The 57671-nt window shown below is 28.4% G+C and carries 56 protein-coding genes, 1 tRNA gene and 1 pseudogene (2 of these 58 cut by a window edge); 50 read left to right on the forward strand and 8 right to left on the reverse strand.

Features of this window, described 5'->3' with window-relative positions; genetic code table 11:
* From ACD570_RS02195 to ACD570_RS02205, 3 genes are all read left to right on the forward strand, one after another.
* Positions 1-87, forward strand: partial view of a glucose-6-phosphate isomerase gene (locus ACD570_RS02195; protein ID WP_200281239.1) — the 3' portion only. Its footprint begins 1134 nt before the window's first position; only the last 87 of its 1221 coding nucleotides appear in the window; its start codon lies off the left edge, out of view; the stop codon is at positions 85-87.
* A 129-nt stretch (positions 88-216) separates the two neighbouring features.
* The gene (locus ACD570_RS02200) at positions 217-666 is read left to right on the forward strand and encodes a Dps family protein (RefSeq protein ID WP_337199072.1); all 450 of its coding nucleotides are present in this window, start codon (positions 217-219) and stop codon (positions 664-666) included.
* Positions 667-1195: 529 nt separating this feature from the next.
* Entirely contained in the window at positions 1196-2233 is a 1038-nt protein-coding gene (locus ACD570_RS02205) for an ATP-binding protein (protein ID WP_239820120.1), read from the forward strand.
* Here ACD570_RS02205 and ACD570_RS02210 read toward each other — a convergent pair.
* Genes ACD570_RS02210 through coaE form a run of 3 tightly spaced genes read right to left on the reverse strand, consistent with a single transcriptional unit; the run spans position 2230 to position 4317 of the window.
* On the reverse strand, positions 2230-2985 hold the full coding sequence (locus tag ACD570_RS02210) for a glucosaminidase domain-containing protein (protein ID WP_337207054.1): 756 nt from the start codon (positions 2983-2985) through the stop codon (positions 2230-2232). The two genes, ACD570_RS02205 and ACD570_RS02210, sit on opposite strands and share 4 nt — an antisense overlap.
* Complete coding sequence (dapF, locus tag ACD570_RS02215) at positions 2960-3709, reverse strand: diaminopimelate epimerase (protein WP_337198400.1); 750 nt, start codon at positions 3707-3709, stop codon at positions 2960-2962. Before dapF ends, ACD570_RS02210 begins: the two co-directional genes overlap by 26 nt.
* Positions 3706-4317, reverse strand: coding sequence for a dephospho-CoA kinase (gene coaE, locus ACD570_RS02220; RefSeq protein WP_200281250.1), 612 nt, complete (start codon positions 4315-4317; stop codon positions 3706-3708). Before coaE ends, dapF begins: the two co-directional genes overlap by 4 nt.
* Positions 4318-4377: 60 nt before the next feature.
* Between coaE and purM the strand changes: the two genes are divergently transcribed.
* The 6 genes from purM (at position 4378) to ACD570_RS02250 (ending at position 13338) form a co-directional block, all read left to right on the forward strand.
* Positions 4378-5367: a phosphoribosylformylglycinamidine cyclo-ligase gene (gene purM / locus ACD570_RS02225; RefSeq protein ID WP_200281252.1), complete on the forward strand. Its 990-nt coding sequence runs from the start codon at positions 4378-4380 to the stop codon at positions 5365-5367.
* 23 nt (positions 5368-5390) lie between these two features.
* A complete protein-coding gene (hsdR, locus tag ACD570_RS02230; RefSeq protein ID WP_417904349.1) occupies positions 5391-7685 on the forward strand; it encodes an EcoAI/FtnUII family type I restriction enzme subunit R in 2295 nt (764 codons plus the stop codon).
* A 59-nt stretch (positions 7686-7744) separates the two neighbouring features.
* Positions 7745-9409 carry a DUF262 domain-containing HNH endonuclease family protein gene (locus ACD570_RS02235; RefSeq protein WP_337207058.1) on the forward strand — a complete coding sequence of 555 codons (1665 nt, stop codon included), beginning with the start codon at positions 7745-7747 and terminating at the stop codon, positions 9407-9409.
* Positions 9409-10656 carry a restriction endonuclease subunit S gene (locus ACD570_RS02240; RefSeq protein WP_337207059.1) on the forward strand — a complete coding sequence of 416 codons (1248 nt, stop codon included), beginning with the start codon at positions 9409-9411 and terminating at the stop codon, positions 10654-10656. Before ACD570_RS02235 ends, ACD570_RS02240 begins: the two co-directional genes overlap by 1 nt.
* Before the next feature lie 121 nt (positions 10657-10777).
* Positions 10778-11848 carry a Fic family protein gene (locus tag ACD570_RS02245; protein WP_337207061.1) on the forward strand — a complete coding sequence of 357 codons (1071 nt, stop codon included), beginning with the start codon at positions 10778-10780 and terminating at the stop codon, positions 11846-11848.
* Entirely contained in the window at positions 11848-13338 is a 1491-nt protein-coding gene (locus tag ACD570_RS02250; RefSeq protein WP_417904350.1) for a type I restriction-modification system subunit M, read from the forward strand. Before ACD570_RS02245 ends, ACD570_RS02250 begins: the two co-directional genes overlap by 1 nt.
* Before the next feature lie 259 nt (positions 13339-13597).
* On the opposite strand, the gene ACD570_RS02255 is transcribed toward ACD570_RS02250, so the two are convergent.
* The 5 genes from ACD570_RS02255 to ACD570_RS02275 are packed head-to-tail and all read right to left on the reverse strand — an operon-like array spanning position 13598 to position 17387.
* Positions 13598-14788, reverse strand: coding sequence for a molybdopterin molybdotransferase MoeA (locus ACD570_RS02255; RefSeq protein ID WP_337207065.1), 1191 nt, complete (start codon positions 14786-14788; stop codon positions 13598-13600).
* Entirely contained in the window at positions 14782-15198 is a 417-nt protein-coding gene (locus tag ACD570_RS02260; protein WP_200281892.1) for a GyrI-like domain-containing protein, read from the reverse strand. The genes ACD570_RS02255 and ACD570_RS02260 overlap by 7 nt, the downstream gene beginning before the upstream one ends.
* Complete coding sequence (locus ACD570_RS02265; RefSeq protein ID WP_200281904.1) at positions 15195-15638, reverse strand: molybdopterin synthase catalytic subunit; 444 nt, start codon at positions 15636-15638, stop codon at positions 15195-15197. Before ACD570_RS02265 ends, ACD570_RS02260 begins: the two co-directional genes overlap by 4 nt.
* Entirely contained in the window at positions 15638-15859 is a 222-nt protein-coding gene (locus ACD570_RS02270; RefSeq protein WP_200281906.1) for a MoaD/ThiS family protein, read from the reverse strand. The genes ACD570_RS02265 and ACD570_RS02270 overlap by 1 nt, the downstream gene beginning before the upstream one ends.
* Positions 15846-17387: a multicopper oxidase family protein gene (locus ACD570_RS02275; RefSeq protein WP_337206799.1), complete on the reverse strand. Its 1542-nt coding sequence runs from the start codon at positions 17385-17387 to the stop codon at positions 15846-15848. Before ACD570_RS02275 ends, ACD570_RS02270 begins: the two co-directional genes overlap by 14 nt.
* Before the next feature lie 120 nt (positions 17388-17507).
* On the opposite strand from ACD570_RS02275, the gene nspC reads away from it, so the two are divergent.
* From nspC to ACD570_RS02480, 41 genes and pseudogenes are all read left to right on the forward strand, one after another.
* Positions 17508-18653, forward strand: coding sequence for a carboxynorspermidine decarboxylase (nspC, locus tag ACD570_RS02280; RefSeq protein WP_337204935.1), 1146 nt, complete (start codon positions 17508-17510; stop codon positions 18651-18653).
* Positions 18654-18944: 291 nt separating this feature from the next.
* Complete coding sequence (locus ACD570_RS02285) at positions 18945-19622, forward strand: molecular chaperone TorD family protein (RefSeq protein WP_337198388.1); 678 nt, start codon at positions 18945-18947, stop codon at positions 19620-19622.
* Positions 19609-19797, forward strand: coding sequence for a twin-arginine translocation signal domain-containing protein (locus ACD570_RS02290; RefSeq protein ID WP_200281914.1), 189 nt, complete (start codon positions 19609-19611; stop codon positions 19795-19797). The genes ACD570_RS02285 and ACD570_RS02290 overlap by 14 nt, the downstream gene beginning before the upstream one ends.
* Complete coding sequence (locus ACD570_RS02295; RefSeq protein ID WP_337198387.1) at positions 19797-22595, forward strand: formate dehydrogenase subunit alpha; 2799 nt, start codon at positions 19797-19799, stop codon at positions 22593-22595. Before ACD570_RS02290 ends, ACD570_RS02295 begins: the two co-directional genes overlap by 1 nt.
* Positions 22592-23233, forward strand: coding sequence for a formate dehydrogenase FDH3 subunit beta (gene fdh3B / locus ACD570_RS02300; RefSeq protein WP_200281918.1), 642 nt, complete (start codon positions 22592-22594; stop codon positions 23231-23233). Before ACD570_RS02295 ends, fdh3B begins: the two co-directional genes overlap by 4 nt.
* Positions 23230-24126 carry a formate dehydrogenase subunit gamma gene (locus ACD570_RS02305; RefSeq protein ID WP_200281920.1) on the forward strand — a complete coding sequence of 299 codons (897 nt, stop codon included), beginning with the start codon at positions 23230-23232 and terminating at the stop codon, positions 24124-24126. The genes fdh3B and ACD570_RS02305 overlap by 4 nt, the downstream gene beginning before the upstream one ends.
* Before the next feature lie 34 nt (positions 24127-24160).
* Positions 24161-24946: a formate dehydrogenase accessory sulfurtransferase FdhD gene (gene fdhD / locus ACD570_RS02310; RefSeq protein ID WP_337207069.1), complete on the forward strand. Its 786-nt coding sequence runs from the start codon at positions 24161-24163 to the stop codon at positions 24944-24946.
* Positions 24936-25667, forward strand: coding sequence for a winged helix-turn-helix domain-containing protein (locus ACD570_RS02315; RefSeq protein ID WP_200281926.1), 732 nt, complete (start codon positions 24936-24938; stop codon positions 25665-25667). Before fdhD ends, ACD570_RS02315 begins: the two co-directional genes overlap by 11 nt.
* Positions 25668-25978: 311 nt before the next feature.
* A pseudogene (locus tag ACD570_RS02320) lies at positions 25979-26356 on the forward strand (methyl-accepting chemotaxis protein); the annotation flags it as partial.
* A gap of 174 nt (positions 26357-26530) precedes the next feature.
* Positions 26531-27853, forward strand: a complete 1323-nt coding sequence (locus ACD570_RS02325; RefSeq protein ID WP_374262049.1) for a methyl-accepting chemotaxis protein — start codon at positions 26531-26533, stop codon at positions 27851-27853.
* 74 nt (positions 27854-27927) lie between these two features.
* A complete protein-coding gene (gene yedF / locus ACD570_RS02330; protein WP_200281932.1) occupies positions 27928-28503 on the forward strand; it encodes a sulfurtransferase-like selenium metabolism protein YedF in 576 nt (191 codons plus the stop codon).
* Between the two features lie 8 nt (positions 28504-28511).
* Positions 28512-29534, forward strand: coding sequence for a selenide, water dikinase SelD (gene selD / locus ACD570_RS02335; RefSeq protein WP_200281935.1), 1023 nt, complete (start codon positions 28512-28514; stop codon positions 29532-29534).
* Positions 29535-29556: 22 nt separating this feature from the next.
* Positions 29557-31026 carry a sodium/proline symporter PutP gene (gene putP / locus ACD570_RS02340; RefSeq protein ID WP_337198384.1) on the forward strand — a complete coding sequence of 490 codons (1470 nt, stop codon included), beginning with the start codon at positions 29557-29559 and terminating at the stop codon, positions 31024-31026.
* A gap of 52 nt (positions 31027-31078) precedes the next feature.
* Positions 31079-31173: transfer RNA gene (locus ACD570_RS02345), tRNA-Sec, on the forward strand.
* Positions 31174-31200: 27 nt separating this feature from the next.
* Positions 31201-32451: an adenylosuccinate synthase gene (locus ACD570_RS02350; protein WP_200281940.1), complete on the forward strand. Its 1251-nt coding sequence runs from the start codon at positions 31201-31203 to the stop codon at positions 32449-32451.
* A complete protein-coding gene (locus ACD570_RS02355; RefSeq protein WP_239820105.1) occupies positions 32448-32876 on the forward strand; it encodes a flagellar export protein FliJ in 429 nt (142 codons plus the stop codon). The genes ACD570_RS02350 and ACD570_RS02355 overlap by 4 nt, the downstream gene beginning before the upstream one ends.
* Positions 32869-33387, forward strand: coding sequence for a MotE family protein (locus ACD570_RS02360; RefSeq protein WP_337197044.1), 519 nt, complete (start codon positions 32869-32871; stop codon positions 33385-33387). The genes ACD570_RS02355 and ACD570_RS02360 overlap by 8 nt, the downstream gene beginning before the upstream one ends.
* A 57-nt stretch (positions 33388-33444) precedes the next feature.
* On the forward strand, positions 33445-33996 hold the full coding sequence (locus tag ACD570_RS02365; protein WP_417904351.1) for a DUF507 family protein: 552 nt from the start codon (positions 33445-33447) through the stop codon (positions 33994-33996).
* Positions 33997-33999: 3 nt separating this feature from the next.
* Complete coding sequence (carA, locus tag ACD570_RS02370; RefSeq protein ID WP_200281952.1) at positions 34000-35118, forward strand: glutamine-hydrolyzing carbamoyl-phosphate synthase small subunit; 1119 nt, start codon at positions 34000-34002, stop codon at positions 35116-35118.
* On the forward strand, positions 35115-35786 hold the full coding sequence (locus tag ACD570_RS02375) for a sulfite exporter TauE/SafE family protein (RefSeq protein WP_337207720.1): 672 nt from the start codon (positions 35115-35117) through the stop codon (positions 35784-35786). Before carA ends, ACD570_RS02375 begins: the two co-directional genes overlap by 4 nt.
* Before the next feature lie 185 nt (positions 35787-35971).
* Positions 35972-37438 carry a cytochrome-c oxidase, cbb3-type subunit I gene (gene ccoN, locus ACD570_RS02380; protein WP_239820101.1) on the forward strand — a complete coding sequence of 489 codons (1467 nt, stop codon included), beginning with the start codon at positions 35972-35974 and terminating at the stop codon, positions 37436-37438.
* A 12-nt stretch (positions 37439-37450) separates the two neighbouring features.
* A complete protein-coding gene (ccoO, locus tag ACD570_RS02385) occupies positions 37451-38116 on the forward strand; it encodes a cytochrome-c oxidase, cbb3-type subunit II (RefSeq protein ID WP_337197050.1) in 666 nt (221 codons plus the stop codon).
* Positions 38117-38120: 4 nt separating this feature from the next.
* Positions 38121-38384, forward strand: coding sequence for a cytochrome c oxidase, cbb3-type, CcoQ subunit (locus ACD570_RS02390; RefSeq protein ID WP_200281959.1), 264 nt, complete (start codon positions 38121-38123; stop codon positions 38382-38384).
* Positions 38384-39250, forward strand: a complete 867-nt coding sequence (ccoP, locus tag ACD570_RS02395) for a cytochrome-c oxidase, cbb3-type subunit III (protein WP_417904352.1) — start codon at positions 38384-38386, stop codon at positions 39248-39250. Before ACD570_RS02390 ends, ccoP begins: the two co-directional genes overlap by 1 nt.
* The gene (locus ACD570_RS02400; RefSeq protein ID WP_417904436.1) at positions 39247-39468 is read left to right on the forward strand and encodes a DUF4006 family protein; all 222 of its coding nucleotides are present in this window, start codon (positions 39247-39249) and stop codon (positions 39466-39468) included. Before ccoP ends, ACD570_RS02400 begins: the two co-directional genes overlap by 4 nt.
* Complete coding sequence (locus ACD570_RS02405; RefSeq protein ID WP_200281963.1) at positions 39465-39566, forward strand: hypothetical protein; 102 nt, start codon at positions 39465-39467, stop codon at positions 39564-39566. Before ACD570_RS02400 ends, ACD570_RS02405 begins: the two co-directional genes overlap by 4 nt.
* The gene (locus ACD570_RS02410) at positions 39563-40153 is read left to right on the forward strand and encodes a hypothetical protein (protein ID WP_337202498.1); all 591 of its coding nucleotides are present in this window, start codon (positions 39563-39565) and stop codon (positions 40151-40153) included. The genes ACD570_RS02405 and ACD570_RS02410 overlap by 4 nt, the downstream gene beginning before the upstream one ends.
* Positions 40146-40664, forward strand: coding sequence for a hypothetical protein (locus ACD570_RS02415; RefSeq protein WP_337205107.1), 519 nt, complete (start codon positions 40146-40148; stop codon positions 40662-40664). Before ACD570_RS02410 ends, ACD570_RS02415 begins: the two co-directional genes overlap by 8 nt.
* The gene (locus ACD570_RS02420; RefSeq protein ID WP_417904353.1) at positions 40661-43027 is read left to right on the forward strand and encodes a PD-(D/E)XK nuclease family protein; all 2367 of its coding nucleotides are present in this window, start codon (positions 40661-40663) and stop codon (positions 43025-43027) included. The genes ACD570_RS02415 and ACD570_RS02420 overlap by 4 nt, the downstream gene beginning before the upstream one ends.
* Complete coding sequence (locus ACD570_RS02425; RefSeq protein WP_337207726.1) at positions 43024-45789, forward strand: RecB-like helicase; 2766 nt, start codon at positions 43024-43026, stop codon at positions 45787-45789. Before ACD570_RS02420 ends, ACD570_RS02425 begins: the two co-directional genes overlap by 4 nt.
* Before the next feature lie 417 nt (positions 45790-46206).
* On the forward strand, positions 46207-46632 hold the full coding sequence (gene rplM / locus ACD570_RS02430; protein WP_137621578.1) for a 50S ribosomal protein L13: 426 nt from the start codon (positions 46207-46209) through the stop codon (positions 46630-46632).
* 1 nt (position 46633) lies between these two features.
* The gene (gene rpsI, locus ACD570_RS02435) at positions 46634-47023 is read left to right on the forward strand and encodes a 30S ribosomal protein S9 (protein WP_417904354.1); all 390 of its coding nucleotides are present in this window, start codon (positions 46634-46636) and stop codon (positions 47021-47023) included.
* A 116-nt stretch (positions 47024-47139) separates the two neighbouring features.
* Positions 47140-48102 carry an outer membrane beta-barrel domain-containing protein gene (locus ACD570_RS02440; protein WP_337199496.1) on the forward strand — a complete coding sequence of 321 codons (963 nt, stop codon included), beginning with the start codon at positions 47140-47142 and terminating at the stop codon, positions 48100-48102.
* On the forward strand, positions 48102-48749 hold the full coding sequence (locus ACD570_RS02445; protein ID WP_337199497.1) for an HAD family hydrolase: 648 nt from the start codon (positions 48102-48104) through the stop codon (positions 48747-48749). The genes ACD570_RS02440 and ACD570_RS02445 overlap by 1 nt, the downstream gene beginning before the upstream one ends.
* A gap of 77 nt (positions 48750-48826) precedes the next feature.
* The gene (gene nifJ, locus ACD570_RS02450) at positions 48827-52390 is read left to right on the forward strand and encodes a pyruvate:ferredoxin (flavodoxin) oxidoreductase (RefSeq protein ID WP_417904355.1); all 3564 of its coding nucleotides are present in this window, start codon (positions 48827-48829) and stop codon (positions 52388-52390) included.
* Between the two features lie 51 nt (positions 52391-52441).
* Positions 52442-52735 carry a transformation system protein gene (locus ACD570_RS02455; RefSeq protein WP_200281994.1) on the forward strand — a complete coding sequence of 98 codons (294 nt, stop codon included), beginning with the start codon at positions 52442-52444 and terminating at the stop codon, positions 52733-52735.
* On the forward strand, positions 52713-54131 hold the full coding sequence (gene mshL, locus ACD570_RS02460) for a pilus (MSHA type) biogenesis protein MshL (RefSeq protein WP_337197063.1): 1419 nt from the start codon (positions 52713-52715) through the stop codon (positions 54129-54131). The genes ACD570_RS02455 and mshL overlap by 23 nt, the downstream gene beginning before the upstream one ends.
* Positions 54124-54720: an ATP-binding protein gene (locus tag ACD570_RS02465; RefSeq protein ID WP_239820090.1), complete on the forward strand. Its 597-nt coding sequence runs from the start codon at positions 54124-54126 to the stop codon at positions 54718-54720. Before mshL ends, ACD570_RS02465 begins: the two co-directional genes overlap by 8 nt.
* Complete coding sequence (locus tag ACD570_RS02470; protein ID WP_337198380.1) at positions 54717-55301, forward strand: transformation system protein; 585 nt, start codon at positions 54717-54719, stop codon at positions 55299-55301. Before ACD570_RS02465 ends, ACD570_RS02470 begins: the two co-directional genes overlap by 4 nt.
* The gene (locus tag ACD570_RS02475) at positions 55294-56850 is read left to right on the forward strand and encodes a GspE/PulE family protein (RefSeq protein ID WP_200281987.1); all 1557 of its coding nucleotides are present in this window, start codon (positions 55294-55296) and stop codon (positions 56848-56850) included. The genes ACD570_RS02470 and ACD570_RS02475 overlap by 8 nt, the downstream gene beginning before the upstream one ends.
* On the forward strand, positions 56837-57671 hold the 5' portion of the coding sequence (locus tag ACD570_RS02480) for a type II secretion system F family protein (protein WP_337199715.1). It continues 344 nt past the right edge of the window; only the first 835 of its 1179 coding nucleotides appear in the window; the start codon lies at positions 56837-56839; its stop codon lies off the right edge, out of view. The genes ACD570_RS02475 and ACD570_RS02480 overlap by 14 nt, the downstream gene beginning before the upstream one ends.

Consider the following 57671-nt stretch of genomic DNA (forward strand, 5'->3'; position numbering starts at 1 on the left):
TGTGGCATAATGCTAGGTATTAATACTTACAATCAACCTGGTGTTGAGGTGGGAAAGTTGATTTTAAAAAATATTTTAAAATCTTAACCATTTTTTAATTAAAAAGAGTATAATAGTTATTAAGATAAATTTATGATATAAATTTTTAACTAATAATTATTATTATTTAAGAATTTTATGTTATAATTTTAAAAAAATAAAAATAAGGAGTTAAAAATGTCAGTTGTTAAACAATTATTACAAATGCAAGCAGATGCTCATCATTTATGGATTAAATTCCATAATTATCACTGGAATGTAAAAGGTTTGCAATTTTTTTCAATCCATGAATACACAGAAAAAGCATACGAAGAAATGGCAGAACTTTTTGATGATTGTGCTGAAAGAGTTTTACAACTTGGCGAGAAAGCAATTACTTGTCAAAAAGCTTTAATGGAAAATGCTAAAAGTCCCAAAGTAAATAAAGATTGCTTTACACCAACTGAAGTAATTGAATTAATCAAGCAAGATTATGAGTATCTCTTAGCTGAGTTTAAAAAATTAAATGATACTTCAGAAAAAGCAGGAGATACTACTACAGCTGCATTTGCACAAGAAAATATTGCAAAATATGAAAAAAATCTTTGGATGCTTAGCTCTACTTTACAAAACTCTTGCAAAATGTAATTAAAAAGGGGTTTTTACCCCTTTATGATTTTAATACCTTTTAATTTATCGTCTAAAAAATCTTTAGCTATTTAAGAATTAAATTCTTTTGATTTTGGGAATATTTGGAGTGATTTTTTAATTTTAAATCGTAAAATTCCCAAAGCACAATATTTATCTTTATGTTATTTTTATAAAAAACTCAAATCAAAATTTCATTTTAAAAAATAATCATAATAGGGCATTCTTTAAGTGAATATTTGGCGCAAATTTTTATGGCACGTCTAGGCTTTGCTATAAAATTTATACTTTTCAAGCTCCAAAAATATATAATTCTTATCATTTTTATACGCATCATTTAGCTAAAGATCAAATTTATTGGCATTTGTTTTAATTTTGTTCAAGCTTTACATTTTAAAACAGGAAATAAGATAGTGTTAAATTTACGAATAAGGTTACATCATCCAAAACTTTATCCCTAGTTATTTATAAAGTTTTAAAACTTTTATGAAGAAAGAATTATTATAATATCCTTTTTAAAAGGAAAAAAATGAAAGTATTGAATTTTTTCTATGAAAATGCACCTAAATTTGAAATGAACTATGAAAGAAAAGTGCAAATTTCACAAACCAATATTATTCTTAAAGGCCCTAAAAAATCAGGTAAAAAAACTTTAATTTTTAATTTTTTATCCCGATTTAAACCTGAAGAAATTTTATTTTTAGATTTAAGTGATATACGTTTTGAAAAAGAGAGCTTAAAACAACTTGGAAATTTTTTACAAAATCATAATCAAATTAAAATTCTTTGTCTTTATGATATTGATTTTATTTTAGATTTACAAGATATAAAAATACCTATTATAGTAAGCACAGATAAAAAGGATTTGCATTTTAAAGATTTTAAAGAACTTTGGCTTGATTATTTTGATTTTGAAGAATTTATAAGTATCAATAAAAAAAATTTACCCATTAATCATCTAGTAGGGCTTTTTTTGCAGACTGGACGCAGTGAATTGAGTCAAAAAAATGAGCTTTTAAGGCAAAACTTTAATTTTTTAGAGCTTGAAATTCTAAAATATTTAGCTAAAAATTTAGGACAGCAAATTAGCATTTCTAAGTTATTTTTAGAGCTTAAAACAAAAATAAAAACTTCAAAAGATAGCGTTTATCATGCTATAAAAGAACTTGATAATAGCTATATTATTTATCCTATAATGCATGATGAAAAAAAACTTCAAAAGATTTATTTTAGAGATTTTGGTCTAAGAAATAATCTTTGCATTTATAAAGATTTTACACATTTATTTGAAAATGTAATTTTAAATGAGCTATTTAAATTTCAAGAAGATTTTTTTTATAATAAATATTTTCATTTTTTTAGTAAAAAATTAAAAATCGCTTATATTTCTAGTCCAACTTTGGATATTGATTTAATTAAAATTCGTGCAAGAAAAATTGTTTCTAAAGCTTTAGAATTAGGAATTTATAATGTGATATTTATCACGCTTTCAAGTGAAGAAAGTTTTTTGGAGCAAGGAGTCAAATTTGAAATTTTACCTTTTGATAAATTTGCACTTGGTTTTTAATTTTTAAATAAATCTAAACTTGGCTTGGAATTAAGATTGTCATATTTTTCAAGATGATATTTATTCATAACTTTTGTTACGATATCGATATAAAAGTCTTTACGTTCTGAATAAGCATGCAAGGTTTTTATGGCTTCAAAGCCTTTTATAAGTTTGCCTTCTTGCATATCTTGATATCTTGCTTCTCTAAAATTAGCATAAGCAAAATGTCTATTTAAATTTAAAACATAAGAATCAACACTATCTTGTAAAGAATCAAAAATTTTAATTTTATGTTTTTTATTAGGATGTCTTAAATCAGGAATCAGACCCTTATCTCCCCAAGTCCATTCCCCAAAAAGATTATTAGCTTCTCTTGCAAAACGGCTAGTGCCAGTTGAACTTTCGACTAAAGCTTGTGCTATACCCATAGATTTTGGAACAGGAGCAATTCTTTTTTTATATTCATGATAATCAAAGAGATTTTGTATACGATATTTTTCTTTAAGTTCTAAGAGTTTGGCAAAGGCTTGTTGATTAGCTAATCTAAATCCATTTTGAAATTCATATTTAAAAAATGCATTGATGAAGTCTTGCTCCTTAGCAATTTCTTTAAAACTTTCATCAAACATTGCATTCATTTTAACAAAAAAAACTTGCCTTCTTTCTTCTATGCTTAAGTTATAATAATCTTCTCCAAAACCATCTACCAAATTTGATGTAGCAAAAATTTGACTTAAAAAAAGACTAAGAAAAATTATAATTCGCCTCAAAACAGTATCTTACCTTTCCTTTAAAAAACAATTCTTCATGATCTAATCTAAAATTAACTTTTTCTCCACTTTTTGGAATCACACTTGCCTTATTTTGAATTTTTTGTTCTAAAAATGCAAGATAAAAACAAGCTCCCATTCCTGTTCCACAAGCTAAAGTTTCATTTTCGACACCGCGTTCAAAGGTTCGCACCTTTAAGGAATTTTGATCCATGATTTTTGCAAAATTAACATTTGCATTATACTTTTTTCTCATTTTTTCACAAAGCATGATATCAAATTCATCTAAATTTTTACAAAAATGTACCAAATGTGGCACCCCAGTATCGCAAATTTGCCAAGTTTTTCCAAATTCTTCAAATGGTTGTTTTATGTTTTTAACTTTTCCAAATGAAATTTCTACCAAATCATTTTCAACTTCAGCCTTGATCACACCTGCTCCAGTTAAAAAAGTCATTTTTGATGGTGTTTTATTGATATGATGTGCAAAATGTGCTGCAGCTCTTGAGCCATTACCACACATACTCGCATAAGAGCCATCATTGTTGTAAAATTCCCATTCAAAATCATATTTTTCATGAGGCAAGATCACGATAAAACCATCTGCACCTATGCCTTTATAGCGATCGCAAATTTCTTTGGCTAATTCACTTCTATCTTCTTTTTTATCAGCATTTGCGATAATAAAATCATTGCCATTGGCACAATATTTATAAAATTTCAAATTATTCCTTTGGAGATTTTTTTAATTGTTAGTATACATTCTTTTTCAAAATCGGCATAAGAGCTAGTATTTTTTATAATCAAATCCGCTTTTTTAAGCTTTTCTTCGATATCCATTTGTGTATAAAGTCTTTTTTTGGCAGCTTTTAAATTTAAATTATCTCTTTTCATAAGTCTTTCTAGGCTTAATTCTTTAGGAGAGTAGATTAAGATGACTTTGCCTAAATTCTCATAAGCTTTGCTTTCAAAAAAAAGTGGAATTTCAACGAAATAGGGTTTATTTTCTTTTTCTAAAATTTGCATTTGTTCTAAAATTCGTGTCCTGATTTTTGGGTGAGTAAAATCTTCTAACATTTTTTTTGCCTCTTGATTGCTAAAGATGATATCGCCAAGAACTTTTCTATCGATTTTTTTATTTTCTTTTAATAATTTTTGATTTTTTGTATTGAATTTTAAAAATATTTGTGCAAGCTCTAAAGAGTATCGATCTAAAATTTCATGAGCGATTTCATCTGCGCTGATGCTTTGAAATCCCATAGAATTTGCAATTTGTATAAAAGTGCTTTTGCCGCAAGCAATTGAAGCGGTTACAAAAAAAGCATTCTTCATCTTATGCCTTATTAAAACTTTTTTCGTTAAAATAACTTTTTATTTCTTAAAGGAAAATTAATGAAAATTTCATACGAAGATGCCGGGGTAAGTATAGATAATGGTAATGCTTTTGTTGAAGCTATAAAGCCACTTGTAAAAGAAACTTTTAATGAAAATGTTATCGGCGGCATAGGATCTTTTTCAGGTGCTTTTAGAATGCCAAGTGGCTTTAAAAAGCCTGTGATGTTAAGTGCTACAGATGGAGTTGGGACTAAACTTCGTTTAGCTATAGATGCAAAAAAATACGACACCATAGGGCAAGATTTGGTTGCGATGTGCGTAAATGATCTTATTTGTAATTTTGCTACACCTTTATTCTTTTTAGATTATTATGCTACAGCTAAGTTAGAAGTGGATGTCGCAAAAGTCGTTGTTGAAGGGATCGCTAAGGGTTGTAAATTGGCAAATTGTGCTTTAATTGGCGGTGAAACTGCTGAAATGCCTGGAATGTATGCAAAAGATGATTTTGATCTTGCGGGTTTTGCTGTAGGTATGGCTGAAGAAGATGAAATCGATCGAAGCAAATTTGTAAAAAATGGCGATATTTTATTAGCACTTCCAAGTTCTGGACTTCATTCTAATGGCTATTCTTTAGCTAGAAAAGTGCTTTTTGAAAGTTTAAAAATGAAGTTTGATGATAAGGTGGAAGGAAAAAATTTAATCGATGTTTTATTGGAGCCTACAAGAATTTATGTGCGTGAATTTCTTACTTTAAAACCTTTTATCAATGCTTTAGCGCATATTACCGGTGGGGGCTTGGTTGAAAATTTACCGCGTGTTTTACCACGTGGAATGGGAGCGATTATCCGAAAACATCATCTTAAAACCCCTGAAATTTTCTATACCATAGGCGAAGCGGTTGAAGAAAGTGAAATGTATAGAAGTTTTAATATGGGTGTTGGTTTAGTGATGGTGGTTGATCCATCAAATGTAAGTAAGGTTTTAGAGGCAAGTGATGCTTTTATCATCGGTGAAATTGTGATCAATGAAGGTATAGTTTTAGAATAATTTTTTAGCTTTTGGGGATTGTGATGAAATTTCTTTCAGAAGATGATACTAGAGTAAAATTTATAGATACTAAACTTTATAGTAGTTCTTGGAGTGAAGCCGATATTTGCAGAAATTATTATTTTACAACAGGTAGAAAGCTTTTAGGTGGTAAAAGAGGCGAAAGAAAATTCGTAGATTATTTGCTTACATATGAAGGAAAAAATCTTGCCGTAATCGAAGCTAAAAAACTTAGTAAAGATGCTTTAGATGGATTATCTCAAGGTATAGAATATGCAAAAAATTTAAATATATTTTTTGTGTATAGTACTAATGGAGAAAAAATTTATGAATATGATATGAGAAGCTCTAGTGGAGAATACATAGATAAATTTCCAACTCCAAAAGAGCTTTTTGATCGAATTCATGGCAATCTTAAAGAGTGGCAATACAAACTTTTAACACAAAAACCGATGTATATGCCAGAAAAAGAGTTGAGGTATTATCAAAAAATAGCGGTTGATAAAGTCATAGAAGCAATTATAAATGATAAAGATAGAATTTTACTCACCCTTGCTACGGGTACAGGAAAAACAACCATAGCTTTTGCTTTATGTTATTGTTTATTGGAAGCAAAATGGAACAAAGAAAATAAAGATCAAAAACCTAAAATATTATTTTTATGCGATAGGATCACCTTAAGAGATCAAGCTTTAGGGGAATTTAATCCTATAGAGGGTGATTGTAAGGCAATTAGTGTTCAAGAGATAAAGAAAAATGGTGGAAAAATCATAACAAATGCAAATGTCTTTTTTGGAATTTATCAAAGTTTGGCTTCAAATTCAAAAGAACAAGAAAATACCGAAGAACAACAAGAGAGCAAATTTTATCTTCAATATCCAAAAGATTTTTTTGATCTTATCATTATAGATGAGTGTCATAGAGGCGGAGCCAATGAAGAGAGAAGTTGGAGAGCGGTGCTTGAGTATTTTTCTTACGCGACTCAAATCGGTTTAACCGCTACTCCAAAAAAAGAAGAAAATATAGATACTTATGAATATTTTGGCGAAAGTGTTTATGATTATAGTCTTAAAAGTGGTATTGAAGATGGCTTTTTAACACCTTATAAAGTCAAACTCATCAAAACAAGCTTGAGTGATGGTTATACTTATAATCCTAATGATTTGATACAAGGGGATCTTGAAAAAGGTTTTTACAAACAAAGTGAATTTGAAAGAAATATATTTTTACCAAGATATAATGATTTTATCGCTAAGAAAATTTTAGAGCTTATAAATCCTATGGATAAAACTATCGTTTTTTGTGTCAATCAAGCCCATGCAAGTGAGGTAAAAAGAGCTATAGATAAATACAAAAACGTTAAAGAAGATGATTATTGTGTAAGGGTAACGAGCGATGAAGGTAAAATAGGAATTGATTATCTAAAGCAGTTTCAAGACAATGATAAAAGCTTTCCTGTCATACTTACGAGTTCTAAAATGCTTACAACAGGCGTGGATGCTAAAAATGTCCGCAATATCGTTTTACTAGCAAATATAGGTTCTATGATGGAATTTAAGCAAATTATCGGGCGTGGAACTAGAGTGTATGAAGGTAAAGACTTTTTTACCATACTTGATTTTGTTGGCGCTACTAAGCTTTTTTACGATCCAAAATGGGATGGTGAAAAAATAGAAGAAATCAAAGAAAAAGAGCAAGAAAGAAAAATCACCAAAGAGATAAAGAAAACAAAAGAAGAAAGCAAAGAGAAAAAAAGAGTAATTGTGCATCTTGTAGGTACAAAACTTAAAGTTTTAGATATCGTGACAAGTTATGTGGGATTAGAGGGTAAGCCACTTCGCACTAAGGAATTTTTGATAGGAAAATTGGGTGAGTATTATGATGATGAGAAAAAATTGCGTGAAATTTGGAGCGTCCAAAGCAATAGGGAGAATTTTTTAAAAGCTCTTGCAAAAGATGGAGTGGATGAGGATGTCTTAAAAGATTTGAGTGAAATTTTTGAAAAGAAAGATTGTGATATATATGATGTTTTGGCGCATTTGAGTTTTAATAGCGAGATCAAAACAAGGCAAGAACGTGTTTTGCAAGTAGAAAATAGCGAATTCTTAAAACGCTTTCAAAGAGAAAAGGCTATAAGGTTTATAGAATTTTTACTGAATCGGTATCAAGAATACGGCATAAAAGATTTTGATGAGGGTTTAAAACCGCTTATAGAGCTTAGTTCTTTGGGTAGTGTTAGAGAATTGGCCGATGAATTTGGAAGTTTAGAAAATTTAAAGCAAAGTTTTGATGACTTGCAAAGGGAGATTTATTTATAACAAATTTAATTAATATATAATATTAATATATTTTTAATTATAAAATAAAAAGGAAAAATATGGGCAATAGTTTTTTAAATACAGAGACTTTAACTTTAAATGATTTATTTAGTAAAGATAGAACTTATAGTGTTCCAAAATATCAAAGAAATTATTCTTGGAGTGAAGATCAATGGGAAGATTTGTGGAGCGATATTGAAGATTTGGAAAAATCAAATTATCCACATTTTATGGGTTCTATAGTATTGCAAGAAACTAAAGATGTTAAAAATATAGATATTATTGATGGGCAGCAAAGATTGAGCACATTAAGTATTTTTATCGCCGCGGTTATTGTTTATATAGATGATTTAGTAAAAAAAGATAAAGATAAAATAGATAATGAAAAAAGAAAAGAAATTTTTAATAAAAAATATTTAGGTTATGAAAGCTCTACAACATTAAAAATAGTTCCAAAACTTACTTTAAATAAAACCAATAATAATTTTTTTACTACCTATATTATTAATCAAAATATTCCAGATAAACCAACCTTATCAGATGCAGATAAATCTAATCTTTTATTACATAAAGCATTTGATTTTTTTCAAAAGAAAATTAAAGAAAAATTCCAAAAAGAAGACGGAAAGAAAATTGCAGAATATGTAGAAATGATAGGGGAACAATTAAAATTTATTGTGATTGTAGTCCAAAATGAGCTAGATGCTTATGTTTTATTTCAAACTTTAAATGCTAGAGGAGCTGAATTAACAGCTGCAGATTTATTGAAAAATTATTTTTTAAGTTTATTAAAAAATGATTTTGGAGCTTTGGAACAAGCTAATTCAATATGGGAAGATATAAATGATAAAATTTCAACAGAAAAAATACCAGATTTTTTAAGAAGTGTTATAAATTTTCAAACAGATTTAGTTACAAAAAATAGACTTTTTAAGGAGGTTAGGAAAAATATTAAAACTTCGAAAGAAGCTTTTAGTTTTATATCTAAACTTCATAATTTATCTTCTTTATATCTTGCTTTGCAAAATTCAAATCATAATTCTTGGAATGAATTTTCGCAGCAAGATGCCAAATATTATATTGATATTTTAGAATTATTGAGATTTAAATCATCTTTACCATTGTTGCTAGTTGCTAAAGAAAAAATTACAGATGATCAAGAATTTACAAAAATTTTAAAAGTTTGTGCTATATTGTCCATTCGATATTCTATTTCAAAAACTAGAACCAATAAACTAGAGTCTAATTATAATAAAATTGCTTGTAATATATTTTATGGTAAATATAAAAATACAAATGAAATTATAAAAGCATTAAAATTAATTGATATTGATGATAATGATTTTAAAAAATCTTTTTCTATATACTCCAAAAAAGCAACTTCTGGAAATAATGCAAAAATAGTTAAATTTTTACTTGTCAGTATTGAAAGACATTTATCAGGAGGTATTTGCGATGAACAAATCGCAACAATAGAGCATATACTTCCATCTTCTTTAAATGATGAAAAAGTTCATAAATTAGGAAATTATATTTTATTGGAAGCAAAATATAATCAACAACTAAAAAATAAAAATTTTAAAGAAAAGATTGATATATATAGTAAATCTAATTTTAAATTAGCACAATATGTAGCAGAAAATTTTAAAACTTGGGATACGAAAAGCATTAATCAATATCAGAATTTTTTAGCTAAACAAGCTTTAGCTCTATGGAAAATTTAATGACAAATTTACCACAGGGTTGGAAAGTTAAAAAGCTTGAGCAAATTGCAAATATTAAAGGAGGTAAAAGACTCCCAAAGGATGAAAAATTATTAAATTATAATACTTCTTTTGCATATATAAGGGTTGCAGATTTTCAAGATAATGGAACTATAAATCCTAAAAATGTTAAATTTATCAATGAAAATACTTATAATATTTTAAAAAATTATAAAATTTATGATAATAATTTATATATTAGCATTGCTGGAACTATTGGAAAAAGTGGTATTATTCCCAAAGAATTAAATGGGGCTATTTTAACAGAAAATGCTGTAAGATTGGAATACACTAACGATAATATTTCAAATAGATATATGTATTTTTTTACAAAATCTAGTGTATTTAAAAAACAAGTAGAAAATTCAACAAAAATAGTTGCTCAACCAAAATTAGCAATTACAAGATTAAAACAAATTGAAGTTCCTATGCCACCACTAAAAGAGCAAGAAAGGATAGTGGGGATTTTAGATGAGAGTTTTGCAAAGATCGATGAGAGCATAAAAATTTTAGAGCAAGATTTGCTCGATTTAGATGAATTGATGCAAAGTGCGTTGCAAAAAGCCTTTAACCCTTTAAAAGACAATGCTAAAGGAAATTATCAACTCCCACAGGGTTGGGAATGGAAAAGCCTAGGCGAGATTTGCTATATTACAGATGGTACTCATAAAACTCCACAATATAAAGAAAACGGAATTCCTTTTTTATCTGTGAAAAATATTTCTAAAGGCTTTTTTGATTTAAGTGATGTGAAATATATATCATTAGAAGAGCATAATAAACTTATAAAAAGAGCCAAGCCGAAGTTTGGGGATATTTTAGTTTGTCGTATAGGAACTTTGGGTAAAGCTATAAAGGTTTGTTTGGAATTTGAATTTAGTATATTTGTTAGCTTGGGGCTTTTAAAACCTAAAATATCAATAATTAGTGATTATTTGGTTTATTTTTTAAATTCTCATTTTATTGAAATATGGATTAATAATAATAAAGTTGGCGGAGGAACACACGCTGCAAAACTAAATTTAAGTGTTTTAGAAAAATGTCCTATAGCTATACCACCACTAAAAGAGCAAGAGCAAATCGCTTCGTATTTAGATGAGCTTTCTTTAAATATCAAGGCTTTGAAAGAAAATTACAAAACTCAAATCAAAGACTATGAAGAACTTAAAAAATCACTACTGAAAAAAGCCTTTGAAGGAAGATTGTAAATGTTAAAATTTTTGAAAAATTTTAACACATTAGCTAGATATGTTAAAAATTTTTGATTTTTTTAACATATTTTTTTATAATGTTAAAAATTTTAAAAAATTTTAACATAATGAGAAGATAGTGAAAGAATTTATACCACAAAAATTGCCTTTAAAAATAGAATTAAATGTAAATATTTATAATCTTGCTATTAAAGCTTCTAGAAGATTAGCAGAATTAAATGGACTTAGCAAAAGTATCCCAAATCCAGATATTTTAATTAATGCTTTAGTATTGCAAGAAGCCAAAGATTCTAGCGAGATAGAAAATATCATCACAACACATGATGAGTTATTTTTATCTCAAATAGATGAAAAAAAACTTTCAGTGGCTACAAAAGAAGTTAAAGATTATGAAAGTGCTTTAAAAAAAGGATATGAATTATTGCAAAAAGAAAAGTTACTAAGAAATGTTCATATTTTAGAAATTCAAAAAAGATTGGAAAAAAATAATGCAGGTTTTAGAAGACAAAGTGGAACTATGCTCAAAAATCTTGCCACAGGAGAGATAAAGGACATACCACCGCAAAATCCTAATGATATACAAGATCTTATGACAAATTTAGAAATATACATCAACGATGATACATTAGATGATTTGGATCCTTTGGTAAAAATGGCAATCATACATTATCAATTTGAAAGCATACATCCTTTTTATGATGGTAACGGTAGAGCGGGTAGGATTATAAATATACTTTATTTAGTATATAAAGGACTTTTGGATTTACCTATTTTGTATTTGAGTGCCTATATAGTAAAAAATAAAAATAAGTATTATGAGCTTTTGCAAAAAGTTCGCGATGAAGGAGCAATTTTAGAATGGATAGAATATATTTTAAAAGGTGTAGAACAAACTGCTGAAGAAACAATAAAAACGATTACTTTGATAAATAAACTTATGAGTGATGTGAGTGAAATTTTGCAAAATAAAACAAATTTTTATAGTAAAGATTTTGTGGAACTTTTATTTTCTTATCCTTATACAAAAATAGATTTTTTAAGGAAAAAATTGGATATTTCAAGACAAAGTGCTTCAAAATATCTAAAAGATTGTGAAAAATTAAAAATATTAGAATGTGTGAAAATAGGAAGAAATAATTATTATATCAATATAGAACTTTTAAAACTTTTCAAAAAAAGGAATTTTTAATGCAAAATAAGATCGATCGAATCACCGATATTTTAAGACGCGATGATGGTATAAGTGGTGCCATGCATTATACCGAGCAGATTAGCTGGATACTTTTTTTGAAATTTTTAGATGATTATGAAGAAGAATTAAAAATCGAGGCGATGTTAAATGACAAATCTTATCAAAACATCTTAGATGAGAAATTTAGATGGCAAGTTTGGGCAGCACCAAAAAAAGATGGCAAACTTGATGTTAAACGTGCTTTGAGTGGTAAAGATTTGCTTGATTTTGTCAATAAAGAACTTTTTGTTTATCTTAAAAATTTTAAAAACAATGAAAATTTTAAAAGCATAGAATACAAAATAGGTGGTATATTTGAATTTATAGACAATCGCATCGCTAATGGACACACCTTAAGAGAAGTTATAAATATCATCGATGAGTTGAGCTTTAACAAAGAAAGTGATGTTTTTGCTTTAGGGGAAATTTATGAAAAGCTTTTAAAAGATATGGGAAGTGATGGGGGAAATAGTGGAGAATTTTATACTCCACGCCCTCTAATAAAAGCTATGGTTGAGGTGATAAATCCTAAGACTAAGGAAAGAATTTACGATCCATCTTGCGGAAGTTGTGGTTTTTTGGTGGAGAGCTTTTTTCATATTTTATACAAAGATAGAGCTAAGAGAGAAAAGGCGAATTTGAGCGTAGAAGAGCTTGAATTTTTAAAAAATGATGCACTTTTTGGTAAGGAAAAAACTCCGCTTAGTTATGCAATGGGTGTTATGAATATGATACTTCATGAAATTTCAAGTCCAAATATCATCAAAACAAACACGCTTAGCAAAAAAATCACAGATATAAGCGAAGATGAAAAATATGAAGTGATCTTAGCAAATCCGCCTTTTGGAGGCAAAGAAAAAGAACAAATTCAAGAAAATTTTCCTGTAAAATCAAATGCTACTGAACTTTTATTTTTGCAGCACATTTTAAAATCTTTAAAAAACAATGGAAGATGTGCCATTGTCGTGCCTGAAGGCGTGCTTTTTCAGAATTCAAATGCTTTTGTGAGTGTTAAGAGAGATTTACTTGATGATTTTAATTTAGAATGTGTTTTGAGTTTGCCAAGCGGGGTATTTTTACCTTATAGTGCGGTTAAGACTAATGTGTTATTTTTTTCCAAAGGTTTAAGAAGTATCATAGATGAAAAAACTAAAGATGTGTATTATTATGAGTTGATTCCTCCTTATAAACTGACAAAAAATAAACCTTTAGAATATACGCATTTTGATAAATTTTTAAAATGTTATAAAGATAGAAAAATCACGGCTAATTCTTATCTTGTTAGCCTTGAAGAACTCAAAAATAGAAATTATGATCTAAGTGCTAAAAATCCAAATGTTAAGGAAGAAAAATCTTTACGTGAAGTGGAAGAAATTTTAGATGATTTAAAACAAAATCAAAATAAAGCTAAAGAGTTATTTGCTAACATCTTAAAAATTATAAGATAAACTAGATTAAAATAATAAAAAGCTTGAATTATTTTTACAAGGAAATTTATGGAAAATCGACAAAAATTTATGGTTTTTATGTTTGGTTTCAACCAATAACAAATATTTTAATAAATCATTTTTAAGATTTTCTGATCGGGGATATTTTTAGTTTAAACGATCTTGTAAAATCTTATCCTGTGATTTTAATTAATTTAACAAATTATACCTATCATCCTTTTTATCATTGCTTGGAGTCGGTTGAAAATAAAAATTATGCCTAAGGCATAAAAACTATATCAACCAAACTCTCATTTTCTAAAATTTCACATTCTTTAGGAACGATCATTAATGCAGCTTTGTGATTTAGGTTGTTAATGATCGCGCTAGAACCTTCTTTTTTTCCTTCTAAATTGACCAAAATACGCCCTTCTTTAAATTCTACATTACAAGCAACAAATTCCAAATAAGGCGTTTTTTTTGTATAACTTCCTTGCAAGAAAGCTTTAGTGATATAATCTTTTTCTTGGCACAACCAAGAGTTTAAAATCTCTCTTGCGTAAAGATTAAACATCACCATAGCAGAGTATGGAAAACCAGGTAAGGCAATGATGAATTTATGATTTGCTTTAGCGATTTTGATGTGGCGTCCTGGTTTGATATCTACTTTATCAATGATGATTTCATACTCTTTGATAGCACCTTTTAAAAAATCAAAATCCCCCATGGAGACTCCGCCTGTTGTGATTAAAATATCACAAGACTCTAAAGCACTTTTTAAAGTTGCTAACGTTGCTTTTTCATCGTCTTTTAAAAGTGGAAAAACCCTTGTATCGCAAGCTAAATTTTTGGCTAAATTGGCAATAGCGATGTGATTAGAGGAGCGAATTTGAGCAGGATTATCTAAAGTTTCCCCTAGATCTTTGATTTCGCTACCGCTGCTTAAAACTCCAATGATTGGTTTTACAAAAACGCTGATGTGAAAAAAGCCTAATTCTGCTAAAAGTGCAATTTCGCTATAATTTAATTTTGTGCCTTTTTTGAGTAAAATTTCATTTTTTTTATAATTTTCTCCAATTTTTCTAACCGCAAAACCTTTTTTAACACTTTTTTCTATCAAAATTTGATCTTTTTCTATACGGACATTTTCAACCGGAACAAGCGTATCACTTCCTAAACTCATCAAAGAGCCTGTAAAAGTTTTAACACAAGTTCCATTTGTCACTTCAAATTGTGGCATGGTGCCTGCAGGAGTTGAGCCTAAAATTTTTAAAGCTTTATCTTGGTCTTCAAATTTAATCGCATAGCCATCCATAGCCGAAGTTTCCATTTCTGGTTGATTTTTAAGAGCTTTAATATCACAGGCTAAGATACGTCCTAAACATTGAGTGAGTGCTATTTTTTCTATTCTTTCATAACTTTTTATATGAGAATGTAAAATTTTTAAACTTTCTTCATAAGAAATTAGCATTGATTATCCTTAATACTGATATAAATTTGAGTTTTATGGGAAGTGTAGTATTCAAAATCGGTCAAAAAAGCCCTTTTTATATCTGAATTTTTGAAAAATATTTCAATTTTAGACCAAATTTTTGGTACGATTATTTCAGGTTGTCCAAAGTCTTCGAAAACGATATAAGAACCACTTTTTATAAGAATTTTTTCTGCATTTTGACAAGGTATTTTTACTCCTACGCCAATTTTAAATTCCAAATCTTTATAATCATAATAAACGCTATAAATTTCATCTGGGGCGCCAAAAATACGATGAAAATCTTTCCATAAAGGGAAGATTTTCGAAGTTTGTTTATCGCTTTCTAGTTTTTTATTGGTTGAAGTTGTGATTCCAAAAATAGAAAATTCTTGAATTTGTTTAATCATGATAAAATTCCAGCTCCTAAAAGTTTGCTTGATCTATCTAGAGCATAAATTTTTTCACCATTTTTAATATCATATTTCCAAATTGGCGCGTTAGCTTTAAAATCTTCTACAAATTCATTTATAAGTTTTAAACCTAATTTTCTTTGCTTACTTAAAATACCTGCAAAATATGAACTTTCTCCAACTTTTACATCACCAATTGAATGGGCAAATAAAAGAAAAGCAGGTTCGTTTTGTAGTTTTTCTTGCCAATTTTTAAACCAAGAGATAAGCAAAGGTTTATAAATATCAAAACTTAAACCTTCTACTTTATCATCATTTCTAACTATACCACAAAAAGTGATTAAGGCTCCGCAATTTTGTTTGATGCTAAATTCATACCATTTTGCATAAATTTCAGGGATATTTAAAGGACCTTCGTGAAGTAAAAAGTATTCCATCAACCACCACCAACAGGAGGTAAAAGCGCTATTTTATCTCCATCTTTAAAAGTTGTATTTTCATCAAAGATGATTTCATCATTTAAAGCTACCGCACAAAGATCAAGCCATTTTTTTAAACTTTCATCTTGTTTTAAAAATTCTTTTAATTCTTTTAAATTTTTAACTTCTAATTCCAAACTAGCTTTATTAATAGGTCCTAAAAATTCAATTTTTATCATTATTTGCCTTTACTTCTAAATTACCCATCATACCTAAATCTTCATGTTCTAAGATATGACAATGATACATTCTAAGTCCGACAAAATCTTGTTTCATCCTTAGTCTTAATTCTTCTTTTGGGCGAACATTGATTGTATCTCTTAAGGCTCTAAATTCAGCTTTTTTTATAGTGCCATTTAGTTTTGATGAAATAAGTTCAAATTGTGTTCCATGTATATGAAAAGGATGATCCATATGTGACTCATTAATAACAATCCAATCTTCAATAACACCAACCTTTGAAATTAAATCTATACGGTTTAAATCATAAGTTTTTTTATTGATTAAAAACATAGAGGCTAAAGCAGCTTTTTGCTCTTGTTCGTTTTTTTTCATCATACCGTGCATTTTGTGATGATCTTCACTCATTATGATTTCTTTGAAATCTTGCGGATCTTTTAAGGTTTCAAATTTTCTTAAAGTAGAAGGTAGATTTTCGGGATTTTTTTCTATATTAATATGGGCTAAAAATAAATTTTCTTTCTTTTCTTTAACCATCATTTTATCTCTATCATAATAAATACTTTCTAGTTTTAATTCTCCTGTTTTATTTGCTTGTATAAAAACTTCTACTCTTGAAGCAGGAGCTAAAAATAATTCTTCTTCAATTCTAGGTTTTTCTATGAGTCCGCCATCAGTGCCCACTAAAATAAATTTAGCATTTTGAATTTTTAAATTTAAATATCTTGCTGAGCAAAGATTATAAAGACGAATTCTTTCGCCTTGTAGAATAATTTTAGGTTTGTATTGTCCATTAATTAAAACAAATTCTCCTTCTCTCCCATTTAACCAATCCGTTAAAGTATTTTCAGGAATTTGTGCATTTTCATCAAGTCTTAGATCGCTAAAAACTAAGTCTTTTTCATTAAAATGAGATAAAGCATCTTTTCTAGCTTTGATTATGAAAATTCCAGCAAGCCCCATATAAACTTGCTTAGAGGTGATATAATGAGGATGAGGATGATACCAATATGTACCTGCAGAATTTAAAGGCAATGTGAAACGATAAATTTTTTCCTTTCCCGCTAAAATAGGATCATGCGGACTGCCATCTTGATCAGGTGGAACAGGAACGCCATGCCAGTGTATGGTCGTAGGTTCTTTAAGTTGATTTTTAACTAAAATTTCAACCGTGTCTCCTTCATAAACTTCTATTTTTGGACCAGGGATTAAGCCATTATAAGTATAGCATTTGGTTTTTTTACCTTTGATAAACTCTATTTGACTTTCTTTAATTTCTATAGTAGCGCGAAAAAAATTTTTTTCCTTACTTTCATTTTTAAGCAAAGTTAATTTTTTTAGTTTTTTTCCACTTGGAAACTGATTTTTATTAAGAAGCTTAAGATCACTAGGAGCGAAATTTATAAAAGAAGTATTGATAGCATTAGGAGTATTGTTATGATGCATTTGATGCATAGGTGATCCATAGGCTATGCCAATACTTGCTAAGCTTAAGGCATTTAATTTTAAAAATTGTCTTCTGTTCATTATGAAAATTCCTTATAATGATAAATTATTGTATTATAGTCATTATTTTTAAAAGCTCAGTAAATTATTTAAAATTTGGCTTGTTTTTGGTATTATTTCGCAAATTATAAGGAAGTATTTATGTATGAAAAAATTCAAACTCCAGCTTATATTTTAGAGGAAGATAAATTACGCAAAAATTGTGAACTTTTAGCTTATGTGGGCGAAAAGAGTGGAGCAAAAATTTTACTAGCTCTTAAAGGTTTTGCTTTTTCAGGAGCAATGAAAATTGTTGGAGAATATTTGCAAGGTTGTACTTGTAGCGGACTTTGGGAGGCACAATTTGCTAAAGAATATATGAATAAAGAAATTCATACTTATTCTCCAGCTTTTAAAGATGATGAAATCGAAACTATTGCTTCTTTGTCACATCATATCGTTTTTAATTCTTTATATCAGTTTGAAAAATATAAAAATATATGCACTAAAAATTCTCTTGGACTTCGTTGTAATCTTGAGTTTTCTTTGGCTCCAAAAGAACTTTATAATCCTTGTGGGAGATATTCTAGACTTGGAATTCGTGCTAAAGATCTAATAGATGCAAATTTAAGAGATATTGAAGGTTTGCACTTTCATGCTCTTTGTGAAGAAAGTGCAGAAGCTTTAGAGCAGGTTTTAAAAGTATTTGAAAATAATTTTTCTTCGTGGATTAAGAACATGAAATGGGTTAATTTTGGTGGAGGTCATCATATCACAAAAAAAGGTTATAATGTCCAAAAGCTTATTGATCTTTGTAAAAAATTTAGTGACAAATATGGTGTTAAAGTGTATTTAGAACCAGGTGAAGCCATAGGTTGGCAAACAGGTGTGCTTGTAGCAAGTGTGATTGATCTTATAGAAAATGAAAAGAAAATTGCTATTTTAGATACTTCAAGTGAAGCACATATGCCAGATACTATTATCATGCCCTATACAAGTGAAGTTCAAAATGCTAGGATTTTAAGTACAAGAGATTCAGAGAATATTTCTTCCTTGGAAAAAGATGAAATAGCATATTTATTAACAGGTAATACTTGCTTAGCGGGTGATGTGATGGGGGAATATGCTTTTAAAAAAGAGTTAAAAAGAGGTGATAAGGTTGTGTTTTTAGATCAAATTCATTATTCAATCGTTAAAAATACAACCTTTAATGGCATAAGATTACCTAATTTAATATTTTTAGATCAAAACAAAAATTTTAAAACTATAAGAAAATTCACCTATGAAGACTATGCAAAAAGGAATTAATTTATTATTTCTATTTTGCATAAAATATCTTTTAACTTAAATTATACAATGATTTTTTGAAATTTTTATATATTTGATTTTTTAAATAATATGTTTTTTTAAAATCATGAATTTTAGTTATTTTTAATGTTTAATTATATTAAAAATTGATAAAATTCAGTTTTTTTTAACTTAAATCATACTAAGATAAAATCTAATGAAATATGGGATTTAAAACGATATTAAGTCATATTTGCATAATAAAGTATATTTTATTCCTACCAAATCTAATATTTTCTTAGGGTATTGATTATGAATTTAGAACATTTAAGATTAGCAAGAAGTCTTTATTATCAATTTTTTGGTAATCTTTTTGTTTTTTCTAAACAAAACTTAGATTCTTTGCATCGTTGTTTGGGTGTAATGAAAGAAAATTCATTTGATGAAGAATTATTAGATAGTTTTGATTTATTGTTACAAAATTCCCAAAAAAATTTGGAATTATTTTTTAAAGAATATGAAGATCTTTTTTTATCTTTAAAAAATGCTATTCCTATAACATTTTCATATATTGAAGAAGGTTTTGAAAATTCAAAAGCTTTGCTTTGCGTAAGAGAAATTCTTTCAAAAAGTATTTTAAGACGTAATGAAGTGAAATTCAAAGAAAGTGAAGACAATATAGGATTTTGTTTTTTATTAATGAGTGAATTTTTAAAACAAAAAGAAGATGATTTGGCAAAAGAATTGTTTCAAAAACTTATTCATCAAAATATTGATGAATTTATCAAGTTTATTTTTGAACATAAAAAAGCATATTTATATAAAGAAATAGCAAAGATACTTGCGACTTTTATAGAATTTGAAAGATCTTGTTTTAATCTTAGTAAAGTTTCAAAAACTACTTCTAAAAAAGTTCAAAATGATCTTTCAAGATCTGAATTTTTAAGAAGAGAAACCAATAAAAAAAGGAGGGTGAATGCAAAATCGTAGAGAATTTCTTAAAAAATCTGCTTTAGCTTTAGGAAGTGCTAGTTTATTGCCTAGCACCACTTTAGCTTTTACCAAGGAAGAAAATAAAGATATAGTAAAAGGTAAAAGTAAGAAAAAAGAAGTGCTTTTTCAAAGAAGTGTAAATTGGGAAAATTATTATATAAAGGCTGAGTAATGTCGAATATTGATATAAAACTTAATCGTCGTAATTTTTTAAAAATGGCAGCTCTTTCTAGTTTAGCTACTCCTTTGCTTACAAGAAGCGAAAATCTTAGAGAAGCAAGCAAGAGTGAATTAAAAGAAGCGTTTGAAGGAAGTAAAAAAATTAAAACAATCTGTACAGCTTGTTCTGTAGGTTGTGGAATTATTGCAGAAGTGCAAAATGGAGTTTGGGTACGTCAAGAAATTGCTCAAGATCATCCAGTTAGCTCAGGTGGACACTGTTGCAAAGGATCTGATATGATCGATATGGTGCGTTCTCATGTGCGTTTAAAATATCCTATGAAAAAAGAAAATGGAGAGTGGAAACGTATTTCTTATGAGCAAGCTTTAAACGAGATCGGAGAAAAACTTGCCGCTTATCGTAAAGAAAATCCTGAAAGTGTAATGTTTTTAGGATCTGCAAAGCTTAATAATGAACAAGCTTATTATATAAGAAAATTTGCAGCTTTTTTTGGAACCAATAACGTAGATCATCAAGCTAGAATTTGACATAGCGCAACAGTCGCCGGTGTGGCGAATACATTTGGTTATGGTGCTATGACAAACCATCTTGGAGATATACAAAAGAGTAAGTGTATTTTTATCATTGGTGCAAATCCTGCAGTGAATCATCCTGTAGGTTTTAGACATTTTTTAAAAGCTAAAGAAAGAGGTGCAAAACTTATTGTTGTAGATCCTAGATTTACGAAAAGTGCAGCAAAAGCAGACATTTACGCAAGAATTCGCCCAGGAACCGATATAGCCTTTATGTATGGAATGCTAAAGATTATTTTTGATGAAGGATTAGAGGATACAAAATATATCGATGAAAGAGTTTTTGGAATTGATAAAATTCGAGAAGAAGCTTCAAAGTGGACAGTTGAAGAAGTCGAAAATGTCACAGGAATTTCTAAAGAGCTTTTAATAGAGATAACCCATGAAGTAGCCAAAAATAAACCAACTACTTTGGTATGGGCTATGGGTTTAACTCAACATTCTGTAGGAACTTCAAATACGCGTTTGGCTCCTATTTTGCAAATGGTACTTGGAAATATAGGTAAATTTGGTGGAGGAGTTAATATTTTACGTGGCCATGATAATGTTCAAGGCGCCTCGGATATGGCATGTTTGAGTGAAAATTTACCAGGTTATTATCCTTTAAATGAAGCAACTTGGAGATATTATGCCAAAATTTGGGGTGTGGATTATGATTGGCTTTTAGGAAATTTTGTAAGTAAAGATTGGATGCATAAAACAGGACTTTCTCTTGCTAGATGGTGGGCAGCTGCTTTAAATGGTAAAGATGGAAATGATGCTATTGATAATGCAGGAACTGCCTTAAAGGCTTTGGTTGTTATGGGAAATGGTATTACTTCAACCGCACAACAAGCCAAAGTTAAAGAAGGTTTAGAGGCTTTAGAACTTCTTGTTTTAGCCGATCCTTTTGTTAATGAAGCGGGTATTATTGCAGAAAGAAAAGATGGAATTTATCTTTTACCTGCTGCAACTCAATTTGAAACTAGTGGAAGTGTTACTGCAACTAATCGTAGTGCACAATGGAGATTTAAGGTTATTGATCCGCTTTATGAAAGCATGGAAGATCAAGAAATTTTGTTTGAACTTGCTAAAAGACTTGATTTTTATGAGGATTTTACTAAAACTTTACGAGATGAAAAAGGTGAAATTGTTTGGCCTGAAAATGCTACAAAAGAAATTGCTAAAGCAGTTAGAAGTATAGGTTTAAATGGATGGAGTCCTGAAAGACTTAAAAAACATACTTTAAATTGGGATAAATTTGATGAAATTACCTTAGAAGGAAAAGATGAGGTAAAAGGTGAATATTATGGACTCCCTTGGCCTTGTTGGAGCGACAAACATCCAGGAACTCCTGTACTTTATAATACAGATATCGAAGTAGCAAAAGGTGGTATGGGTTTTAGAAATAATTTTGGATTAGAGTATGAAGGTGAAAGTTTATTAGCTAAGAATGCACCTTTAAATTCACCAATTAATACAGGTTATCCACAAATTACTAAAGAGAATATTGAAAAAATTTTAGGTATCACTTTAAGTGCTGAAGAGAAAGAAAAAATTGGTACAACTTGGTCTTATGATGATAGTGATATTATTGTAAACAAATGTATGGAAAAAGGTATAGTTCCTTATGGTAATGCTAAAGCTAGGGCGATAGTTTGGACCTTTAAAGATAAAATACCACTTCATCGCGAACCTTTACATTCTCCAAGAAATGATTTAGTGCAAAAATATCCTAGTTTTGAAGATCAAAAGGCGCTTTATCGTGTAGATACAAAATTTATTTCTGTGCAAAAAGCTAAGGATTATTCTAAGGAATTTCCACTCAATCTTATTACGGCAAGACTCGTTAATTTAAATGGTGCTGGTATGGAAAATAGAGCTTCAATGTATCTTTCACGTTTGACACCTGAAATGTTTTGTGAAATTAATCCAGAACTTGCTAAAGAAAAAAATATCCAAAAAGGAGATATGATTTGGATTCATTCTCCAGAAGGAACAAAAATTCATGTTAGAGTAAAATTAAATCCAGGCATTGCAAAAGAAATGATTTTTTTACCTTTTCATTTTACAGGTGTGATGCAAGGAGTGGATTTAACTCATAATTTTCCTAAAGGAACTAAACCTTATATAAGTGGAGAAAGTGCCAATACAATTACAAATTATGGTTATGATATTATGTGTCAAATTCCAGAAACTAAAGGTGGGCTTTGTCGTATCTCTAAGGATGGAAAATGAGTAAAGAAAATTTTATAAATTTAGAAAAAGATCGTTTAAAATTCTTTTGCGATAATGAACGTTGTATCGATTGCAATGGTTGTGCAGTTGCTTGTGATGAAGCTCATGAGCTTCCGATTAATATTCGTCGTCGTCGCGTAATAACTCTTAATGAAGGAGTGCAAGGAAAAGAGGTTTCAACTTCTATTTCTTGTATGCATTGTGATGATGCTCCTTGCTCTATTGTTTGTCCTGTAGATTGTTTTTATATACGTGCAGATGGTATTGTTTTGCATGATAAAGAAATTTGCATAGGTTGTGGATATTGTTTATATGCTTGCCCTTTTGGAGCTCCGCAATTTCCAAAAGATAGTGCTTTTGGAAATAAAGGCATTATGGATAAATGCACAATGTGTGCAGGAGGGCCAGAAGAAACAAATTCGCAAAAAGAAAGGGAGCTTTATGGGCAAAATCGTATTGCAGAAGGTAAAGTACCCGTGTGTGCAGCCATGTGTTCAACTAAAGCTTTATTAGTAGGCGAAAGTTCAAAGATTGAAGAAATCTATCATAATAGGCTTGTTAGTAGAAACTATGGTATTGCTTCACCTAAGGAAAGTATAGAATGGAAAATCGCCTATATAGGAAAGGAACGTTTATGAAAAAAATGTTTATCTTGCTTTTTTCTTGTTTTATAAATTTATTAGCTTATGGCGAAGAAAGAATGGGACAAGACACGCAAATATGGGATTATCGCAGAATTAGCAATATTCCAAATTATCATACTTTTGGTCAATTTTGGACTAGTTTACAAGGAGAATATATAGCAACAATTGCTTTAATCGCTATTATTGCGGCTTTGAGTGCTTTTGCTTTGCATTATATGGTAATTGGACCTAAGCAATTTTCTCATAATGGAAAGAAAATTTATACTTTTACTTTGTTTGAAAGAATTTTCCATTTTATCGCAGCTTTATCTTGGATTATTTTAGTTCCTACCGGTTTAATTATGATGTTTGGATCTACTTTTGGAGGCGGTAATTTTGTTCGAATTTGTAAAAATTTGCATGTTTTAGCGATGGTTTTATTTATTATTTCTATTATTCCGATGTTTTTATGTTGGATTAAGAGAATGCTTCCTGCAAGTTATGATATTAAGTGGCTTATGATTGTTGGGGGTTATCTAAGTAAGGTTAAAAAACCAATTCCTGCAGGAAAATTTAATTTTGGTCAAAAAACTTGGTATTATATTGCTGTATTTGGCGGTTTTTTAATGATTATTACTGGTTTGTTTATGTATTTTGTAGATTTTGACTCTGTTGTAATTCAAAATTTCTTAGGTTTAACCCAAATAGAACTTTTAAGAATTTCTGCTATTGTGCATAATATTTTAGGCATTATTTGTGTGGTATTTTTTGGAGTGCATATTTATATGGCTGTTTTTGCAATTAAAGGGAGTATTCATTCTATGATTACTGGTTATAAGGAAGAAGAAGAGGTTTATATTTTGCATCATTATTGGTATAAAGAACTTGAAGATAAAAAGAAAGTTTGATGACTTTCTTAAAATAAATTTTAATGGAATATCAATGGAACCTTTATTTACAACTCAAATTTTAAAATACAAAGATAATAAAGCTTTTATTTGTGATGATACTTTAGTGCGCGAAATCAAGCTTGAAATTTTTATTAATGGTGAAAAAATTGGTGCTTTAATGGCGACGCCTGTTGATGAACAAGCTTTAGCGGTGGGATATTTAATGAGTGAAAATATCATTGCTAAGGTAGAAGATATCCAAAGGATTGAAAGTAAAGATGATGGTATGAGTGTATATATTGAAGCAAAAATAGATCAAGAAAATCTTGCTAAACTTAATGCTGAAGGAGTTGTGATTAGCGGTTGTGGTAGAGCACATACGGCTAATATTGATATAGAAAATATTCAAGCAATGCAAATATCTTCTAAAACTCAATTTAGTAAAGATTATATCTTAAAACAAATGAGTCAATTTTATACTCAATGCGATTTATATGAAAAAACAGGATGTGTACATACAGCTAAACTTTTATTTGATGAAGAAACGTTTTTTATTGGTGAAGATATTGCTCAGCATAATACTATAGATAAAGCTTTAGGAAAAGCAAGATTAGCTGGAGTTGACCTTGATCAGTGTTTTTTAATGGTAAGCGGTCGTTTAAGCTCTGAAATGGTAGCTAAAACGATTATGCATAGAGTACCTATTTTAGTCTCAAGAACAGCTCCTACTTGTTTGGGTGTAATGATAGCAAGAAAATTTAATTTAAGTCTTTGTGGCTTTGCAAGAGAAAATAAGATCAATATTTATAGTGGAGATTTTCGAATTCATGGAAGATAAAAAAATACTCTCCTATATGAGAGAAATGCTAAATAGTAATGAAAAATTAGATTGTGGTACAGCTTTTAAAATAGCAAAAAAATTTTCAAAAAATATTGAAGAAATAGGCAAACTTGCCAATGAAAATAATATAAGAATTGATAATTGCGAATTAGGTCAATTTGGACATTTGGACTTTGAAAAAGGAAAAATTGAAGTTTTAAAAGAATTAGAACCTAAGCTTGATCAAAAAAGAAGAATTTTTTGTGAAGAAGCTAGAGATATTGCTCAAAAAACTTGTGGTTTAAAAAGTATGCGTTCAGCTTTAAAAGCGTATAAAATTGATGTAAAATATTGTAAACTTGGTTGTTTTAAGGAGAAAAAGGGAAAACAATTTGTTATTAGAACTAAAACTTGGATTGAAAATTCAGATGGAGATTTACTTTTTGGTAAAGGTAAAACTGAACTTTTGGAATTAATAGGACAAACTGGAAGTTTATTGCATGCTTCTAAACTAATGGGGATAAATTATAAAAAAGCATGGATGCATTTACAGGTTTTGCAAAAAAATTCTCAAGAAATTTTAGTAAGTACAAGACAAGGAAGATCAAAAGAATCGGGAACAAAATTGACTCCTAGGGCTATAGAATTGATGGAAAATTTTGCTATTTTACAAAAAGATATAGAGGAATATGCTAATAAACGTTTTAAAGAATTATTTTTCAATTATAAAAAAAAATAATTTGTATTTTAAGCTTATTTTTTTATACAAAATAATATAATTTTGATTATTTTTTAATGTAATAAGAGGTTATAAATCAAATGTTTAAGTCTTTAAATATTGCTTCAAAACTTATTTTATCAGTTGCGATTGTTGTAATATTAGGTTTGGTATTTTTAATTTTTTTAATTACGGATCAAGTAAGCCAAAATATTGCTAAAAATACTGAAAGTATTATTTCTGCAACTTCAAAAGAATATGCAACTCACACTCAAGGTATCTTTAATGAAATGATAGCTTTAAATAAAAGTGAAGCTTATACATTAACAGATATGTTTAAATCAGTAAGCAAGGATGATTGGGATATAGATAGTATTACCAATGTTCTTATTAATCTTTTTGACAATAGTGCTTATGCAAGCTATACTTACCTTTATTTGTTGGATCCTCCAGCTTCTTTTAAAGATGAAAGTAAATTTTTTAATACAAAAGATGGAAATTTTGTTATTTTATATATTGATGAGGATATTAAAAAACGTGGTGGAATTGAAGTTTTACAATCCGTAGATGATATTGTCCATTTTGCTGTTGTTCAAGATATTATCAAAAATGCGAAATATGGAGAAGATCAAATTTATATTGGTAAAGCCATAAAGATGAACTTAAGTGGAAAAGAATTTAACGGTATGAATTTGGCTATGCCAATTTTTGGTAAAAATAATAAGCTTGTAGGTGTTGTAGGTTTGGTTTTAGATTTTGAAAATATTGCAAATTATTTACTTGATTCAAAATCATTCCTTTTTAATAGACAGCTAAATGTTTTGTTAAATTCTGAAGGTTATATAGCAGTGCACCCTAATAAAAATTTAATCCTTAAAAATCTTATGAAAATTAATAATAGAGGAAATAAGACAGAAGAGGTTTATAGGGCTTTAGCTGAAGGTAAAGATGGAATTTTTAACTATGTAGCTTCAACTAATGATGATTCTTATGCTAGTTTGAGTAGCTTTAAAGCTGGAGATTCTGTTTGGAGTATTATGGTAACAGCTCCAAAAGAATCTATTTTTGCACCTTTAAGGAAGCTTCAAATGCTTATTATTGGGGCTTCTGTAGTTTTTGTTCTTGTAGTTTTAATAGTAGTTTATTATTGTGTTAGAAGAATTGTTGGAATAAGACTTCCAATTATTTTAAAATCTTTAGAATCATTTTTTAAATTTTTAAATTATGAAAAAGTTGAACTTAAACCTATAGAAATTTATACCAGTGATGAACTTGGTTCTATGGGTAAAATGATTAGCGAAAATATTGAAAAAACTCGTATTTCATTAAAACAAGACCAAGAAGCAGTTGATGAATCAGTACAAACAGTTAAAGAAATAGAAGGAGGTAATTTTAGAACAAGAATTTCTAAAATTCCTGTTAATCCTCAACTTGTAGAGCTTAAGAATGTTTTAAATAGAATGCTTGATGTATTGCAAAATAAAATTGGTTCAGATATGAATAAAATTAATAAAGTATTTGACAGTTATAAAGCACTTGATTTTAGTATTTCTGTTGATAATGCCCAAGGCGAAGTTGAACTTACAACAAATATTTTAGGAGAAGAAATTAGAAAGATGCTTGTAACTTCTTCTCAATTTTCTAAAGAGTTAGCTTCTCAATCTGAAGAGCTAAAAGCTTCAATGCAAAAATTAACAGATAGTTCAGATTCTCAAGCACAATCACTCGAGCAAAGTGCTACCACTATAGAACAAATAAGCCACTCTATGCAAAATATTAATGGTAGAACTTTAGAAGTTACAAATCAAGTAAATGACATTAGAAATATAGCTAGTGTTATTAAAGATATTGCTGAGCAAACCAATCTTTTAGCACTTAATGCAGCCATAGAAGCTGCACGTGCAGGAGAGCATGGACGAGGTTTTGCCGTTGTTGCTGATGAAGTTAGACAACTTGCTGAAAGAACTGGAAAATCATTAAGTGAGATTGAAGCAAATATTAATGTATTGGTTCAAAATATTAATGAAGTTGCTGAATCAGTTAAAGAACAAACTTTTGGAATCACTCAAATTAATGATACTATCATGAAACTTGAAACTGCTACAAAAGAAAATGCTGAAATTGCTAATGTAACTAATCAAATTACAAGCAAGGTTAATCATATAGCCAGTGCAATTTTGGAAGATGTAAATAAAAAGAAATTTTAGTTTTAAAAATTATTTAAAATATCTATAATAAAATTATACTTAAAAATAAGTATAATTTTATTAAGGAAAATACAATGAGAATTGATTGCAAAGATCTTGATTGTCCTAAACCTGTCGTTGAAACAAAAAAAGCTCTTGAAAATTTAAATAATGGGGATAGTTTAGAAATTGTTTTAAATTCTATTATTTCTAAAAATAATGTTTTAAAATTTTTACATTCTTTAAATTTAAATCCAACTTTTAAAGAATATCAAGATGAAATTATTATCCATGTTGAAAAAAAAGAAATCGACTTAAATAAAACTAATAATCCTAATGAGTATAGTGTTTTATTTTTAAAGACTGATAAAGTAGGTTATGGGGAATTAGGAGAAAGATTATTTATAGGTTTTTTAGATTCTTTAAAAAATATTGAAAATATTCCTAATAAAATTATTTGTGTAAATGAAAGTGTTTTAGTAAATGCTAATGAAGATCATAAGGCGCATAAGATAATGAAAGAATTAGAAAATTTAGGAATAGAGATTATAAGTTGTGGAGCTTGTCTGGAATTTTTTGGAAAAACCAAAGAATTAAAAATTGGCTCTATCGGAAATGCTTATGAAATTCTTAATGAACTTTTTGGAAAAGCAAAAATCATTACTTTATAGGATAAAATTTGGAGTATAAAAAACAAAATTTAACTCATTTTATAAAAGCGGCAGGTTGAGCAGCAAAATTAAGCCCGGGCGGCCTTAAAACAATTTTAAATTTTATGCAAAAATCTCCAGCTTTACTTACTGATATTGGCAATAATGAAGATGCAAGTGTTTATAAAATTAGCAGTGATTTAGCTCTTGTCCAAACTCTTGATTTTATTACTCCTGTGATCGATAGTGCTTATCATTTTGGTGCTATTGCTGCAGCTAATGCTCTTAGTGATGTATTTGCCATGGGAGCTAAAGTGATAAATGCTTTAAACATAGTAGGATTTGATACTAAAAACCATTCTTTAGAGATATTAAAGGAGATGTTAGAGGGTGCCAATGATAAAGTAAAAGAATGTCAAGGTTTAATTATTGGTGGACATACGATTGAAAGTTCAGAATTGTTTTTTGGACTCAGTGTTACTGGAAAGGTACATCCTGATTGTTTTGTCAGCAATAATCGTGCAAAATTAGGAGATAAAATCATTCTAACTAAACCTTTAGGCGTTGGAATTCTAAGCACAGCTTTAAAGGCTGATTTTTTAGAAGAAAAATATTTAAATCCTATGATTGAAAGCATGATGTCTCTAAATTTTAAGGCTAGTCAAATTGCTTTAAAATTCAATGTTCATGCTATGACCGATATTACAGGATTTGGATTTTTAGGACATTTAGGAGAAATGTTAAATCAGCAAATTAGTTTTGAAATTTTTAAAGAAAAGATCCCTTATCTAGATGGAGTTTTAGAATATTATAACATGGGATTGATTCCAGCCGGAGCATATAAAAATTTAGAATTTATTCAAGAAATAGATCCTAATATAAATGAGGAAAATTTATTGCTTTGCGATCCACAAACTTCAGGAGGACTTTTGATTGCTATAGATGAAAATCAAGCTTTACAATGTCTTGATGAGTTAAAAAATGAAGGTCTTGAGGCAAATATTGTTGCTGAATGTGTTTTAGCTTCAGAAAAGAAATTTATTTTTGTTTAAATTGATATAAAAAGGGAATAAGATGGAAGTTGTTCATATAAATATAGCTATTATAACAATGTTTTCAGTTTATACTTTTTTAATGCTTTATATAGGTTTTTATTTTTATAAACAAAATAAAAGCTCTGAGGATTATTTTTTAGGAGGAAGATCTTTAGGACCTGCTCTTTCTGCTTTAAGTGCGGGTGCTTCTGATATGAGCGGTTGGCTTTTAATGGGTCTACCAGGAGCTTTATATATAGGCGGTTTAATTAATTTTTATATTGTAATTGGATTGATTATAGGTGCAACTTTAAATTGGATTTTTATAGCAAAAAGATTAAGAATTTATACAGGTGTTATTGCAAATTCTTTGACTATACCAGATTATTTAGAAACTCGTTTTGATGATGATAAGCATATTTTACGTCTGATTTGTGCTATAGTTATTTTAGTTTTTTTTACTTTTTATATTTCTTCTGGTCTTGTTAGCGGAGCAAAACTTTTTGAAGGTGCTTTTCAAATCCGTTATGATTATGCCTTAATTGCTGGAACATTAATTATTGTTATTTATACTTTTTTGGGAGGTTATAAAGCAGTTTGTTGGACAGATATGATTCAAGGGCTTTTGATGTTAGGAGCTTTGATTATTGTGCCTTTGGTTATGCTTTATCATTTAGGAGGTATTTCTAAGGCATTTTCTATTGTAAAAGAAATAAATCCTCAAGCTTTATCTATAAATCATGTGAGTTTTGTAAGTATTATTTCTGCACTTGCTTGGGGATTTGGATATTTTGGACAACCTCATATTTTAGTGCGTTTTATGTCAATTAGATCGGCTAAAGATATACCTATTGCTACTTTTATAGGAATTTTTTGGATGAGTTTGTGTTTATTTAGCGCCTGCCTAATAGGAATTTTAGGTATTGCTTATATTTATAAATTTCAACTTAATTTACAAGATCCTGAAAAAATTTTTATACTTATGTCTCAACTTTTATTTAATCCTTGGATTGCTGGAATTTTGCTTTCTGCAATTTTAGCTGCCATTATGAGTACTGCAAGTTCTCAACTTTTAGTATCAAGTTCAACTATAGCTGAAGATTTTTATAAGAAAATTTTTAAGAAAAATGCATCCAGTAGGGTAGTTTTAAATTTGGGAAAAATAGGTGTTTTAATCGTAGCTTTGATTGCTTTTTTAATTTCTATGGATAAAAATTCAAGCGTTTTGGATATAGTCTCTTATGCTTGGGCTGGTTTTGGCAGCAGCTTTGGTGCAGTTATTATTTTTTCACTTTTTTGGAAAAGAATGACAAAATTCGGTGCTATTGCTGGTATGATTTCGGGTGCTTTGGTTGTAGTATTATGGAAAAATTGTGTCGATTCTAATTTGTATGAGATGATACCTGGTTTTTTAGCGGCTTCTTTAGTTATTATTTTTGTGAGTTTATTAACTAAGGTAAGTTCTGGTTCAAAAATAGCTTATGAAAAAATGCTTAAAGAAATTCGTTAATCTTAAATTTATTTTATTTTTCAATAAAAGTCGCTATAATTAAAAGTTTTTTGGAAGATTAGCGTATCTGGTGATCGCCACTGACTTCAAATCAGATGAAAGGGTAGCTGGCTATTCTTTGGGGAGTTCGATTCTCTCATCTTCTCGCCGTTTAAAGATTGAAGGATAGAGAACATGAGTAAAGCAGATATTATTGTTGGCATCCAATGGGGCGATGAAGGCAAGGGCAAGATAGTTGATAAATTATGTGAAAATTATGATTTTGTTTGCAGGAGTGCCGGCGGACATAATGCAGGACATACGATTTGGGTTCAAGGTGTAAGATATGCACTTCATTTAATGCCAAGCGGTGTTTTAAATACAAAGTGCATTAATATCATAGGTAATGGTGTTGTTGTTTCTCCTGAAGTCTTGATTGCAGAAATGGCACAATTTGAAAATTTAAAAGGTAGATTATATATAAGTGATAGGGCGCATCTTAATTTAAGACATCATTCTTTAATAGATATTGCAAAGGAAAAACTTAAAGGTAAGGATGCTATAGGGACAACAGGAAAAGGAATAGGTCCTTCTTATGCAGATAAAATTAATCGTACAGGACATAGAGTTGGAGAGCTTTTAGATCCACAAAGACTTCATAATGCTTTAATGAAAGATTTTGAATTAAATCAAAGTTATTTAGAATTTTTAGGCGTTGAAATTCCTGATAGTGATGATTTGTTGAATGACCTTAAAAGATTTAGCGAAATTTTAACTCCCTACATTACAGATACAACTAGGATGCTTTGGAAGGCTTTAGATGAAGATAAAAAAGTTCTTCTAGAGGGAGCTCAAGGTTCTATGCTTGATATTGATCATGGAACTTATCCTTATGTGACAAGTTCGAGTACAATTTCAGGCGGTGCTTTAATCGGACTTGGTTTAAATCCTAAAGAAATAGGTAGTATTATAGGTATAGTCAAAGCTTATACAACTAGAGTTGGCAATGGAGCTTTTCCTACAGAAGATAAGGGCGAGGATGGAGAAAAAATTGCACGCATTGGAAAAGAAATTGGCGTGAGCACTGGACGTAAAAGACGCTGTGGATGGTTTGATGCTGTGGCAGTAAAATATACAGCAAGGTTGAATGGTTTGGATGTTTTATCTTTAATGAAGCTTGATGTTTTAGATGGTTTTGAAAAGGTAAAAATTTGTCGTGCTTATGAGTATAATGGAATGGAAATTGATTATATGCCAAGTGATTTAGAAAATGCTAAGCCTATTTATGAAGAAATGGATGGATGGGATAAGGTTTTTGGAATTAGAGATTATGATTTATTACCAGAAAATGCTAAAAAATATATTGCTAAATTAGAAGAACTTTGTGGAGTTAAAGTAAAATTTATTTCTACAAGTCCAGAAAGAGAAGATACAATTATTTTATGAAAAGCAAATATAATTCTGTTGTTAAAGTAAAAAAACAACAACTTGATAAAGCTGAATCTAATTTAAATCAAGCCAAGCAAAGACAGCTTGAAAATGAAAGACTTTTAGAGCTTTCAAGAAAAGAATGTGAAAATTTAAGTGTTTTGCCACAATCAGGTTCTATAAGTGAATTAAGAACTAATTTATTGATGAGACAGGTTGGTAGAGAAGCAATATCTAGAGCCAAAGAAAAAGTAGAGCTTTCTAAAAAAGAAATGATGCATTATCAGTTTTTATACAAAAAAGCTCACCTAGATTATGAAAAAATGAAGGTTTTAGAAGCTGAAGAAATTAAACAAAAGAAAAAAGAACTTGCCAAAATTGAAGAAAAATTTCTTGATGAAATTGCAATTAGCCGTTTTTTTAAAAAGGATAAAAATGACTAAAAAATATATTTTTTTAATTTTTTGCTTGACTGCACTTTTTGGGGCTGATCAAAATTGTGAAGAATATTTTGAATCCAAAAAAGCACAATTGGAATTACAAACAAAAGAATTTGATGAAGCAAGGCAATCTTTAGAGGCTTATAAAGCTTCTTTTGAGGCTTTGCAAAAAGAAAGAATGGAGGCTTTAACAAAAAAAGAAGCTGAAGTAAATGCTACTTTAGCGCAGATTCAATCCTTAAAAGATCAAAATGCTAAACTTTTAGAAGAACAGCAAAAAATTTTAAATTCTATTAATAAAAAAACAGAAGGAAGAGTGAAAGAAATTTATTCTCAGATGAAAGATACAGCCATAGCTGATGTATTAAGTCAAATGGATGCTGAAGATGCAAGTAAAATCATGTTTTCACTTGATTCTCGTAAAATTTCAGGCGTTCTTTCTAAAATGGATCCTAAAAAAGCAAGTGAATTAACCTTGTTGTTAAAAAATTTAGATAATAATAAGACTCATTAAATTTATTTTTTAACATAAATATATTATTATTTTAAATTATAATTTAAAGGTTTGAAAATGCGTATAAAATTACCACATATACCTTATATCACAAATAAAATAGTATTAGATTTGGCCAATTCTTCTTTTGTTGAAATCAAGAGCAGTATGGAAGAACTTAATCCTTGTGTTGCAAAGATTTTAGAAAATGATGTGTTAAATGAAAGAAGATTAGATGAAAGAACTAAAGAACTTTTAGAAGAACAAGAAGATGAAATGGAACTCATGCAAATTGATAGAAAAAATATGTTTTGGCTTGTGAAGAAAAAACTTGCACCTAAATTTGACGTTATTTTAAATTTAGAAGATCGTCATAATCGTCTGTCGCATAGAATTTTAGAAGAACTTATAGAACATGATTATATTAATTTTATTGTAAGTGAAAATAGGGTAAAAAATTTAATTTTTTCTAGCATTGATAATTATCTTAAAATTTATGAAAATTTAGAAGATGAAGTATATGAAAAAATAAGTAATTATAAAACCAAGCCAATTCCAGGTAGTGAAGAATATGAGTTAATTTTTGAAAAACTTTATCAAGAAGAACTTAGAAAAAAAGGAATGTTTTAAATTATGAAAGCTTATGTTTATTTAGAAAATGATATTTTTTTAACAGCTAAAGCTTTTGGTAAAAATGGAACTTTTTTTGGAGAATTAGTTTTTAATACTTCTTTAACTGGATATCAAGAAATTATTTCAGATCCTTCTTATGCGGGACAATTTATTGTTTTTTCTATGCCAGAAATTGGTATAGTTGGAACTAATGATTATGATAATGAAAGCAAAGAAGTTTTTGCTAGCGGTATTTTAGTGCGAGAGTTAAGTTCTACTTTTTCTAATTTTCGAGCCAAACAAAGTTTAGATGATTATTTAAAAAAACATGGAAAAATAGGAATATGCGATCTTGATACAAGATTTTTAGTGAAAATGATTCGAGATTTTGGAAATTTAAGGGCTATAATATCAACTGAAATTTCAAATAAAGAAGAATTAAAAAACGTTTTAGAAAAATCAGCGAAAATTGATGAAGTTAATTTTGTTAAAGAAGTCAGCACAAAACAACCTTATGTTCATAAGCAAGGCGTTTGGAATCATTCAACTCAAAGTTATAATGATGCTAAAAGAAGTGCGAAAAAAGTTGCTGTTATTGATTATGGAGTTAAAATTAATATTTTAAATGAGCTTGTTGAAGCAGGTTTAGAGGTAGAAGTTTATCCTTATAATGTTAAAGCGCAAGAGCTGATTGAACTTTACAAAAAAGGTGAGATTCAAGGAATATTTCTTTCTAATGGTCCTGGAGAGCCAAAAATTTTAAAACAAGAAATCGCAGAAATTGAAAAAATGGCTAAGGCAAATATTCCTATATTAGGTATTTGTTTGGGTCATCAACTTTTAAGCAATGCTTTTGGTTATGAAACTTATAAAATGAAATTTGGACAACATGGAGCAAATCATCCTGTTATTAATTTAAATAATAAAAATATTGAAATTACAGCGCAAAATCATAATTATAATGTTCCAGAGGAGCTTTGTGAGGTTGCTTATATAACTCATCGTAATCTTTTTGGAGATAATGTAGAAGGTGTTAAATATAAAGATTATCCTATTATATCAGTACAACATCATCCAGAAAGTTCTTCTGGTCCTCATGAGAGTAAATATATTTTTAAAGAATTTATTGATTTGATGTGATTTTGTTAAATATTGATTTTTTTATTATTTTTAGTATAGCTTTTTTATCAAGTTTTGGACATTGCTATGCTATGTGTGGAGGATTTACTTTAGCTTTTATGAGATTAAATTCTTCATGTAAAAATTTATTTTTCTTAACTTTATTATATCAATTATCAAGAATTTTAGCTTATATTTTTTTGGGAATACTTTGCGGAATTTTTGGAAATATTTTAGCAATTAATGCCAAAATTCAAAGTTTTTCATTTTTTATTATCGGAATTTTTATGGTTATTTTAGGTTGCGCTTTGATTTTTAGAGGTAGCTTATTGGCTTTTTTTGAAAAAAATATTGTGCTCCATTCTTTATTTAAATTTTTAATGCAAAAATCTATGAAGTTTAAAGGTTTTAAATCTGCCTTGATATTAGGATTTTCAAATGGTTTTGTACCTTGCGGTTTGGTTTATTTTTTTTTAGCAGATTCTCTTAAAAGAGAAAATATTTTAGAAAGTATTCTTATAATGTTTATTTTTGGAATTTCAACACTCCCAGCTATGTTATTTTTTGTTAAATTATCTCAATTTTTGAGTGAATTTTTAAGAACTATTTTTAATTATATTACTTATATCATAATTATCATATACGGAATACGTGTCAGCTATATTGGTTTTATTACTTTTATAAAATAATTTTATTTATATTTTTTAATTTAATTACTAAATTTTATTTTATTTTTTTAAAGTAAAATGCTTAAAATATCGATAAATTCTTAATTTTAAGGTGTAATAAATAAAACAAAATTATTTTTTTTAAGAAAAAATGTATAATTAATAGTCTATAATAATAATAAATCAAAATTTTAAGGAGAAAAACTATGCATCCAGGTAATGCATTGAGTTATGACTATACAGTTGCTAAATGTTTTATGTTTGCAACTATATTGTTTGGTATTATTGGTATGGCCATAGGAACTTTGATAGCTTTTCAAATGGCTTACCCTAATTTAAATTATTTAGCAGGAGAGTATGCAACCTTTTCAAGATTGAGACCTCTTCACACTTCAGGGGTTATTTTTGGTTTTATGCTTTCTGGAATTTGGGCTACTTGGTACTATATAGGACAACGTGTTCTTAAAGTAAGTATGGCTGAATCAAAATTTTTAATGATCATAGGAAAACTCCATTTTTGGCTTTATATGTTTACTATGATTTTTGCTATTATTTCTTTGTTTTTGGGAATTACAACTTCTAAAGAATATGCAGAACTTGAATGGCCTTTGGATATTTTAGTTGTTATTGTTTGGGTATTATGGGGTATGAGTATTTTTGGTCTTATTGGAATTAGGCGTGAAAAAACTCTTTATATTTCTCTTTGGTATTATATAGCGACTTTTTTAGGAATTGCTATGCTTTATCTTTTCAATAATATGGAAGTGCCAACTTATTTCGTTGCTGGTATAGGAAAATGGTATCATAGTGTATCAATGTATGCAGGAACTAACGATGCTTTGGTTCAATGGTGGTACGGACATAATGCAGTTGCTTTTGTATTTACTGTAGGAATTATTGCTCAAATTTATTATTTTTTACCAAAAGAAAGTGGTCAGCCGATTTTTTCTTATAAACTCTCTTTATTTGCATTTTGGGGTTTAATGTTTGTGTATCTTTGGGCAGGTGGACATCATTTAATTTATTCAACTGTTCCTGATTGGATGCAAACTATGGGTTCTGTATTTTCGATTGTACTTATTTTACCTTCTTGGGGATCAGCGATCAATATTATGCTTACAATGAAGGGTGAGTGGAGTCAACTTAGAGAAAGTCCATTGATTAAATTTATGATTTTAGCATCAACTTTTTATATGTTCTCAACTTTAGAAGGACCTATTCTTTCTATAAAATCTGTTAATGCTTTAGCACATTTTACTGATTGGATTCCAGGACATGTTCATGATGGAACATTAGGTTGGGTAGGCTTTATGACTATGGCTGCGCTTTATCATATGACACCTAGATTATTTAAAAGAGAACTTTATAGTAAGTCTTTAATGGAAATTCAATTTTGGATTCAAACCATAGGTGTAGTACTTTATTTTAGCTCAATGTGGATTGCAGGTATTACACAAGGTATGATGTGGCGTGCAACTGATAAATATGGCAATCTTATTTATTCGTTTATCGATACAGTTGTAGCTATAGTACCTTACTATTGGATTAGAGCTATTGGTGGTTTATTATACCTTATTGGTTTCTTTATATTTACTTATAATATTTATAAAACAATTGCCTGCGGAAGAGTGCTAGATAAAGAGCCAAAAAGTGCTTCACCTATGGCAGTGTAAAAGGGAGGAAAAATGTTTAGTTGGTTAGAAAAAAATCCATTCTTTTTTGCTGTAGCTGTTTTTATTGTAATTGCCTATGCTGGTATTGTTGAAGTTTTACCAAATTTTACTGAAAATGCAAGACCTATTGAAGGAAAAAAACCTTACACTGTTTTACAACTTGCAGGACGTCAAATCTATATAAAGGAAAGTTGTAATGCTTGTCATTCTCAGCTTATACGTCCATTTAAATCTGAAACTGATCGCTATGGAATGTATTCAGTTAGTGGAGAATATGCTTATGATAGACCATTTTTATGGGGCTCAAAAAGAACAGGTCCTGATTTAATGCGTGTTGGAAGTTATAGAACGACTGATTGGCATGAAAATCACATGTGGGAACCTACTTCAGTAGTTCCACATTCTATTATGCCAGCTTACAAACATATGTTTAAAAATGATGCTGATATAGAAACAGCTTATGCTGAAGCTTTGACTGTAAAAAAAGTTTTCAATGTGCCTTATGATGTACCAGGCGGTATAAAACTTGGTTCTTGGAAAGATGCTCAAGAAGAAGTAAAAGCTGAAGCACAGGTTATAGTTGATGAAATGAAAAATGAAGAAGTGAAAAAAGCTTTTGCCAAAGGTGAAATTAAAGAGATTGTAGCTTTGATCGCTTATTTAAATAGCTTAAAGTAATATGATGGAACATTTATTAATTTTATTAGATGTAATTAAAAAAATAATCACTTTTAATTTAAGTGGAATTGATAGAGATGAGTGGAAAATTTTCCAAGGTTATGGATTTTTTCTACTTGTTGTTTTCTTATCATTGATTTTATATTGTTATTTGTATCATCTTTATAGAGCAGAGAAAAAGGGTGAAAGAAATTACGAAAAATATGCCAACCTTGTTTTAGATGATAGTATTAATGATAGTGTTTTAGAAAATAAAAGGAGTGCTTGATGCAATGGTTAAATTTAAAAGATAATACTAATTTATTGTCTTTGATTGGAGCTGTTCTTATTGTTCTAATCACGCTTGTAATTGTAAGCAGAATGTTTAGAAAAATGAAAGAAAAAAAAGAAGAAGCTGAACTTAGTGAGCATGAATGGGATGGAATAGGAGAATATAAAAATCCTGTTCCTTTGGGCTGGGCTATTGTCTTTTGTCTTACTATTGTTTGGGCGATTTGGTATTTTTTATGGGGATATCCTTTAAAATCTTTTTCAAGCATTGGTCAATATAATGAAGAGATTCGAGCTTATAACTCTAAATTTGAGAAAAAATTTGAACATTTAACTGCTGATGATAAAAAAGATATGGGCGAAAATATTTTTTTAGTTCAGTGTTCTGCTTGCCATGGAATTACCGCTGATGGAATTAATGGTAAGGCTCAAAATTTAAATATTTGGGGTAGCGAAAAAGGAATTATTGATACGATTGTACATGGTTCTAAAGGGATGAATTATGAAGGCGGAGAAATGCCAGATGCATCTACTTTAGGCATAGCAAAAGAAGATATTCCAGCAGTTGCTGCTTATGTTGCGCAAGATATTTCAGCGATTAAAAAAACTGAAAATGAAAAATTAGTAGCCAGGGGAAAAGAAGTTTATGAAACTTGTGCCGCTTGTCATGGCGCTGATGGAAAAGGAGGGGAAGGTGGAATGTTCCCTGATCTTACAAAGTATGGTTCTGCAGAATTTGTAGTGGATGTTTTAAATAGGGGTAAAAAAGGTTTTATAGGAACTATGCCAGCATTTTCTACTTTAAATAATATCCAAAAAGAAGCTGTTGGCGAGTATGTAATTTCTCTTTCAAGGGGTAAATAATGGAAAACACAAATAGATGCGTATTTTCTTTTTCAGGTATTACAGGGATGCTTATTGCAACTGTGTTATTGATTTTTATTTTGGTAGTATTAACTATTTTTGGTATTAAAACTCAACAAGAAGTGATGCAAAAACCTTATAGTATTAAGGATATTCAAAGTGTTAAAATGTTTGGCTCAAAAGAACAAGATCATAGAGTTATAAAGGATGCACAATGACTAAAGTATTAGAATATTTAATTGTTATTGGGCTTATAACTACTGCGGTAATTACTGCTTGGTCAGTATTAACTGCTAATCACTTGCATATAGGATGAAAAAAATATTACGAGATAGCTTATTTTTAGCTATCTTTTTGTTTTTTCCTTTAAAAGTTTTTGCTCTTGATTATGTGATTTTTAATGAAGGTGTATTAAGTCCAAAAGTTGTTAAAGAAATTAACTTAATAGGTAAAGAACTCGAAGAAAAAAGTCAGATTTTTGCAGGAGTGGCTATAGGGGATAATACAGATTTTGAAACTTTATTTAATATGCAAAAAGAATTACCAAAGTCTTATATTCTTCTCATTTTATCTAAAAAATCACATAGGGTTGATATAGTTGGTTCTAAAGGCGTTCTTAATTTAATTGATAAAGAAGCTATACTTAGTCCCTATTCAGGAACAGGTTCAATTTTACCTATTTTAGCAACACAAAAAGGTGATATTTATAATGCTGCTATTTTAAATGGCTATGCTGATATAGTTGATCGTATAACTCAAGCTAGAGGAATTACATTAAATTCTTCTATAGGCAATACAAATCGTGATACAATAAATATTTTAAGAATTTTAATTTATGGTTTTGTTTGCTTTGCATTACTTTATTATGTGCAAAGAAGAATGAAAAGGAAAAGAAATGGGTAAGAAGACTTTTTGGCCTTATGGCTTATTAATCGCTTTTTTATTGATTATAGGGGCTTCAATTGCAACGGTAGTAATTTCAAGCGATCATCCTGTGTATGAAGATGATTTTTATTTTGACTCTTATCAAAATGTAGAAAATAATTATAATGAAATTCAAAAGCAGCAAGAAAATTTTAATAAACTTTTTAAGGTTGATTTTGAAAATAAAGATTTGAAATTAATTGGTCCTAAAAAAATTCCTATTTATACTATCAGTTGTAATTCTTATATAGCTAATTTTAAAATAGAATCTTTAGAAAAAGCAGATATTCAAAATTTAAAGTATGAAATTTTACTTACAAGACCTCATACAAAAAAATTTGATCAAAAATTACAAGGACAAATAAAACAAGGAATTTTAAGTATTGCTTTTCCTTCTAAAATTGAAGAAGGTAGATGGCAATTAAAATTTAAGCTGATTGAAAATCCTCAAACAATAGGCTTTTTTAGCTACGAATTGTATGCTAAATGAAACTTAGAATATTTGGTTCTACAAGAAAAACTAAAGAATATTACGAACAAAGTAAAGCTTTAAATGCTTTACTTGATGATGCCATAAATATACAAGATTTTTTAGAGAGAGTATGTTTAGTTAATTCCTATAAAGCAAGCTCTTATGAGAGTTTACTTTTAATGCAAGAAGCATGTTTAAGAAGCAAAAACTTAGAAAAAGAGTTAGGGATTAGTGCTGATTTTTTTACTTTTTTAAAAAATAATGAATATTTATTCTCATTTTTTAAAGAACTAAGTCTAGAAAAAAAAAGTATTGATGATCTTAAAAATAATGATTATTATACAAATTATAATGAGCATTTAGAAATTTTAAAAGAAGTATTTGATCATTATCTTGCTTTGCTTAAAAAAAATAATCTTCATGATGATTTATCTTTAGTAAAAGATTATTCTATTAATTTTGATTTTATAGATGAATATGATGTCATTATGTATAATTTAGAAGGATTTTTGAGTAAATTTGAGGAAGATTTATTTTTGCAAATTTCCAAATATAAAGAAGTGATTTTATGTTTTAGAGTGAGTCGGTTTAACTATGAATATTTTTCTAAATTTGATTTTTTAAGCGAGATGGATCTTGAAATAGGATTTTATTACGAGGTGAGTTTAAATCAAAAAAAAATTCTTAAAAAAGATAAAATTTATACCCAAAATTCAAAAGTTAAAGTTAAATCATTTGAAATTAGAAGTTTGCAATGTGCTTTTGTAATGGATGAAGTTTCCAATTTTTTAAGAGAGGGATTAAAACCTGAAAATATAGTTATTATAACACCTGATGAAAATTTTTGTGATCTTTTAAGATTATTTGATAAAAATAATATGTTTAATTTTGCTAGTGGTATTAATATTAAAGAGAGTTTATTTTATCAAAAATTAAAAATACTTTATAATGCTGCAAATTCTGAATCATTTTATTACCAAAAACAAGAAGATTATTTTCTAAATGAAGATACAATTTTTGATTATTATAATACCTTTTTACATTATTTAAATCTTGATTTTGAAAATTTTAAGAGTCAATTTGATCAACAATTTAATTTTGAACAATTTGAAAATTTAATAATTCAATTTTTGGAGAATGAAAAACAAGAGCTCATCAGCATAGTTCAAAAAGAATTATGTTTTATCAAAGATTTATTAAAAAATCAATCTTTAAAATTTAAAGAATTGCTTCAACTTTTTTTCATACATATTTCAAATTTAACTTTAAGTTATGTTGGCGGCGGAAAAATTACTGTTATGGGGCTTTTAGAAAGCAGAGGGCTCCATTTTGATGGAGTTGTGATAGTTGATTTTAATGAAGATGTGATACCCAAAAGAAGTATTAATGAGCTTTTTTTAAATAATGAAGTTCGCAAAAAAGCAGGCTTAATCAGTTATGAACGAAGAGAGAATTTGCAAAGATTTTATTATGAAAATTTAATTAAAAATGCCAAAAAAGTAAGTATTTCTTATGTTGAAAATGAAGAGCAAAGGAAATCTCGTTTTTTAGATGATCTTGATATAAAATATTTTTACGAAAAGCCAAATTCTAAAACTTACTTAGATGCATTAAGGCTTAATTATCAGAGTGTAAGACTAAATTTAGAGCCTATTAAAGCTCCAATTTTAAAACATAATCCATTTGAAAAACCTTTATCTTTTACTCGTTTTAACTTACTTCAAAATCAAAAAAGAACTTATTATTATCGTTATGTTTTGAATTTAAAAGAAGCTAGAGCTTTAAGCTATGAAAATAATTTTAAAAATGAAGGTAATTTTATCCATAAGATTTTAGAAATTTATTATAAAGAGAATTTAAAAAATTATTTTGATTGTGATATTTTTAACAAATTATTACAAAGAGAAAGTTTAAGATATGGCATTGGTGATTTAGAGCTAGAAATTTTAAAAATTCGATTTGAAAATTTTTATAAAAATGAGCAAAAGCATTTTGATCTAGGATATAAGGTTGATCAACTAGAACTACCTATTTCTAAAGTTTTAAATTTTAAACAAGAATCCATAGAATTAATAGGGGTTATTGATAGAATCGATCGTAACAATAAGGGTGAAAATTTTATCATTGACTATAAAAGTGGAAAAATTCCGACAGATTCTTATCAATTAGCCTTTTATCAGGCCCTTTATGATCATGATGCTCAAGCTTTTTTTTATGATTTAAAGCGTATGAAATTTGTTAAGGAGAAGGCTAAGAGTTTGCCTGATTTGTTCGAAAGTTTAAAAGAATTATTAGATGAAAGCAAAGAAGAAATAGAATTTGAAAATAAAAAAGATGGATATTGCCCTTATAGATTGATTTATAAAAAGGAAGTTAAATGACTTTTGAACCCTTTTTAGCTCTAGAGGCAAGTGCTGGTAGCGGTAAAACTTTTGCTTTGAGCGTCCGCTTTGTAGCGCTTATTTTAAAAAATGCAAAAATAAATGAAATTTTAGCTTTAACTTTTACTAAAAAAGCTGCTAATGAAATGCAAAAAAGAATTATTGATACTTTTTTAAATTTAGAAAGCAAAGAAAAAGAGAGTGAATCTCAAGAATTGTGCAAACTCTTAGGTATAGAAAAAAAAGAACTCATAGTTTTAAGAGATGCCAAAAAGCAAGAATTTTTAAGACAAGAATTAAAAATCAGCACTTTTGATGCTTTTTTTAGTAAAATAGTTAGAGCTTTTGCTTTAAATTTGGGACTTAGTAGCGATTTTAATATTAGTGAGGAAAAACTTGATATTAAGGCTATTTTTTTAAAGCTTTTAAGTAGAGAGGAATTGAAAGATTTAGCTTATTATTTGGTTAACATAGAAGAAAATCAAGATTTTTTCAATGAATTAGAAAGATTTTATGAAAATGCTTATTATAAGGATTGTATAAAAATTCCAAATCCATCAAAGGCAAAAATAAATAAAGCTTATAATGATTTAAGAACATATTGTTTAAGTTTGACTCATATTAAAAAATATACGTATTTAATGCAAAATTTTAAAAGTGAAACTTTAGATTTAAATGAATTTGTTAAAACAAGTTTTATGTCAAAATTTGATGAAACGGAGTATTTGCAAAAACTAAATGATGAAGATGTAAATTTTAATTTAAAAAGGAAAGAGTTTATTAACGCTTTAAATGATTATGCTAAAGAACTTGAACAATATAAAATTGCCAATTTAATGAATCTTTTAAATTATTATAGTAGGGCAAAAAATTCTATACAAAAAGAAAAAAATGTTTTAAGTTTTAGCGATATTAGTCGAAGAGTTTTTGATTTAATCACAAGTGATTTTAAAGATATGATTTATTTTCGCTTGGATGGGTATATTTCTCATTTATTGATTGATGAATTTCAAGATACTAGTGTTATACAATACAAAATTTTATATCCCTTAATTGCTGAATTAGTTTCAGGTGAAGGCGTGAAAAAAAATAGAACCTTTTTTTATGTTGGAGATAAAAAACAAAGTATTTATCGCTTTAGAAAAGGCAAAAAAGAACTTTTTGATCTATTACAACTTGATTTTAAGCAAATTAAAAAAGATCAACTAAAAGTCAATTATCGATCCAAAGAAAATTTAGTTTATTTTGTTAATGAAGTTTTTAAAAATAAAATAAAAGATTATGTGCCACAGCTTTCTTTAGAGGATAAAAAAGGAGGTTTTGTACGTGTTATTGAAACAAAAGAAGTTAAAGCTAAAGATCAATTTCAAGAAATAAAAGAAAAAGTATTTCAAGCATTGTTAGAGCAAATTTATTTTTTAAAAGATAAAAATATTTCTTTAGATGATATTTGTATTTTATGTTGGAAAAATAATGATGCAGATATGATTTTAGAATTTTTACAAAAATGTAAAATTCAAGCATTTACACAAAGCAATATTTTACTTGAAAATAAAGCCAGTGTACGTGTTGTTTTAGAATATGCAAAATATTGTATTTTTGGAGATGAATTTTATTTACATTTTTTAAAAGAGATTTTAGGATTTGAACCCTTAAGATTAAATCTTGATTTAGCAAGAAGCGCTATAGAAAATTTGCTTTATTTGATTAAGAATTTAAGGCTTGATCTTAGTGATATTGCTTTAATTCAATTTATAGAATATGCCAGAGATAAAGAGGATTTTTTAAAACTTTTATTTGAGCCTTGTCCTTTAAAAATCATCAATGAACAAAATATGGGAATAAGTATTATGACCGTGCATAAGTCTAAAGGTTTGGAATTTAAACATGTTATTTTAATAGATAGTCTTTCAAAAAATAACACAAATGGCGATAGCATTATGCTAGAATATGATATTAATAAAGGTTGGCAACTTCATCTTAGAGATAATATACGTAAATTAACCAAAGAATGCAGTTATAAAACTTTTATAGATAGTATAGCTGAGGCTGATTATGAAGATGATATAAATAAACTTTATGTAGCTTTTACTCGTGCTAAGGATTCTTTGATTATTATTAAAAGAAATAGTGAATTTAAACACGGAAGTTATCCTAGCTATTTAAATTCTATGCTTGAAATTAATGAACAAGAAATTGGTGTATTGCAGTTGCAAGATTTTTATGAAAAAAAACAGGAAAATTTACCTCCTGTTTTAAAAGAATTTGAAAAGGTTGGATTACAAGAAATTATTCATGATGAAAAATTAGATTCTAAAGAAATTTATTTTGGCAATGCTTTTCATTTTTTTATGCAAAATTTAAAACTACCAAATGGTGAAAATATTGATTTAGTTTGTCAAAATACTAAGAGTAAATTTAGATATTTTTTAAATGATGAAGAATTTAAAGTATTATTTTTAAGAGTTAAAAATTTACTCAACAATACAGAATTTCAAACCCTTCTTGAAGGTAAAAAACTTTTTAAAGAACAAGCATTGAGTTTTAAAGGAGAAATTAAACGATTAGATTTGCTTGCTCTAGATGATAAAGAAGTGATAATCATTGATTATAAAACAAGCCTTGCGATGGAGGATAAGCATAAAGAACAAGTTTATGAATATAAAATTGCCGTAGATGAAATTTTAAAAAAAAGATCAAAGGTTTTTGTTGTTTATTGTTTAGAAAATAAAATTTTAATTAAAGATTTTACTCAAAAATAAAATATTATTGTTTAAAAATTTATCGCAAAAAATTAAAAATAATAAACTACTAAGTGGTTTTAGCAAGTTAAATATTTTTGTATCAATTATAGACATACTACCTGATAAGATAAACTTGCTGATTTTTAAAAATTAATTGTATATTTATTGGAATTATTTATCATATAATTTAATCAAAATGAATCATAGTAAAGATTGTTTTATCAAATTATTTTTAATAAAGCATTTTGATAAACTTTTATAGCCTTTAGAGATTAAAAATTTTAATATTTTCTATAAAAAGATAAAAATTTTAAACTATAAAAAATACATATATAATATTAATATTATTATTTCTTTATTTAAACTTAAATTAAGTAAATATTAATATTATTTTTTATACAATCACATTTTAAATTTTTGGCAAAGGTAAAAAATATGACAAAGATAACAAAGCCAAACGAAGTAAAGCGAGAATGGATTGTTTTAGACGCAGAAGGAAAAAGATTTGGTCGTCTTTTAACCGAAGTAGCGACAATTTTAAGAGGTAAAAATAAACCTTGTTTTACACCTAATGTTGATTGTGGAGATTATGTAATCATTATCAATGCATCAAAAGCTGTATTTACAGGTGCTAATAAGGCTGAAGATAAGCTTTATCATAGACATTCTGGATATTTTGGAAGTGTAAAAAGTGAAAAATTTGGAGATTTGCTTCAAAAAAATCCTGCTAAATTATATAAATTAGCAGTTAGAGGTATGCTTCCTAAAACAAATTTGGGTAGAGCAATGCTTAAAAAATTAAAAATATATGCTGGCAGTGAGCATCCACATACAGCACAAATTGCTAAAGAAGGAAAATAATATGGCAACAACATATGCAACAGGTAAAAGAAAAACTGCTATTGCAAAAGTTTGGATAAAACCAGGTAGTGGCAAAATCAGTATTAATGGTGTTGATCTAAATACTTGGCTTGGTGGACATGAGGCTATTAAGCTTAAGGTTGTTCAACCTTTACTTGCCACTAAGCAAGAAACTTCTATGGATATTAAAGCGACTACTCTAGGTGGTGGCTATAGTGCACAAGCTGAAGCTTTAAGACATGGTATTGCAAGAGCTTTAGCAGCTATGGATGCAGATTTTAGAGCCTTATTAAAACCAAAAGGACTTCTAACAAGAGATAGCAGAACTGTAGAGCGTAAAAAATACGGTCGTCGCAAAGCAAGAAGAAGCCCTCAATTTTCTAAACGTTAATTCTTACAGCGAGAATTTTCTCGCTGCATATTTTTATATTCTAATTTTTTCTTTCTTTTTCTATTTTTATGCTATAATCTTTATGTTTAAAATTTATTATCAATTGAAGGATTTTTATGAAAAGGTTATTGCTAGGTTTAAGTTTAGTAAGTGCTTTATTTGGTGCTGATCAAAATATTAAATTTGAAGTGACTCCAACTTTCAATTATAATTATTTTGAGGGTAATTTAGATATGAAAAATCATTATGCTCCTGGTATTCGACTCGGTTATCATTTTGATGATTTTTGGCTAGATCAAGTGGAATTAGGTTTTGAATATTATTCAAATGTAAAATATACTAATAGTAACAAAACTACAGATATATCAAGAACTTATTTAAATGCGATTAAGGGATTTGATTTAAATAAAAGATTTTATTTTTATGGTTTAGCTGGTGGCGGTTATGAGAATTTTTCTAATGCTGCTTATGATAATAAAAGTGGCGGATTTGGACAATATGGAGCTGGGATTAAATTTAATTTAAGTGATTCTTTGGCTTTAAGACTTGAAACAAGAGATCAAATTGATTTTAATGATGCTAATCATAATTGGGTTACAACCTTAGGCATTAGTTTCGGTTTTGGTGGAGAAAAAAAACAAAGTATAAAAAATGAATCTACACAGCCTTTAGCTAGACAAATTGAAGAAAATACTCACACAAAAACATATGTATTTGATGAGAGTGGCAAACAAAAAATCATTTCTCTAGAGGGACATTTTGGCTTTAATAAAACCAATATTAATCCAGTTTTTAGTCAAAAAATTAAGAAAATTGCTAAGATCTTAGATGAAAATAAAAATTACAATACTATACTTGAAGGGCATACTGATAATGTAGGTTCAAAAATTTACAATAAAAAGCTTTCGGAAAAACGTGCGCAAAGTGTTGCTAAAGAGCTTGAAAGATATGGAGTTGATAAAAATCGTATCAAGACTATAGGATATGGTGAAGAGCATCCTAGATCTAGTAATTCTACTAAAAAAGGAAGAGCCGATAATAGAAGAGTAGAGGCTAAATTTATACTCGAACAAAAATAATGAAATATACTATTTTATTTGATTTAGATGGCACTTTGATAGATTCAACAAATGCCATCTTAAATTCATTTAAAGATGCATTGAAAATTCTTAATTTAGATATCAAAGAAGATATAAAAATTAAAAATCTTATAGGTTATCCATTAAAGAATATGTTTACAATGCTCTATCCTGATTATTTTAATTTAATTGATGAATTTGTTAAAATTTATCGAGAATGTTATTCTAAAATTTATTTAGAGCAAACAACTTTGCTTCCAAAAGTAGATCAAGCATTACATCTTGCTTATAATTTTGCTGATTTAGGCATAGTAACAACCAAAGGTGGAACCTTCACTCCTATTTTGCTTGAATCTTTAAACATTAAGAAATTTTTTAAAACTTTAATCACTCTTGATGATGTTAAAAATCCAAAACCAGATGCAGAACCTATACTTTTAGCATTAAATAGACTAAATAAAACTCAAGAAAATGCTTATATGATTGGTGATACTATTTTAGATATACAAGCTTCTTTAGCTGCTAATATTACCCCTATAGCTTTAAGTTGTGGTTATGGCGATGAAGATGAATTAAAAAAATACTCTCAAATTTTTCCAAATGCATATGAGGCAATTATCTATATACTAAATATTAAACAAATTTGAAGTTTTTGTTAAACACCTTTTAAGAGAATTCGTAGTATAGTCTTGCTGATAAAAAATATTGGTTAAGGAAGGTCTTAATGAGTAAAGTAATGAAAACTATGGATGGAAATGAAGCTGCTGCTTATGCAGCATATGCTTTTACAGAGGTAGCTGGTATTTATCCTATCACTCCAAGTTCTCCTATGGCAGATTATACAGACATATGGGCTGCTGCAGGAAAGAAAAATTTATTTGGAGTGCCTGTAAAAATTGTAGAAATGCAAAGTGAAGCGGGTGCGGCTGGTAGTGTTCACGGATCATTACAAGCAGGTGCTTTAACAACAACTTATACTGCATCTCAAGGTTTATTATTAAAAATTCCAAATATGTATAAAATTGCAGGACAACTTTTACCTTGTGTTATACATGTTGCAGCACGTTCTTTGGCATCTCAAGCCTTATCTATTTTTGGAGATCATCAAGATATATATGCAGCTAGACAAATTGGTTTTGCAATGCTTTGTTCTCACTCTGTTCAAGAAACTATGGATTTAGCTGGAGTAGCACATTTAGCTGCGATTAAAGGTAGAGTTCCATTTTTACATTTTTTTGATGGTTTTAGAACTAGTCATGAAATTCAAAAAGTTGAAGTGATGGATTATGAACATTTTGATAGATTATTGGACAGAAAAGCCTTATTAGAATTTAGGAATGGTGCGTTAAATCCAGAACATCCAAAAACACGCGGAACCGCGCAAAATGATGATATATACTTCCAAACTAGAGAATTAGCAAATCGTTTTTATGATGCTTTACCAGATGTTGTTAATGAATATATGCAAGAAATTTCAAAAATTACTGGTAGAGAATACAAGCCATTTACTTATTATGGACACAAAGAACCTGATCGTATTATCATTGCTATGGGTTCTGTGACTCAAGCTCTTGAAGAAGTTGTAGATTATTTAAATGCCAAAGGTGAGAAAGTTGGTGTTTTTAAAGTATATCTTTATAGACCATTTAGTTTAAAATATTTCTTTGATGTAATACCAAAATCAGTCAAAAAAATTGCAGTACTTGATAGAACTAAAGAGCCAGGTAGCTTAGGAGAACCTCTTTATCTTGATGTAAAATCAGCTTTCTATGGAAGAGAAAATGCACCAATTATTGTAGGCGGAAGATATGGACTTTCTTCAAAAGATGTTGATCCTGCACAAATGATTGCTGTATTTGAAAATTTAAAACTTGATAATCCGAAAAATGGTTTCACGGTAGGTATAGTAGATGATGTAACTCATACATCTTTACCAACTGGTGAAAAAATTTCTCTTGGAGATGAAAGTACTATAGAATGTTTATTCTATGGATTAGGTGCAGACGGAACTGTAGGTGCTAATAAAAATTCTATTAAAATTATCGGAGATAAAACTGATTTTTATGCACAAGCTTATTTTGCATACGACTCTAAAAAATCAGGGGGTTATACAAGAAGCCATTTACGTTTTTCTAAAAAACCAATTCGTTCGACCTATCTTGTATCAACACCTCATTTTATAGCCTGTTCAGTAGCAGCTTATCTTGAACTTTATGATGTATTAGCAGGAATTAGAAAAGGTGGAACCTTCCTTTTAAATAGTATTTGGAGTGCTGAAGAAACTATCAGACAAATTCCTAATTCTGTCAAAAAGACTTTAGCAGAAAAAGAAATTAATTTCTACATTATCAATGCAACAAAATTAGCACGCGATATAGGACTTGGTAATCGTACAAATACTATTATGCAATCAGCATTCTTTAAACTTGCAAAAATCATTCCTTATGAAGATGCGCAAAAATATATGAAAGAATTTGCATATAAATCTTATAGTAAAAAAGGTGATGCTATTGTAGAAATGAATTACAAAGCTATTGATGTTGGTGCAGATGGGCTTGTAAAGGTAGAAGTAGATCCTAATTGGAAAAATTTAGAAATTAATAAAGAAAAAGAACAAACAAATGCTTATAAAGGTACCGAATTTGTTGAAAAAATTGTTAAGCCTATGAATGCTGCTAAAGGTGATGATTTACCTGTTTCAGCATTTTTGGGTTATGAAGATGGAAGCTTTGAGCACGGTACTACTGAATATGAAAAACGTGGTGTAGGTGTTATGGTTCCAAGATGGATTGAAGCAAATTGTATCCAATGTAACCAATGTGCTTCTGTGTGTCCACATGCTGTTATTAGACCATTCTTGATTAATGATGAAGAAATGGCAAAAGCTCCAAGAGGAGTTAAAGAGCATGCTCTAGAGGCTAAAGGAACTAAGGGTGAAAAATTAAGCTTTAAAATTCAAGTTTCTCCTCTTGATTGTACAGGTTGTGAGCTTTGTGTTCATGAGTGTCCAACTAAAGAAAAATCATTGGTAATGGTTCCGCTTCAAGAAGAAATGGATTTTGGAGAGCAAGAAAATGCTGATTATTTATTTAAAGAAATTACCTATAAAGATGAAATTTTAAATAAAGAAAGCACAAAAGGCGCACAATTTGCACAACCATTATTTGAATTCCACGGTGCATGCCCAGGTTGTGGAGAAACTCCTTATATTACTTTAATTACAAGATTATTTGGAGAAAGAATGATTATAGCTAATGCAACGGGTTGTAGTTCAATTTATGGTGCTTCAGCTCCTTCTACTCCATATAGAAAAAGTGTTAAAAATGGACACGGTCCTGCTTGGGGTAACTCTTTATTTGAAGATAATGCGGAATTTGGTTTAGGTATGAAAGTCGCCACTGAAAATACAAGACACCGTATTGAAGCTATTATGAATGAAAATATGCAACAAGTACCTAATGCTTTAGCAGCGCTTTTTAAAGATTGGATTGCAAATAAAAATGATAGCGCTGCTTCAATTGAAATTAGAAATAAATTAGTTCCAATTTTAGAACAAAATAAAAATATTAAAGCAGTTCAGGAAATTTTAGATTTAAAACAATATTTAAGTAAAAAATCTCACTGGATTTTCGGTGGCGATGGCTGGGCTTATGATATTGGATATGGTGGTCTTGATCATGTTTTAGCAAGCGGAGAGAATGTAAATATTTTAGTGCTTGATACTGAAGTTTATTCTAATACTGGAGGTCAAAGCTCTAAATCATCTCGTACTGGAGCCGTAGCACAATTTGCTGCAGCGGGTAAACCTATTCAGAAAAAAGATTTAGGACAAATTGCAATGACTTATGGTTATATTTATGTGGCTCAAGTTAATTCTGCTGCAAATTATAGTCATTTGGTTAAAGCATTAGTTGCAGCTGAAGCTTATGATGGCCCTTCTTTGATTATTTGTTATTCTCCTTGTATAGCACATGGTATCAAAGGTGGTCTTGGTTACTCTGGAGAGCAAAGTGAACTTGCCACAAAATGTGGTTATTGGCCACTTTATACCTTTGATCCTCGTTTAGAAGAGCAAGGAAAGAATCCATTAACTTTAACTGGAAAAGAGCCAGAATGGGATCTTTATGAAAGCTTTTTAATGAATGAAGTTCGTTATAATGCTTTGAAAAAATCAAACCCAGAACATGCAAAAGAATTGTTCGAAAGAAATAAAAAAGATGCTCAACGTCGTTATAGACAATTAAAGCGTATTGCTATGGCTGATTTTAGCAACGAAGCTGAAAGCTAAAATTTGCAGCAAAGATTTTTTTGTGCCATTTGTCTATGTTTTGCTTTTACAATGGCACAAGATGATTTTGAAGAGTATTTTAGATCTTTAAATTCCAAATGCAATATAGATCTTGAAAATCTTCAAAATCCTTTTTTAAATCCTACTTTTGAAAAGATCAAAAAACTCAATATAGCAGCTATCATGTTAAATCAAGTAAAAATCAATAATCATTGGTATAAAAAAGGTGATATAATCGATGGTGCCTTAATTGTTGAAATCAATAAAAAAGATATTGTATTGCAATATGATGCTTTAAATTTTAAAATCAATTTTAAAACCAATGATAAAATTAATATTTATTAAGCTTTTATTTTTTACTCAAATTCTTTATGCCTTAGATTGTCAAAAACGTTTATTTGATATTAATATTCATGAAAATACAACTTTAGAAGAAAGTCTTAGAGAACTTGCAAATTATTGTTCTTTTAGTATTATTGTCAAAGATAAGATTGCTAAAGAAAGATTAAAAACTATTCAAAATGATATTAATATACATCAAATGAGTTTAGATGAGATTTTTAATCTTTTGATTAAAGAGCATGATTTATTTTACGAATTTAATGGTAAGGTTTTAAAAATTTCAGCTTTAAAGACAAAAATTTTTAAAATAAGTTATATTACTTCAGTTAGAGAAGGGCAAAGTATTACCAAAGCTTCGGTGGATGCAAAACCAAGGCAAAGTGAATTTAAAACTTCATTTGAAGATAATGAAGATAATATGATTAAAAGCATGGAAAAATTTGATTTTTGGCAAAATATAGAAAAAGAAATTACCATGTTGATTAATTCTTCCCATGAAACTTATGAAACAAAGGCACCAATAGTCAATTCAAATGCTGGAATTATAATAGTTACAGGTACTCATACTCAACTAGAACGAGTTGAAAAATATTTGCAAAAACTTGAAAATCGTTTAAAAAAGCAAGTAATTATTGATGTAAGTATTATTGCTGTTAATCTTAATAAAAGCCATTCTAGCGGTATAAATTGGCAAAATTTTAATTTGGATTTTAATTCTAAAACAAAAAGTGGTGAAAATTCTTTTATTCATTTTCAAAATGGAAAAGGTTTTATAAAAAATTTAGGTTTTAGGGCAAATTTAAATTTTGAATCTATTATTAATTTTCTTTCCCAAAATGGAAAAACTTATGTACTTTCCAATCCTAAGCTTATGGCTTTAAATAATCAACAAGCCATTATTTCAGTTGGAGATACAATTAATTATCAAGTTAAAGAAAGCTCTAAAGGAACAGAAAATGGAACAACTGTAAGTGAAAGTTATAGTAATTATTCTATTTTTATAGGAATTTTGCTTAATATTTTGCCAGAAATTTCTGATGATGGTAGAATAATGCTTAGAATTAACCCAAGTTTAAGTGATTTTAAATATCCAGAAGATAAAAAAAGACAAAAAGATCCACGCACTATTGCTCCAGATACAATACAAAAAAAGTTATCAAGTGTTGTACAAGTTGAAAATAATCAAACTCTTATTTTGGGTGGACTTATTTCAAGAAATGATGGTGAAAATAAGAATTCTGTTAATTTTTTATCCAATATTCCTTTAATAGGATCTTTATTTAAATCCAACGAGGAAATATCTGATGTTACAGAAATTGTTTTTATTATAACACCCACTATAGTCGATAATGCTAATTTTCCAAGTCTTAGGGATTTAGGATTTAAATATTATGAGTAAAATTATTAGTTTAAGAGAAGAAATTTTTTCAAAGATCAATGAGAGTTTAAGACACAAAACCTTAATTTTAATATGTGGTTTGAGTGGTAGTGGTAAAAGTGTTTTATTGCAAAGAATAGCAAAATATCATGATATTGATTATATTGATGAAATTTTTTCAGATGAAAAAGAATTCAAGGATATTATTAAAAAAAGAAAAAAGGACGTTTTAATTCTTGATGAAGTGGGCATGTATGAGGTAAAAATATTAGAACTAATTCGAATTTATAGCGATCAAATGAGTTTTATACTGAGTTCTCATAAAAAAATAGATCTTTTTAATAAAGATTATTTTAAAAGTCGTTTTGAAACAATTTTTTGGCTTGAAAAACTTAATACTCAAGAGCTTCATCAATATATCCAATTAAAATTTAACATTAATTTTTCTAATAAAGCAATGAAAATAATAATGAAATTTTATAAAGGAAATTTAAGATATGTTGATAAAATGCTTAAAAGTTTTTATGAGCTCAATCTTTATTTTAAAAATACAAAAAGCCAAGATTATGTACTAAAGCTTTGTGCTTTGGAAAATGGATTTTTAAAATGAATTTACAAGAAAGAGTGCGTGAGCTTGAGAGCGCTTATAAAAAATATTTGTTGAAAAAAATTTTTAAAATTTTATTTTATTTTCTTTTTGCTGCTTTATTAATTGGTGTTATTTTTTTAATTGTGCAAAATCATTATAAACAAAAATCAATATCCTCTGAAGCTTTAAATTATAAAAAAAAGTTAGAGCAAAATATCATAAAAGCTAAGATTTTACAAGAAAAAAATAAAATAATCAGGGAAAAATTTATACAAGAAAATAATATCACCAAGGCAAGCAATTCTAAGATACAAATTGATTCTAAAGTATTTAATATTGCTATATTAAAAAATAGTTTTTATAAAAATCCTAATTATGAGCGAGCTTTAATTTTGGCTCGAGAATATTATCAAATCAAGGATTATAAAAAATCTATTTTTTGGGCATTAAAAGCTAATGATATTGATAAAAAAGCTGAAGATTCTTGGTTAATATTTGCTAAGGCTCAAATAGCTTTGGGTTATCAAGATGAAGCTAAAAGAGCTTTAGATGCCTATTTGGATTCTTATGGATTAATTGAAAAAGAGTTAGAAAATGATTGATCAAAATTTATTTGAAGATTATTTAAGTCAAAAAATAAATCTTGAACAAATTTATCAAAATTTTAGTATAAAAAGTGAAGATTTTTTAAAAGCTTTAGCATCTTTTTTAAATATAAAATTTATTGAGTTAAATGAATTTGATGAGAAATTTTGTGAAAATTTTCCTTTTAGTATTCTTTTAAAATTTGAAGTTTTACCAATAAAAAATGAAAATATTTTATATATAGTCGGTGCAAAACCTTGCTCTTTAGAGCTTTTAGAGCAAATAAAAATTTTTACAGATATTGAAAAAATAGAAATTGCACTTGCTGATGAGTTTAAAATTATAAAATTTTTAAATATTCTTCGTATTAAAGATGAGCTAAAAAAACTAAGTATTAAACTTAAACTTGAATGGCAAGAAGGTGTAAAAGAAAATCAAACTTGTATCAGTCAAATTTTTTACTTTATCCTTGAAGAAGCACTTAAAATAAATACAAGTGATATTCATATAGAATCTAGAATAAATGATGCCTTGATAAGATTTAGAGTGGATGGGATTTTAAAAAAATTTGTTAATCTTGAAAAAGATATTTATGAAGCTTTGATTTTTCATATTAAATTTTTAGCACATTTAAATGTAGCAGAATCAAGAAAAGCCCAAGATGGTAGTTTTGAACTTGAATTTAAAGAAAATAAATATGATTTTAGAATTTCATCATTGCCTCTATCAAATGGTGAAAGTGTAGTTATAAGGATCTTAAAGCATAATAAAGAAATTTTAGAACTTGAAAAATTAAATTTAGGAAAGATTAATATTGATATTTTGAAAAAAGCTTTAAAATCACCCCATGGAATGATTTTGCTAACAGGTCCAACTGGAAGTGGTAAAAGCACTACTTTATATGCTTGTTTAAATGTACTAAAGAGTATAGAAAAGAAAATCATTACAGCAGAAGATCCTATAGAATATAAAATGCCTCTAATTCAGCAAATTTTACTTAATCCTAAGGCAGGATTTGAATTTAATAATGCCTTAAGAGCGATTTTAAGGCAAGATCCTGATATTATTATGATAGGTGAGATTAGAGATGAAGAAAGCCTTGATATAGCCTTGAAAGCTTCTTTAACTGGACATTTGCTTTTAAGTACCTTGCATACAAATGATGCACTTTCGACTATAGATAGACTTTTGGATATGAAAGCAAAACCTTATTTAATCGCTTCTGCACTTAGTGTGATTATCGCACAACGTTTGGTTAGAAAGCTTTGTCCAAGGTGCAAACAAAAGAGTAATAAATACAAACAATTTCAAGGGAATTTTTTTGAAGCTAAAGGTTGTGAATATTGTCATCAAAGCGGATTTATAGGTAGAGAATTAGTTGGTGAGTGCTTAAAGGTAGATGATGAGATTTCTCAAGCTATTCGAGAAAATAAAAGCAAAAATGAAATTTTAGCACTTGCAAAAAATAAAGGTTTTCAAACTATGTTTGAACAAGGTTTGCAAAAAGCAAGAGAGGGTATTACAAGTATAGATGAGCTTTTGAGGGTTTTAAATGAAACTTTATGAGCTTGAAATCATTAAAGCGCAAAAAAGATATAAAAAACTCATCAAGGCTGAAAATTTAAACACTGCACAAGCTAAAGCTTTGGATAAAAATTGGAAAATTATTAGCATTAAAGAAAAACAAAAAAATTATGTTAGAAAAATAAATAGCGAGTATTTTATACTCTTTTTTAAAGAATTATCTTTGCTTTGTGAAGCTGGATTAAGTATACAGGAAGCTTTTAAGGAGCTTGTAAAAATTCATTCATTTAAAGGTATAAATAAAGTTCTTGATAATTTACTTTTAGGACAAAATTTAAATCTTGCTTTTGAAAATGCTAATTTTGGACTAAATTATGCAGAATTAGCTCTAATAAAAACGGCACAAAGCACTGGGAAATTGAGTGAAAATTTTTTACAAATTGCTAAACTTAGAGAAAAAAGTTTAGAAAATAAAAAGAGATTTAAAAAGGCTATGCGATATCCTTTATTTGTTTTTATTAGTATTTGTGCAGCTTTTATTTTTTTGATGCTTTTTGTAATACCTAATTTTAAAGATTTATTTGAAAATTTAAATATTAATCTACCTTTAATAACCATTATAATGCTTCAAATTTATGATTTTTTGCAAAATTACGTTATTGTATTTGCTTTTTTATTGGTATTTATTTTTATCTTTGTTTATTTTATGTATAAAAAATCTTATTTTTTTGCCTATATTTGTGATTTTATTTTTTTAAAAATACCTTTATTTTCAAATTTCATTATTTATAGTCAAAATTATTATTTTTTTATGGTTTTTTCTTTACTTTTAAAAAATGGAATTTCACTTTCTAAAGCTTTTA

It is taken from the genome of Campylobacter sp. LH-2024 (assembly GCF_048270605.1).
GTDB classification, from domain to species: Bacteria; Campylobacterota; Campylobacteria; order Campylobacterales; family Campylobacteraceae; genus Campylobacter_D; species Campylobacter_D molothri.

Coding starts and splice junctions, on each gene's coding strand:
- yedF (WP_200281932.1), top strand. CDS start 27,928: ATGAGAATTGATTGCAAAGATCTTGATTGTCCTAAACCTGTCGTTGAA.
- ACD570_RS02275 (WP_337206799.1), bottom strand. CDS start 17,387: ATGAACAGAAGACAATTTTTAAAATTAAATGCCTTAAGCTTAGCAAGT.
- rplM (WP_137621578.1), top strand. CDS start 46,207: ATGACAAAGATAACAAAGCCAAACGAAGTAAAGCGAGAATGGATTGTT.
- ACD570_RS02315 (WP_200281926.1), top strand. CDS start 24,936: ATGGAAGATAAAAAAATACTCTCCTATATGAGAGAAATGCTAAATAGT.
- fdhD (WP_337207069.1), top strand. CDS start 24,161: ATGGAACCTTTATTTACAACTCAAATTTTAAAATACAAAGATAATAAA.
- ACD570_RS02365 (WP_417904351.1), top strand. CDS start 33,445: ATGCGTATAAAATTACCACATATACCTTATATCACAAATAAAATAGTA.
- ACD570_RS02255 (WP_337207065.1), bottom strand. CDS start 14,788: ATGCTAATTTCTTATGAAGAAAGTTTAAAAATTTTACATTCTCATATA.
- ACD570_RS02250 (WP_417904350.1), top strand. CDS start 11,848: ATGCAAAATAAGATCGATCGAATCACCGATATTTTAAGACGCGATGAT.
- mshL (WP_337197063.1), top strand. CDS start 52,713: ATGATAAAATTAATATTTATTAAGCTTTTATTTTTTACTCAAATTCTT.
- purM (WP_200281252.1), top strand. CDS start 4,378: ATGAAAATTTCATACGAAGATGCCGGGGTAAGTATAGATAATGGTAAT.
- ACD570_RS02270 (WP_200281906.1), bottom strand. CDS start 15,859: ATGATAAAAATTGAATTTTTAGGACCTATTAATAAAGCTAGTTTGGAA.
- ACD570_RS02350 (WP_200281940.1), top strand. CDS start 31,201: ATGAGTAAAGCAGATATTATTGTTGGCATCCAATGGGGCGATGAAGGC.
- rpsI (WP_417904354.1), top strand. CDS start 46,634: ATGGCAACAACATATGCAACAGGTAAAAGAAAAACTGCTATTGCAAAA.
- ACD570_RS02475 (WP_200281987.1), top strand. CDS start 55,294: ATGATTGATCAAAATTTATTTGAAGATTATTTAAGTCAAAAAATAAAT.
- ACD570_RS02355 (WP_239820105.1), top strand. CDS start 32,448: ATGAAAAGCAAATATAATTCTGTTGTTAAAGTAAAAAAACAACAACTT.
- carA (WP_200281952.1), top strand. CDS start 34,000: ATGAAAGCTTATGTTTATTTAGAAAATGATATTTTTTTAACAGCTAAA.
- ACD570_RS02360 (WP_337197044.1), top strand. CDS start 32,869: ATGACTAAAAAATATATTTTTTTAATTTTTTGCTTGACTGCACTTTTT.
- ACD570_RS02445 (WP_337199497.1), top strand. CDS start 48,102: ATGAAATATACTATTTTATTTGATTTAGATGGCACTTTGATAGATTCA.
- putP (WP_337198384.1), top strand. CDS start 29,557: ATGGAAGTTGTTCATATAAATATAGCTATTATAACAATGTTTTCAGTT.
- ACD570_RS02390 (WP_200281959.1), top strand. CDS start 38,121: ATGGAACATTTATTAATTTTATTAGATGTAATTAAAAAAATAATCACT.
- ccoO (WP_337197050.1), top strand. CDS start 37,451: ATGTTTAGTTGGTTAGAAAAAAATCCATTCTTTTTTGCTGTAGCTGTT.
- ACD570_RS02205 (WP_239820120.1), top strand. CDS start 1,196: ATGAAAGTATTGAATTTTTTCTATGAAAATGCACCTAAATTTGAAATG.
- ACD570_RS02305 (WP_200281920.1), top strand. CDS start 23,230: ATGAAAAAAATGTTTATCTTGCTTTTTTCTTGTTTTATAAATTTATTA.
- ACD570_RS02240 (WP_337207059.1), top strand. CDS start 9,409: ATGACAAATTTACCACAGGGTTGGAAAGTTAAAAAGCTTGAGCAAATT.
- ccoP (WP_417904352.1), top strand. CDS start 38,384: ATGCAATGGTTAAATTTAAAAGATAATACTAATTTATTGTCTTTGATT.
- nspC (WP_337204935.1), top strand. CDS start 17,508: ATGTATGAAAAAATTCAAACTCCAGCTTATATTTTAGAGGAAGATAAA.
- ACD570_RS02415 (WP_337205107.1), top strand. CDS start 40,146: ATGGGTAAGAAGACTTTTTGGCCTTATGGCTTATTAATCGCTTTTTTA.
- ACD570_RS02235 (WP_337207058.1), top strand. CDS start 7,745: ATGGGCAATAGTTTTTTAAATACAGAGACTTTAACTTTAAATGATTTA.
- ACD570_RS02465 (WP_239820090.1), top strand. CDS start 54,124: ATGAGTAAAATTATTAGTTTAAGAGAAGAAATTTTTTCAAAGATCAAT.
- ACD570_RS02265 (WP_200281904.1), bottom strand. CDS start 15,638: ATGGAATACTTTTTACTTCACGAAGGTCCTTTAAATATCCCTGAAATT.
- ACD570_RS02200 (WP_337199072.1), top strand. CDS start 217: ATGTCAGTTGTTAAACAATTATTACAAATGCAAGCAGATGCTCATCAT.
- ACD570_RS02410 (WP_337202498.1), top strand. CDS start 39,563: ATGAAAAAAATATTACGAGATAGCTTATTTTTAGCTATCTTTTTGTTT.
- hsdR (WP_417904349.1), top strand. CDS start 5,391: ATGAAATTTCTTTCAGAAGATGATACTAGAGTAAAATTTATAGATACT.
- ACD570_RS02420 (WP_417904353.1), top strand. CDS start 40,661: ATGAAACTTAGAATATTTGGTTCTACAAGAAAAACTAAAGAATATTAC.
- ACD570_RS02455 (WP_200281994.1), top strand. CDS start 52,442: ATGGCACAAGATGATTTTGAAGAGTATTTTAGATCTTTAAATTCCAAA.
- ACD570_RS02405 (WP_200281963.1), top strand. CDS start 39,465: ATGACTAAAGTATTAGAATATTTAATTGTTATTGGGCTTATAACTACT.
- coaE (WP_200281250.1), bottom strand. CDS start 4,317: ATGAAGAATGCTTTTTTTGTAACCGCTTCAATTGCTTGCGGCAAAAGC.
- ACD570_RS02470 (WP_337198380.1), top strand. CDS start 54,717: ATGAATTTACAAGAAAGAGTGCGTGAGCTTGAGAGCGCTTATAAAAAA.
- ACD570_RS02290 (WP_200281914.1), top strand. CDS start 19,609: ATGCAAAATCGTAGAGAATTTCTTAAAAAATCTGCTTTAGCTTTAGGA.
- fdh3B (WP_200281918.1), top strand. CDS start 22,592: ATGAGTAAAGAAAATTTTATAAATTTAGAAAAAGATCGTTTAAAATTC.
- ACD570_RS02440 (WP_337199496.1), top strand. CDS start 47,140: ATGAAAAGGTTATTGCTAGGTTTAAGTTTAGTAAGTGCTTTATTTGGT.
- ACD570_RS02425 (WP_337207726.1), top strand. CDS start 43,024: ATGACTTTTGAACCCTTTTTAGCTCTAGAGGCAAGTGCTGGTAGCGGT.
- ACD570_RS02325 (WP_374262049.1), top strand. CDS start 26,531: ATGAAAATTAATAATAGAGGAAATAAGACAGAAGAGGTTTATAGGGCT.
- ccoN (WP_239820101.1), top strand. CDS start 35,972: ATGCATCCAGGTAATGCATTGAGTTATGACTATACAGTTGCTAAATGT.
- nifJ (WP_417904355.1), top strand. CDS start 48,827: ATGAGTAAAGTAATGAAAACTATGGATGGAAATGAAGCTGCTGCTTAT.
- ACD570_RS02285 (WP_337198388.1), top strand. CDS start 18,945: ATGAATTTAGAACATTTAAGATTAGCAAGAAGTCTTTATTATCAATTT.
- ACD570_RS02260 (WP_200281892.1), bottom strand. CDS start 15,198: ATGATTAAACAAATTCAAGAATTTTCTATTTTTGGAATCACAACTTCA.